The organism is Hymenobacter defluvii (genome assembly GCF_017589435.1).
GTDB classification, from domain to species: domain Bacteria; phylum Bacteroidota; class Bacteroidia; order Cytophagales; family Hymenobacteraceae; genus Hymenobacter; species Hymenobacter profundi.
In genome coordinates this window covers 562,501-620,171 of the sequence record NZ_JAGETX010000002.1, presented here as the reverse complement: position 1 = coordinate 620,171, position 57,671 = coordinate 562,501, and the positions used below count along the sequence as shown (strand labels likewise).

Annotated in this window: 45 protein-coding genes, 1 tRNA gene, 1 rRNA gene and 1 pseudogene (2 of these 48 only partly in view); 28 read left to right on the top strand and 20 right to left on the bottom strand. The window is 54.7% G+C overall.

Annotation, left to right across the window (positions count from 1 at the left end; translation table 11 throughout):
* Nucleotides 1-135, top strand: partial view of an SGNH/GDSL hydrolase family protein gene (locus tag J4D97_RS06725; protein WP_208306893.1) — the end only. The gene continues 534 nt to the left of window position 1, outside the view; only the last 135 of its 669 coding nucleotides appear in the window; the start codon falls outside the window, past its left edge; the stop codon is at nucleotides 133-135.
* A gap of 127 nt (nucleotides 136-262) precedes the next feature.
* Here the strand turns inward: J4D97_RS06725 and J4D97_RS06720 are convergent, their stop codons facing one another.
* The gene (locus tag J4D97_RS06720; RefSeq protein WP_208306892.1) at nucleotides 263-1,708 is read right to left on the bottom strand and encodes an alpha/beta hydrolase family protein; all 1,446 of its coding nucleotides are present in this window, start codon (nucleotides 1,706-1,708) and stop codon (nucleotides 263-265) included.
* 256 nt (nucleotides 1,709-1,964) lie between these two features.
* Between J4D97_RS06720 and J4D97_RS23485 the strand changes: the two are divergent.
* Nucleotides 1,965-2,918, top strand: a pseudogene (locus J4D97_RS23485) (amidohydrolase family protein).
* Nucleotides 2,919-3,089: 171 nt separating this feature from the next.
* Here J4D97_RS23485 and J4D97_RS06705 read toward each other — a convergent pair.
* Nucleotides 3,090-3,725: a class I SAM-dependent methyltransferase gene (locus J4D97_RS06705; RefSeq protein WP_208306889.1), complete on the bottom strand. Its 636-nt coding sequence runs from the start codon at nucleotides 3,723-3,725 to the stop codon at nucleotides 3,090-3,092.
* Nucleotides 3,726-3,954: 229 nt separating this feature from the next.
* Nucleotides 3,955-5,082 (bottom strand): acyltransferase family protein, encoded by a 1,128-nt coding sequence (locus tag J4D97_RS06700; RefSeq protein ID WP_208306888.1) that lies wholly within the window; start codon nucleotides 5,080-5,082, stop codon nucleotides 3,955-3,957.
* Nucleotides 5,083-5,481: 399 nt separating this feature from the next.
* Here J4D97_RS06700 and uvrA point away from each other — a divergent pair, with 399 nt between their 5' ends.
* The 8 genes from uvrA (at nucleotide 5,482) to plsY (ending at nucleotide 18,035) form a co-directional block, all read left to right on the top strand.
* Entirely contained in the window at nucleotides 5,482-8,316 is a 2,835-nt protein-coding gene (gene uvrA, locus J4D97_RS06695) for an excinuclease ABC subunit UvrA (protein ID WP_208306887.1), read from the top strand.
* Between the two features lie 110 nt (nucleotides 8,317-8,426).
* The gene (locus tag J4D97_RS06690; RefSeq protein ID WP_185282355.1) at nucleotides 8,427-8,597 is read left to right on the top strand and encodes a hypothetical protein; all 171 of its coding nucleotides are present in this window, start codon (nucleotides 8,427-8,429) and stop codon (nucleotides 8,595-8,597) included.
* Nucleotides 8,598-8,657: 60 nt separating this feature from the next.
* Complete coding sequence (locus J4D97_RS06685) at nucleotides 8,658-9,461, top strand: hypothetical protein (RefSeq protein WP_208306886.1); 804 nt, start codon at nucleotides 8,658-8,660, stop codon at nucleotides 9,459-9,461.
* Between the two features lie 158 nt (nucleotides 9,462-9,619).
* A complete protein-coding gene (gene tpiA, locus J4D97_RS06680; protein ID WP_208306885.1) occupies nucleotides 9,620-10,384 on the top strand; it encodes a triose-phosphate isomerase in 765 nt (254 codons plus the stop codon).
* Between the two features lie 211 nt (nucleotides 10,385-10,595).
* Nucleotides 10,596-10,982, top strand: coding sequence for a DUF6150 family protein (locus tag J4D97_RS06675; protein ID WP_243900172.1), 387 nt, complete (start codon nucleotides 10,596-10,598; stop codon nucleotides 10,980-10,982).
* Between the two features lie 99 nt (nucleotides 10,983-11,081).
* Nucleotides 11,082-11,912, top strand: a complete 831-nt coding sequence (gene prmA / locus J4D97_RS06670) for a 50S ribosomal protein L11 methyltransferase (RefSeq protein WP_208306884.1) — start codon at nucleotides 11,082-11,084, stop codon at nucleotides 11,910-11,912.
* 29 nt (nucleotides 11,913-11,941) lie between these two features.
* Nucleotides 11,942-17,251 (top strand): hypothetical protein, encoded by a 5,310-nt coding sequence (locus tag J4D97_RS06665; protein ID WP_208306883.1) that lies wholly within the window; start codon nucleotides 11,942-11,944, stop codon nucleotides 17,249-17,251.
* Between the two features lie 145 nt (nucleotides 17,252-17,396).
* Nucleotides 17,397-18,035, top strand: a complete 639-nt coding sequence (plsY, locus tag J4D97_RS06660) for a glycerol-3-phosphate 1-O-acyltransferase PlsY (RefSeq protein ID WP_208306882.1) — start codon at nucleotides 17,397-17,399, stop codon at nucleotides 18,033-18,035.
* A 45-nt stretch (nucleotides 18,036-18,080) separates the two neighbouring features.
* Here the strand turns inward: plsY and J4D97_RS06655 are convergent, their stop codons facing one another.
* Entirely contained in the window at nucleotides 18,081-18,446 is a 366-nt protein-coding gene (locus J4D97_RS06655; RefSeq protein WP_208306881.1) for a hypothetical protein, read from the bottom strand.
* A gap of 150 nt (nucleotides 18,447-18,596) precedes the next feature.
* Between J4D97_RS06655 and J4D97_RS06650 the strand changes: the two genes are divergently transcribed.
* Nucleotides 18,597-19,964 carry a dipeptidase gene (locus J4D97_RS06650; protein ID WP_208306880.1) on the top strand — a complete coding sequence of 456 codons (1,368 nt, stop codon included), beginning with the start codon at nucleotides 18,597-18,599 and terminating at the stop codon, nucleotides 19,962-19,964.
* A gap of 82 nt (nucleotides 19,965-20,046) precedes the next feature.
* Here the strand turns inward: J4D97_RS06650 and J4D97_RS06645 are convergent, their stop codons facing one another.
* From J4D97_RS06645 to J4D97_RS06635, 3 genes are all read right to left on the bottom strand, one after another.
* Nucleotides 20,047-20,643: a porin family protein gene (locus J4D97_RS06645; RefSeq protein WP_208306879.1), complete on the bottom strand. Its 597-nt coding sequence runs from the start codon at nucleotides 20,641-20,643 to the stop codon at nucleotides 20,047-20,049.
* Between the two features lie 140 nt (nucleotides 20,644-20,783).
* Nucleotides 20,784-21,452 carry a porin family protein gene (locus tag J4D97_RS06640; RefSeq protein ID WP_243900171.1) on the bottom strand — a complete coding sequence of 223 codons (669 nt, stop codon included), beginning with the start codon at nucleotides 21,450-21,452 and terminating at the stop codon, nucleotides 20,784-20,786.
* A 159-nt stretch (nucleotides 21,453-21,611) separates the two neighbouring features.
* Nucleotides 21,612-22,370 carry a porin family protein gene (locus tag J4D97_RS06635; protein WP_185282366.1) on the bottom strand — a complete coding sequence of 253 codons (759 nt, stop codon included), beginning with the start codon at nucleotides 22,368-22,370 and terminating at the stop codon, nucleotides 21,612-21,614.
* 245 nt (nucleotides 22,371-22,615) lie between these two features.
* Here J4D97_RS06635 and J4D97_RS06630 point away from each other — a divergent pair, with 245 nt between their 5' ends.
* Nucleotides 22,616-23,755: an acyloxyacyl hydrolase gene (locus J4D97_RS06630; RefSeq protein ID WP_208306878.1), complete on the top strand. Its 1,140-nt coding sequence runs from the start codon at nucleotides 22,616-22,618 to the stop codon at nucleotides 23,753-23,755.
* Between the two features lie 133 nt (nucleotides 23,756-23,888).
* Complete coding sequence (locus tag J4D97_RS06625) at nucleotides 23,889-24,566, top strand: hypothetical protein (RefSeq protein WP_208306877.1); 678 nt, start codon at nucleotides 23,889-23,891, stop codon at nucleotides 24,564-24,566.
* 5 nt (nucleotides 24,567-24,571) lie between these two features.
* Here J4D97_RS06625 and J4D97_RS06620 read toward each other — a convergent pair whose 3' ends face one another.
* From J4D97_RS06620 to J4D97_RS06575, 10 genes are all read right to left on the bottom strand, one after another.
* Nucleotides 24,572-25,687, bottom strand: a complete 1,116-nt coding sequence (locus tag J4D97_RS06620) for a TlpA family protein disulfide reductase (RefSeq protein WP_208306876.1) — start codon at nucleotides 25,685-25,687, stop codon at nucleotides 24,572-24,574.
* An 86-nt stretch (nucleotides 25,688-25,773) separates the two neighbouring features.
* Nucleotides 25,774-26,805, bottom strand: a complete 1,032-nt coding sequence (locus J4D97_RS06615; RefSeq protein ID WP_208306875.1) for a quinone-dependent dihydroorotate dehydrogenase — start codon at nucleotides 26,803-26,805, stop codon at nucleotides 25,774-25,776.
* 201 nt (nucleotides 26,806-27,006) lie between these two features.
* Complete coding sequence (locus J4D97_RS06610) at nucleotides 27,007-28,545, bottom strand: YifB family Mg chelatase-like AAA ATPase (RefSeq protein ID WP_208306874.1); 1,539 nt, start codon at nucleotides 28,543-28,545, stop codon at nucleotides 27,007-27,009.
* Between the two features lie 204 nt (nucleotides 28,546-28,749).
* The gene (lpcA, locus tag J4D97_RS06605; protein WP_208306873.1) at nucleotides 28,750-29,343 is read right to left on the bottom strand and encodes a D-sedoheptulose 7-phosphate isomerase; all 594 of its coding nucleotides are present in this window, start codon (nucleotides 29,341-29,343) and stop codon (nucleotides 28,750-28,752) included.
* Nucleotides 29,344-29,352: 9 nt separating this feature from the next.
* Complete coding sequence (locus J4D97_RS06600) at nucleotides 29,353-29,859, bottom strand: hypothetical protein (RefSeq protein ID WP_208306872.1); 507 nt, start codon at nucleotides 29,857-29,859, stop codon at nucleotides 29,353-29,355.
* A 148-nt stretch (nucleotides 29,860-30,007) separates the two neighbouring features.
* A complete protein-coding gene (locus J4D97_RS06595) occupies nucleotides 30,008-31,846 on the bottom strand; it encodes an ABC transporter ATP-binding protein (protein WP_208306871.1) in 1,839 nt (612 codons plus the stop codon).
* A gap of 124 nt (nucleotides 31,847-31,970) precedes the next feature.
* Nucleotides 31,971-32,324: a hypothetical protein gene (locus J4D97_RS06590; protein WP_208306870.1), complete on the bottom strand. Its 354-nt coding sequence runs from the start codon at nucleotides 32,322-32,324 to the stop codon at nucleotides 31,971-31,973.
* A gap of 83 nt (nucleotides 32,325-32,407) precedes the next feature.
* A complete protein-coding gene (locus J4D97_RS06585; RefSeq protein ID WP_208306869.1) occupies nucleotides 32,408-34,249 on the bottom strand; it encodes a hypothetical protein in 1,842 nt (613 codons plus the stop codon).
* A gap of 248 nt (nucleotides 34,250-34,497) precedes the next feature.
* Nucleotides 34,498-36,126: a RagB/SusD family nutrient uptake outer membrane protein gene (locus tag J4D97_RS06580; RefSeq protein WP_187321348.1), complete on the bottom strand. Its 1,629-nt coding sequence runs from the start codon at nucleotides 36,124-36,126 to the stop codon at nucleotides 34,498-34,500.
* Between the two features lie 14 nt (nucleotides 36,127-36,140).
* On the bottom strand, nucleotides 36,141-39,122 hold the full coding sequence (locus tag J4D97_RS06575) for a SusC/RagA family TonB-linked outer membrane protein (RefSeq protein ID WP_243900170.1): 2,982 nt from the start codon (nucleotides 39,120-39,122) through the stop codon (nucleotides 36,141-36,143).
* A gap of 1,060 nt (nucleotides 39,123-40,182) precedes the next feature.
* Here J4D97_RS06575 and J4D97_RS23845 point away from each other — a divergent pair.
* The 3 genes from J4D97_RS23845 to J4D97_RS06560 all read left to right on the top strand — a co-directional run bounded on the left by J4D97_RS23845 (nucleotide 40,183) and on the right by J4D97_RS06560 (nucleotide 42,408).
* Entirely contained in the window at nucleotides 40,183-41,127 is a 945-nt protein-coding gene (locus J4D97_RS23845; protein WP_208306867.1) for a GNAT family N-acetyltransferase, read from the top strand.
* Nucleotides 41,115-41,798 carry a uracil phosphoribosyltransferase gene (gene upp / locus J4D97_RS06565; RefSeq protein WP_208306866.1) on the top strand — a complete coding sequence of 228 codons (684 nt, stop codon included), beginning with the start codon at nucleotides 41,115-41,117 and terminating at the stop codon, nucleotides 41,796-41,798. Before J4D97_RS23845 ends, upp begins: the two co-directional genes overlap by 13 nt.
* Before the next feature lie 190 nt (nucleotides 41,799-41,988).
* Nucleotides 41,989-42,408, top strand: coding sequence for a hypothetical protein (locus tag J4D97_RS06560; protein WP_185282380.1), 420 nt, complete (start codon nucleotides 41,989-41,991; stop codon nucleotides 42,406-42,408).
* A gap of 193 nt (nucleotides 42,409-42,601) precedes the next feature.
* Here the strand turns inward: J4D97_RS06560 and J4D97_RS06555 are convergent, their stop codons facing one another.
* Complete coding sequence (locus tag J4D97_RS06555) at nucleotides 42,602-44,035, bottom strand: DEAD/DEAH box helicase (protein ID WP_208306865.1); 1,434 nt, start codon at nucleotides 44,033-44,035, stop codon at nucleotides 42,602-42,604.
* Between the two features lie 179 nt (nucleotides 44,036-44,214).
* On the opposite strand from J4D97_RS06555, the gene J4D97_RS06550 reads away from it, so the two are divergent.
* The 3 genes from J4D97_RS06550 to J4D97_RS06540 all read left to right on the top strand — a co-directional run bounded on the left by J4D97_RS06550 (nucleotide 44,215) and on the right by J4D97_RS06540 (nucleotide 45,739).
* Nucleotides 44,215-44,288 (top strand) — tRNA-His (locus J4D97_RS06550).
* A gap of 110 nt (nucleotides 44,289-44,398) precedes the next feature.
* Nucleotides 44,399-45,340 (top strand): PfkB family carbohydrate kinase, encoded by a 942-nt coding sequence (locus J4D97_RS06545; protein ID WP_185282382.1) that lies wholly within the window; start codon nucleotides 44,399-44,401, stop codon nucleotides 45,338-45,340.
* Nucleotides 45,341-45,478: 138 nt separating this feature from the next.
* Complete coding sequence (locus J4D97_RS06540) at nucleotides 45,479-45,739, top strand: hypothetical protein (protein ID WP_185282383.1); 261 nt, start codon at nucleotides 45,479-45,481, stop codon at nucleotides 45,737-45,739.
* Nucleotides 45,740-45,788: 49 nt separating this feature from the next.
* Here J4D97_RS06540 and J4D97_RS06535 read toward each other — a convergent pair whose 3' ends face one another.
* Nucleotides 45,789-46,601, bottom strand: coding sequence for a hypothetical protein (locus J4D97_RS06535; RefSeq protein WP_208306864.1), 813 nt, complete (start codon nucleotides 46,599-46,601; stop codon nucleotides 45,789-45,791).
* Between the two features lie 28 nt (nucleotides 46,602-46,629).
* Nucleotides 46,630-48,366 carry a M61 family metallopeptidase gene (locus J4D97_RS06530; protein WP_208306863.1) on the bottom strand — a complete coding sequence of 579 codons (1,737 nt, stop codon included), beginning with the start codon at nucleotides 48,364-48,366 and terminating at the stop codon, nucleotides 46,630-46,632.
* Nucleotides 48,367-48,578: 212 nt separating this feature from the next.
* Between J4D97_RS06530 and rpmH the strand changes: the two genes are divergently transcribed.
* From rpmH to J4D97_RS06485, 9 genes are all read left to right on the top strand, one after another.
* Nucleotides 48,579-48,737, top strand: coding sequence for a 50S ribosomal protein L34 (gene rpmH, locus J4D97_RS06525; RefSeq protein WP_092743544.1), 159 nt, complete (start codon nucleotides 48,579-48,581; stop codon nucleotides 48,735-48,737).
* 68 nt (nucleotides 48,738-48,805) lie between these two features.
* The gene (locus tag J4D97_RS06520) at nucleotides 48,806-49,243 is read left to right on the top strand and encodes a ribonuclease P protein component (RefSeq protein ID WP_208306862.1); all 438 of its coding nucleotides are present in this window, start codon (nucleotides 48,806-48,808) and stop codon (nucleotides 49,241-49,243) included.
* 37 nt (nucleotides 49,244-49,280) lie between these two features.
* A complete protein-coding gene (locus J4D97_RS06515) occupies nucleotides 49,281-50,975 on the top strand; it encodes a S41 family peptidase (protein WP_208306861.1) in 1,695 nt (564 codons plus the stop codon).
* A gap of 168 nt (nucleotides 50,976-51,143) precedes the next feature.
* The gene (tsaB, locus tag J4D97_RS06510; RefSeq protein WP_208306860.1) at nucleotides 51,144-51,839 is read left to right on the top strand and encodes a tRNA (adenosine(37)-N6)-threonylcarbamoyltransferase complex dimerization subunit type 1 TsaB; all 696 of its coding nucleotides are present in this window, start codon (nucleotides 51,144-51,146) and stop codon (nucleotides 51,837-51,839) included.
* Nucleotides 51,840-51,854: 15 nt separating this feature from the next.
* Nucleotides 51,855-52,370 carry a DUF2480 family protein gene (locus J4D97_RS06505; protein WP_185282389.1) on the top strand — a complete coding sequence of 172 codons (516 nt, stop codon included), beginning with the start codon at nucleotides 51,855-51,857 and terminating at the stop codon, nucleotides 52,368-52,370.
* Between the two features lie 104 nt (nucleotides 52,371-52,474).
* On the top strand, nucleotides 52,475-53,788 hold the full coding sequence (locus tag J4D97_RS06500) for an APC family permease (protein WP_208306859.1): 1,314 nt from the start codon (nucleotides 52,475-52,477) through the stop codon (nucleotides 53,786-53,788).
* 126 nt (nucleotides 53,789-53,914) lie between these two features.
* The gene (locus tag J4D97_RS06495) at nucleotides 53,915-55,138 is read left to right on the top strand and encodes a hypothetical protein (protein WP_208306858.1); all 1,224 of its coding nucleotides are present in this window, start codon (nucleotides 53,915-53,917) and stop codon (nucleotides 55,136-55,138) included.
* 6 nt (nucleotides 55,139-55,144) lie between these two features.
* A complete protein-coding gene (locus J4D97_RS06490; RefSeq protein ID WP_208306857.1) occupies nucleotides 55,145-56,467 on the top strand; it encodes a serine hydrolase in 1,323 nt (440 codons plus the stop codon).
* A gap of 682 nt (nucleotides 56,468-57,149) precedes the next feature.
* Nucleotides 57,150-57,671 (top strand): 16S ribosomal RNA (locus J4D97_RS06485) (it continues 993 nt past the right edge of the window).

Sequence of the window (57,671 nt, the reverse complement as noted above, 5' to 3'; positions counted from 1 at the left end):
GTGGATTTCGGCCCCGCAATGCTCGGTAAAAACGGCCGCCCGCGCCCGGAACTATACGTGTCCGATAGCCTGCACATGACGCCCGCCGGCTACGCTATCTGGACCAAGCAACTACAACCCTACCTGAAAAAGTAGCCGCCTGTTGGTTGGCCGCCCGCGTCGCCTACCCTTGCCAGGGGTTCAACCCCAGCACGACGTTCCGTGTAAAAAGCAAAGCCCCCGCACCTAAGGTGATGCGGGGGCTTTTTGCTGTTTTTGGAATTTACTTCGTGCGGGATAGAATCCAGCTACTGATGGCCTGCATGGCGGCGGGCGAAAATGTTTCCTCAATCTGCCCGTACTCCGAAATGGCCCCGGTAGGAGCGGTCTGGAACATGTGGTTGAGGCCGGGCAGCTCGCGGGTGGTCACATCGCGGTTGCCGCTGCTTTTGAGGGTTTTTTCGATGGAGGCGAGGTTGGTGTTGGAAATCACCTGCATATCTTTAGCGCCGCCCAGAGCCAGCACCGGGCATTTCACGGCGCGCAGTGTTTGGGTAGGGTTGTCGACGAGCAGCGCGCGGAAAGCGGGGGTCGTCATGGCGGCGGCCTGGCCGGCGGCGGCGGCGCGGAGCTGGTTCATCTGCTCGGCGGGTAAGGAAATATCGGGCATCAGCACGGCTATCATTTGCTTCTGTGCCTGCTGAACATCGGCTACGCGCTGACTGATGGCAATGAGGGCGCGCTGACGCTGCTCTACACCAGCCAGGATTTTGGGGTCTTTGGTCTTGAGACGAGCATTGGCCAGCGCCTGCTGCACCACCGCTTCGCTACCCGGTACGCCGGCCATACCCAGCAGCACCAAAAAAGCTGGGGCCTGCGCTTGGCTGGCCGTGCGCACGCCGGCTGTGCCGCCTTCGCTGTGCCCAATCGCGCCTACCTTCTTAGCGTTAATATCGGGCCGGCTGCGCAGGAAGGCCATAGCGGCTTCCGCATCCTGGGTGTAATCGGTGAGGGTAGCGGTAGTGGCGTTGCCCGTCGATTTGCCCACGCCCCGGTCATCAAAGCGCAGTACGGCAATGCCTTGCTGGGTCAGATAATCGGCCAGCACTAGGAAAGGTTTGTGGCCGAACACGGCCTCGTCGCGGTCCTGGGGGCCGGAGCCGGTGAGCAGCACAGCCGCCGGAAACGGCCCCTTGCCGGGCGGCAGGGTAAGCGTGCCAGCCAGCGTGACGCCAGCGCTTTTATTGGTGAAACGGACTTCCTCGGCCTGATACGAAAACGGCGCCTGCGGCTCTTGCGGCCGGCCGGCCTTGCCGCTACGCTTCGCGGCGGGTGCGGCAGCAGTGGCCGCAGTAGTAGAAGTGTGCTGGAATGTGAGGGGCAGCTTGGCGTTGTTCTGGCGCCAGAAGCCGCGTAGTGTACTACCATCGGGAGCCACCTTCCCGGCAAAGCGAGCCCGGATGGCCGACACCGTGAGCAGCAGACTATCACCTTTGGTTTCTACCCGGTCTACGGCGATGTTTCGCGCGTTCTGGGTAGGGATGTCGAGGGTGGCCATGCGACGGCCGCTTTGGTCCTGCACGTTTAGTTGCAGTTGCAGGGTAGCCCCGGTGGGGATGCGCAGATTGCCACTCCATTGACCGGAAAGATTGGCTGTGGGCCGCTGCCCAAAAGCTGTAGATGCACCAAGCAAGGCGACTAGTAAACTACCAAATGAAGAAAAGCGCATATACAGTGGAAAGGGCCCCGCGGGGTGTTCAGAAACGAAAGAAATAAGAAAAATAGGCTACCTGAAAGGCCGCCGTGTCACTCCTCATCAGCTTAACTATAACAGCCATACTCCCCAAAATAGCGCCCACAAAGGCCGAAAAGTTGCGTCGCCACGTGTTGCGGTGCTGCGTTTAGGTAGGCAGTGGCGGCGGCTTTGCGTGCTGTCAGAACTGATTTCCAACGGGCTTACCCTAGTAAATACCCTGCCAAACCCTATGAAAAAGATTGCTTTAGAAGAACACTTTCTTGCCCCTGCCTTTGTCGAAGGCTTCAAGCAGCACATGCGCGACCTGCCCGAAAAAGCCATGCAGAATATTTTGACGCGCTTGCAGGATTTTGGCGAGCAGCGACTGGCGGCAATGGATGCAGCCGGTATCGAACGGTCGTTTTTGTCGCTTACTAGCCCCGGCGTGCAAACGGAACCCGATACCGCCCGCGCCGTGCGCCTGGCCCACGAGACCAACGATTTCTTAGCCGAAAAAATTGAGTTGCACCCTACCCGTTTTGGCGGGCTGGCCCACTTGGCCCTGCAAGACCCCACTACTGCCGCCGATGAGCTGGAGCGGTGCGTGCGCCAGTTGGGCTTTCGGGGCGCCATAATCAATAGCCACACCAACGGCCACTACCTCGACGAAGACCAGTACACGCCGTTCTGGGAACGGGCGCAAGACCTGGGCGTGCCCGTGTACTTACACCCCGCCAATTCCTACCAGAAAATGCAGCTCTACGAAGGTCACCCCGAGCTGCTGGGCGCCACCTGGAGCTAGACCGTAGAAACAGCCACGCACGCCCTGCGTCTCGTGTTTGGCGGCGTGTTCGAGCGGTTCCCGAAGGTGCAGTTAATCTTAGGCCACATGGGCGAAACGCTGCCCTACCTGCTCTGGCGCCTCGATAGCCGCGCCCGCCTCGCCGGCCTACCCCAAGGCCTGACGAAGCTGCCGTCGGAATACATCAAATCTAACATCGTGGTGACTACCACCGGCGTGTGCGCCGATGAATCGTTGCAGTGCGCCCTAGCCGCCCTGGGCGAAGACAACGTGCTGTTCTCGGTGGATTATCCATTTGAAGAATCCGAAACGGCCAGCCGCTGGATAGAAAAAGCCCCCCTGAGCGACGAGGTACGGGCGAAAGTCTGCCACCAAAACGCCGAGCGGGTGCTGGGATTGTGAGGTTGTTAGTTGTTAGGGGGGAAGTTATCGGATGAAAAAACGTCTGTCATCCTGAGCTTGCGAAGGACCTTCTCACGCGAGAACGACAAGCGTACCAACGACTCGTTCAACTGGCAGAAGGTCCTTCGCTGCGCTCAGGATGACAGACGCTTTTCCTAATAACTAACAACCTCAAACCACTCTTCCCACTACCGCAAACAGCGGATCGGATTGGTAGCCGTTGGGGCTGCGGTCAAGTAGCTCGATGTGGTGCCAGCCGCCGGCTGTTTCTAGGTAGCGCTGCACTAGGGCCAGGTGACCGCGGTCGTCGAGGGCGTGCCAGGCGGCTATGGCTTTGCTAGGGAAGCAGCGGTTGGAAAAGGTAATGACCAGCGGCGCTTCGGTGCGCAGCACGCGGGCCAGCTCGCGCAGCACCTCCACCGGCTGTGTGAGGTAGTCAATAGACACGCAGATGCCGGCCCCGTCGAACTCGTTGTCAGCGAAGGGTAGGGTAGGGGTTTGGTTGAGGTCCTGCACCACGTAGCTGCTCAGGCGCAGGTTGGCGCGCAACTCTTGCTCGTTCATGCCCAGCCCTACCACACGCTGATAGGCTACCTCCTCGGGCAAGTGGCTGATCCAACTGCTCATCAAATCCAGCACCGCACCATTGGCCGGTAGATACTCACGGTACAGCTGGGTCACGGCCGCAATAGCGCCCTCGTCGATGTGTGTCACAAAGCGCGGGAAGTGGTAGAAATCGGCGTCCGGCGTTTCGTCCTGGCGGCGGAAGGCGTTGGACGGGAAAGGGGTGTCGTTGGGGGTAGGCATGGGTAGGAGGTAGTTTTCCTACTCAACAGACTGCATAGCGGAGAGTTTCGTTGGTCGTGCTAAGCATGGAGTTACCCCTAGCTGGCGTGAATATGGTGTGACTCGTGCCATTATTTCTTTACCTCATGCGCCTAACCGAAGTCATGCAAAGGGACGGGGCCAGTTGGCGAAAAGGTGCTGCGTTGAACGACCGAACTACAAATTTAACCGAGTTGGCTCTTATCAGATTTTAAGCATTAACTACCACTGGGATTTCAGCCGCAGAAGTACGAAGAGCATATGAATATTTATTAACGATAGGCTGTAATTTATTTTTCAACAGGTGTGATAGTGCTACTACGAGCATAAGTTTAGCGAATAATGCTATATAAATATTGGTAATAAATGGAATATGAAGCCATAATATAGGAAAATGTACACAATACAATGCATACGAAATAGAGGATAATTTGGCAAAAGGCACAAATACTGTTTTTAAATAAGTGAGTTTATAAATATGGTAAAAATGAATACTTCCTACGCACAGAAAAGCAAATGCGAAATGTCGAAAAACGATAAAGGGATAGTCTGTTAGATTACTCACCGACTGTGTTGCTTGGTAAGCTGTTATGGCTGGTATAGCCGTCAAGCAAAGCATAACGAACAAGCTGACATAAAGTGGTAGCATATTTTTCCAGTTGAAAGAAATCTGCTTGACATACATCTCTCCCCATGCCACGCCTACCCACCACATAACCAAATAGGTGAGTACAAGAAGAAGATGATTAGGGAATAATAAATAGAAAAGATAAGCTACACAAGATAAAGCAAGTACACTATATATAGAAGGTCCTGTATAATAATATTTTATTTTGTTCAGCAAGGTAAGGACAGGAAGAAATAGCATATAAAACCACCATTCATACGACAAAGACCAGAGCGCGTGATTTTTTAAAAAAGGCTGAATAACTCCGCCCGGTTTATCTGGCGTATCCTGAAGCATCAATAAGTTTCCTAAAAAATTACCAGTGTCTTTCGAAGAAAATGATTCACCGTTACACAAAGCAACGAGCACGGATAAGCCGAGAGTAGCAAGGAATATAGGATATATTCTGAAGAAACGTTTATAAAAGAACGTTCGAATATCTTGCTGAGATGATTTATAGGTGGCAATACAGATAACAAAGCCCGACATCAGGAAAAAGACAATAACAGCTTCTTGTCCGAAACGAAAGGGCAGCCTAAGCAGGGGATGAAGTGTTTGCTTGAGTGTAGTGAAGCCAATGAAGTGGTGAATAACCACATACGATGCTGCAAAGCCGCGAATGGCCTCTAATAGCTCCAATTTCTCTGCTGGTTGCCGGGTAGTGCTTAGCATAATGCAAGACAATAAGTATAATACAGAATAAGGGATAGAAAACCCCTTGTATATAAGCGGCCCGATATTGCGTAAATTTTCTTGTTTTACGGCGTTTAATGAGTGATTTATAGCAACACCGGTAGGTTTTGCTTATATAAGATAAACACAATAACGTGTCCTGTAAATATAGGTAGAAAGGAGCCTGTATTACTTCTTAAGTAAGTCACATTATAGCTGCGTGAGTTTGTGCCGTTGTTCTAGAAGCATAGAGTTGCTATCAAATTGGTGAATGACACTGAGTATATCACATCTCCCCATGTAAGCATTCCAGCGCCAAACCACACCCTACGTCGTACCTTCGTAAACTCCCTACCTCCGCCGGAAACCAAACCCCCGGTGCTGGCTGTTTACCGCTCTATGGCCCAAGACTCCTTGCAAGTAGCCGCCCCCGCGGCCGATCCTATCGACCAGCTCGACCCGCGCGACTTTATTCTGATTAAGAATGCGCGGGTTCATAACCTCAAGAATCTCAGCGTGGCACTGCCGCGCAATAAGTTTATCGTTGTCACGGGCCTGTCGGGTTCGGGCAAGTCTAGTCTGGCGTTTGACACCTTGTATGCCGAGGGGCAGCGCATGTACGTGGAGAGCCTAAGCAGCTACGCTCGCCAGTTTCTGGGCCGCATGGACAAGCCCGACGTAGACTACATCCGCGGCATTTCGCCGGCCATTGCCATCGAGCAAAAGGTCAGCATCAAAAACAACCGCTCCACAGTAGGCACCAGCACCGAGGTCTACGATTACCTTAAGCTGCTCTTTGCCAGGGTAGGGCGCACGTACTCGCCCGTGAGCGGCGCGCAGGTGCGCAAGGACAACGTGGCCGATGTGGTGGACTACCTTTTCACCCTACCCGACGGCACCCGCCTGACGCTGCTAGCCCCGCTGCTACCTTCGGAGGAGGGTAGGCCCATGAGCAAGGAACTGGATTTGCTGCTGCAAAAAGGCTACTCGCGGGTGGTGGTGAAGGGCGAAACCGAGTTCATCGAAGACCTCATCGGGGAGGGCAAGCCCGAGGTGCAGGGCGACGTGTACATCATGATTGACCGCGCCGTGATTCGGCATGGTGATGAGGATTTGCAGTTCCGCCTGTCCGACTCGGTGCAAACGGCCTTTTTCGAGGGACATGGCACGTGCATCGCGCAGTTTGACGCCGAGCGGCGCACCTTCTCCGACAAATTCGAGCTGGACGGCATCGTGTTCGAAGAACCGAACGTCAACTTTTTCTCCTTCAATAACCCCTACGGCGCCTGCAAAACCTGCGAGGGTTTCGGCTCGGTGTTGGGCATTGATGAGGATTTGGTGATTCCGGATAAGTCGCTGACGGTGTATGAGGGTGCCATTGCCCCCTGGCGCACCGACAAGCAAAGCGAGTGGCTGAAGCCCTTGTTGAAGAACGGTATCCGATTCGATTTCCCAATTCACCGGCCCTACAACGAGCTGAGCGAGGCCGAAAAGCAGCTGCTCTGGAAAGGCAATAAGTACTTCGATGGCCTGGATAAGTACTTTAAATGGGTGTCGGAGCAGACGCACAAGATCCAGTACCGCGTGCTGCAAAGCCGCTACCGGGGCCGCACCACCTGCCCCGACTGCCGCGGCACGCGTCTGCGCCACGATGCGCAATACGTCAAAATCGACGGCCGCAGCATTACGGACTTGGTGCTGCTACCCATCTCGGAAGCAGTGCAGTTCTTCAATAACCTCAACCTAACCGAGCACGAGGCCAAGGTAGCCGAGCGCCTGGTGACGGAGGTAACCAACCGCCTCAGCTACCTGAATAGGGTAGGGCTGGGCTACCTCACCCTCAACCGCCTCAGTAGCACGCTGTCGGGTGGCGAATCGCAGCGTATTTCGCTGGCTACCTCGCTGGGATCGGCGCTGGTGGGCTCTATGTATATTCTGGATGAGCCCAGCATTGGCCTGCACCCCAAGGATGCCGAGCAGCTCATCGGCGTGCTGCGCTCCTTGCAGAAGCTAGGCAACACGGTAGTAGTAGTGGAGCACGAAGACAAGATGATGGAGCAGGCCGACCAGATCATCGACATTGGGCCGGAAGCCGGCTCGGGTGGCGGTAAGCTCATGTTTCAGGGCACGTATGAGGAGATTTTGGAGGACGATACTACCTACACTGGGCGCTACCTCAGCGGCCAGATGGCGGTGCCGGTACCCAAAATCCGGCGGCCGTGGCGCAACGCGCTGGAAGTGACCGGTGCCCGCGAAAACAACCTCAAAAACGTGTCGGTGAAGTTTCCGCTGAACGTGATGACGGTGGTAACGGGCGTGTCGGGCTCGGGCAAGTCTACCTTGGTGAAGCGCATTCTGGCGCCGGCCGTGCTCAAGCAGCTGGGCGGCGGCGCGGGCGAAGCCACTGGCAAGTTCGACCGCCTGATGGGCGTGCAGGGCCAAGTGTCGCACGTGGAATTTGTGGATCAGAACCCCATTGGCAAGTCGTCGCGCTCCAACCCGGTGACGTACGTGAAGGCCTATGACGCCATCCGCAGCCTGTTTGCCGATCAGCCGCTGAGCAAGGCGCGGGGCCTGAAACCTTCGCACTTCAGCTTCAACGTGGAAGGCGGGCGCTGCGAAGTGTGTCAGGGCGAAGGTCAGGTGAAGATTGAGATGCAGTTTATGGCTGATATCTACCTGACTTGCGAGGCCTGCAACGGCCACAAGTTCAAGCAGGACATTCTGGAAATCAAGTACAAGGAGAAAGGCATCGACGAAATCCTGGAAATGACGGTGGAGGACGCTGTAGAGTTCTTCGCCGATCAGCCTAAGATTGTGGAGCGTCTGCGCCCGCTCAACGATGTAGGCTTGGGCTACATTCGTCTAGGGCAGTCGGCCAATACGCTTTCCGGTGGTGAGGCCCAGCGCGTGAAGCTAGCCTCGTTCCTGACCAAAGGCGCTACCCTTCAGCAAGATAAAATTCTGTTCATCTTTGATGAGCCCAGCACCGGCCTGCACTTCCACGACATCAGCAAGCTGATGACGGCCTTAAATGCGTTGGTGGAGCAGGGCAACTCGGTGCTCATCATCGAGCACAACATGGACATCATCAAGTGTGCCGACTGGGTTATCGACCTCGGCCCCGAGGGCGGCACCAACGGCGGCCACCTACTCTTTGAGGGTACTCCCGAGGAGATGGTGAAGCTGAAAGACACCAATTCCACCGCCCGTTTTCTGGCTGAGAAGCTGTAGCAACCTGTGCCGCATACGCACCCTACCCGCCCCGAATGGACAACCATTCGGGGCGTTTGCGTATAGCCTCAATTGGCCTCTTGCCCAACACCCTATAACCTGCATTTTCTATGATACCTGCCCACAAAAAGAAAGAGCTGATTGCCTTCATCGAGAAGCTGGAGGACGAAAACGTACTGACCCAGATTCAGGCGCTCCTAGTAAAAGCAAAAACTGATGCGCAGGCTTCTGCTGCCACATCTGCGGTCGGCCAACTCAAGCCGCATCTGCCTACAAAATAAGCCTGCTGGTCCGGTGCCAATGGAGCCGGGCTACCAGTTTCCCATACTTAACATTGCTCTATGACTGCACTTTCTACCCCGTTGACCTCACCCGAATCTGCGTTGCCGGGCCGCTTGTGGCGGTGGACAGCGGCGGCTAGCATCGTTGGCAATATTGCGCTGAACTACGTGTCGCAGGCCTACCCGTTCAATGGGCAGACAAACGGCGCGGTATCCGGCAAGTATCCTACCCTGCTCACGCCGGCGGGCTACGCATTCAGCATCTGGGGCCTGATTTTTCTGAGCTTGCTGGTGTACGCCATCTGGCAACTGTTGCCGACCCAGCGCCGCAACTTGCTACCCGATGCCGTAGCCCTACCCCTCACGCTGGCCAATGTGCTCACGGGGCTGTGGCTGGTGGTGTTTGCATACGAGCGGCTGGCCCTGAGCGCATTAGTGATGCTGGGTATTCTAATTAGCCTGATCCTGGTATATGGTAGGGCGCGGACATTGGTACTGGCTGGTGAAAGCGCGATGCTCAGCAGCCTACCCTTCGCGCTGTTTCTAGGGTGGATTTCGGTGGCTACTGTTATCAACGTCACGTTGGGCTTGTGGAGCTGGGGGTGGCACGGCGAAGAAAACGTGCGTGTGCTGCTCACGGCTTTGCTGTTAGCAATAGTGGTAGCGCTGGGGTTGCTGGTAGCCTATGCCTTTCGAGAAGTAGCGTTTCCGCTGGTGGCGGCGTGGGCGCTGGTTGCCATTGGGGTAGCGCGGCAAAGCGCCTACCCTGAGTTGATGTGGTTGGCTTGGGGCGGCGCGGGGGTAGTGGCAGTAGGTGGCCTCCTGTTGTCGCGCCGGCGGTTGCAGACGGCGGCGGGGTTGTAGCGGTTGTTCGTTAGTTGTTAGAGATTAGTTGTCAGTTGTTAGGGAGTGGCTGTTAGTTGTTGAAACAGGAATCAGACTAACAACTGACAGCTAACAACAACCCACTAACAACTAACTGATAACTTGCAGGCGAATCTTCAACTCTACGCTCTTTCGCTATGCGCCAAAACATCGTTGCCGGCAACTGGAAAATGAACCTCACGCTCCAGGACGGCCTGGCTCTGGTTTCTGAAATCACTAACATGGTAGCCGATGAGGCCACCGGCTCTGCGGTGCAAGTGGTGATCTGCCCGCCGTTTCCTTTTCTATATAATGTAGGCAAGCAGCTGCCTCAGGGTAGCAACTTCCACCTGGGCGCCCAAAACTGCTCCGACAAGGAAAGCGGCGCCTACACCGGCGAAGTATCGGGTAAGATGCTGCAATCTGTGGGTGCCGAATATGTAATTCTGGGCCACTCCGAGCGCCGCCAGTATTTCAAGGAAGACGATTTCTTGCTTTCGCAAAAGCTGAAAGCTGCTTTGGCCGCTGGCCTGAAGCCGATTTTCTGCATTGGCGAGTCGCTGGAAACCCGCGAGGCCGAGGAAACTTTCGACTTTATCCGCAAGCAGCTGAAAGACGGCCTGTTTCACCTCTCCAATGAAGAGTTTGCGCAGGTAGTCATTGCTTACGAGCCCATTTGGGCCATCGGCACCGGCAAAACTGCTACCAGCGCCCAGGCGCAGGAGGTGCACGCCTTCATCCGCGAGCAGGTAGCCCGCGCCTACGACGCCGAAGCGGCCGAAAATACCACCATCCTCTACGGCGGCTCGGCAAATGCCCAGAACGCCCGCGAATTGTTCTCCCAACCCGACGTAGACGGCGGCCTCATTGGCGGTGCCTCCCTCAAATCGCGTGATTTCACGGAGATTATCAAGTCCTTTTAACTTTCTTCTGTCATCCTGAGCATGTGGCGCATTAAGCCAGTGTCGAAGGATCTTCTCACGTGTGAACGAGTCGTTGATACGATTGTCGTTCTGCGGGCATAAGGTCCTTCGACACTGGCTTGATGCGCCACATGCTCAGGATGACAGATAATCAGGATGACACGATAATAAAGATGAAACCAAAGCCGGCCAAGTTGTTGTCTGCTCTGTTATGATGCTTGCTGAACTTTTCTTTGCTGGTTTTCTGACGCTCGCACCACCCGCGGCGCGGGTGCCATTTGCGGCGCCCGCTAGAGTTGTAACCTTGAGTAGCGTAGACCCGTGCCGCGTGTACGGCTCTATCTTCCTCGAAACCGACCCGCGCCGCCGCAATCAGTGTTTTGCCATCGTGTACGTGGAGCCTGAAACGGCTTTCACCAACCTTATGGTGTACAAAGAAGACAACAAGCTCTTTGCCGACCAAGCCGGGCTGTGGGCCTTCACCGACGCCCGCGACTTTGCCGACTACCGCATTTTTGTAACCGAAAATCGGAATCTAGCCGACTTTACAATTCACTATACTGATGTGCGTTCTTATGCTGGCTGCCGGCCGCAGTAGGGCGCACTCCATCAACCTCCGCAGATTTTCCTGCGAACTTGCCGCCCGAACCAACACGGGCGGCATTTTTTTTGCCTTCGCCCATTCTTTCCCCACACTATGGATTTTGTAGAAGTACGCGTTCAGGCCCCGCGCGAGCTGGCCGACATTCTGGTTGCCGAACTAAGTCAGGTAGGCTTCGATACGTTTGAAGACAACGACGAAGGCTTTTGCGCCTACACCACCGAGGACGTATTCAACCCCGACGACGTAGCCGAAATCATGAGCCGCTACCAGGGCACCGACGTCATCGAGTACGACCACCGCATCATCACCCGTCAAAACTGGAATGCCGAGTGGGAAAAGAACTTTCAGCCTCTCATCATTGCCGATAAAGTATCGGTGCGGGCACCGTTCCATCCCAAGCCCGAAGGTGTGGAGTACGACATCGTGATTATGCCGCGCATGTCCTTCGGCACCGGCCATCACGAAACCACCGCGCTGATGATTGAAAATCAGCTGACGGTGGACCACCAGGGCAAGCGTGTGCTGGATATGGGCTGCGGTACGGGCATCCTGGCCATTATGGCCGGCATGCTGGGCGCCCTCGAAATCCTGGCCGTGGACGTGGAGCCCTGGACCGTAGAAAACGCCCGCGACAACGTGCAGGATAACGGCTTCCCCGAGGCCGAGTGCCGCCTAGGCGGGGTAGAGATGCTGGAAGGTGAGGCGCCATTCGATATTATCCTGGCCAATATCAACCGCAACGTGTTGCTGGAAGACATGCACGCCTACGCCGCCCTGCTACCGGCTGGTTGCCCTATAATATTCAGCGGATTCTATGAAGAGGACTTATCCAAGATTCAAGAGGAAGCTAAGAAGCACGGATTAGCTTATCAATCAAATAGAAAGAAGAATAACTGGGTTTCGGCAATTTTTACGAAATTGTAGCCTGTTTAGTGGGTTTTGACGGTATCAGTATGAAAAAACAGGTTCTTGGCTGGCTTTGTGCGGTGATGGTAGGCCTGGGTGCACCAGCCTGGGCACAGCAAACTCGTCCGGCTGCGGGAGCGGCTACACCAGCCCCTCGGTTTGTGGGCAAGCTCTCTTCCGATCCAGCGCAGTTCATGCAGGACGTGCAGGTGATGATGGCTTCGACCAACAATGCGGCGGCCAAAGCTTCGGGCGCTCGTTTGCAGGAGCTGTGGGCCAGCAACCGCCTCACGGCCACGCAGCAAGGCAAAACGGTGGCGCTGTCGCAGCAGATGCTGGCTAAAAAATTCAAGCCGCGTCCGCACCTTGAAATGCTGTACAACCTGCTGGTAACGGCCAAAACCAAACAGAACTTCTCCGACCAGCAAATCGACGAGTTGCTGGATGTGCTGACCAAAACCGTAGATAAAGACGACCCGCGCAACGCGGAGAAATTCCTGCTGGCGGCCACGCAGTTCATCGAAACCCGCTACCTCTACCACTCGCGCTACAGCACATTGCGCACCGATGGTGGCTCGTTCAGCTTTGCCTACAACGAGGCAGACATGCCGGCCTTTGCCGAAACGCTTCGGCCTACCCCCAAACCCGTAGCGCCCAAGCCAGAGCCAGCCAAGCTCGCGCCGACCCCTGCCAAAGCCGCGGCCAAACCAGTTGCGAAAGCCAAGCCGGCTCCCAAGAAGAAGGTCAGCAGTGGCTGGGACACCAGCGACTTGTGGAGCAGCGACGGCAGCGGCTGGGGCGACACCGACGATGGCTGGGGAACCCCCGTTAAGAAGAAAACACCGGCCAAACCAGCTGCTACCGCCAAGGCTACCCCCGCCAAAGAGGCGGCCGCCCCCGAGCCGGAGGCTGAACCAGAACCTGAATCATCGGCTGCGCCGTCCTACGTATTCGATTCGTATATGGCACCCAGTACCAAAGGACCCGTGCTGGTATTAAAAGACGTAGACCTGTACATGGCCAGCGGCGGCGACTCTGTGGTGCTGCGCAAAACCAGCGGCGCGGTGGTGCCCTCTAGCCACCACTTTGTGGGCGGAAACGGCGAGTTTGCTTGGACTGTGAACAACAACCCCGCTACCGCCGTGTTGGGACCATACGATTTCGATATCAACAAAGCCGAGTTTAAAGCCGAGCCGGTGAAGTTCACCTACGCCGCCGTGTTGCAAGAGCCCATTTTGGGTGCGTTGGCGTATAAACAGGTCAAGAAAAAGCCGGGCGCTACCGACACAGGCTACCCGCGCTTTATCTCCCTCACCAACGATGCCCGCGTGAAGGACCTAGGCCAGGACATCCGCTACTACGGTGGCTTCTCCCTGGCGGGCTCGCGTATGTTGTCGGCTTCGCTGGATGGTAGCCTGTCGCGCATTTTGGTGGACGCCAACGGTAAACCTAAATTCCGGGCTTCGTCGAAAGCGTATGTGCTGGGCGACACGCTAATTTCGGCGGCGCGGGCATCGGTTACCATTTTTGAGGATAAAACAGACTCGCTCACGCACCCCGGCGTGAAAATGAAATTCTCGAAGCCGCGCCAACTGCTGCAACTCACCCGCGAGGCGGGCTTGTATAAAAACACGCCCTACTACGATTCCTACCACCAAATGGAAATCGGGACGGAACTGGTGACATGGCCACTAAACTCGCCCGAAATCAACTTCTCGATGCTGACGGCCAAAAACCAGGTGACGGCTGATTTCGAGTCGCGCGAGTTTTACACCAACACCCGCTACCAACAGATCAAAGCCATCAACAAGCTGCACCCCTTGCAGATGGTGGTAGGCTACAGCCAGCGCCACAACAATCAGAAGCTGATTACGGTGCAGGAAATTGCGCAGGAGCTGAATATCAAGGAGCCCAACGTACGCACTGCCGCCGCCGGCCTGGCCCGCGACAGCTACGTGCGCTGGCGCCCAGAAACCGACGAGATTGTGGTGCTGCCCAAAGCCACGCACTACGTAAACTCGGCGCGCAACAAGAAGGACTACGACCACCTAGCGATTAAGTCGCTGGCGCCAAAGGGTAACAACGCTACCCTGAACCTGAACACCAACGACCTGCTGGTGCGCGGGGTAGAGCGTTTCAACTTCTCCGACGACTCGGTGACGGTATATGTGAAGCCGGACTCCTCGATTATCCACATTCAGAAAAACCGGGGGGTGGTGTTCAATGGTACCGTGGTGGCCTCAGCCTTCGTGTTCAAGGGGCAGAAGTTCAAGTTCGACTATGATGGCTTCTACATCGACCTGACCAAGATTGACTCCATTATTGTGAAAGGCAAGGGCGCCAAAGGCTCGGTGATGAAGGCCCGCGTGCGCGATTTCAGCATTGCCAACCAGAAGGGCGAGTCAGCGGGTAAGCTCTATATCAATAGCCCCGACAACAAATCGGGCCGCAAGAAGCTGGGCGCTTACCCTGCCTTTGATGCCAGCACTGGTGCGGCCGTGTTCTTCAACAACCCCGACGTACTGGGCGGTGCCTACGACAGTACCATGTACTTCGACATTCCGCCGTTCCGTATCGATTCGCTCAATAACCGCAACCGCTCGGCGGTAGGGTTTGTGGGTACGTTTCACTCGGGTGGCATCATGCCCGATTTCAAGACCAAGCTGAGCTTACAGGAAGATGGTGCGCTGGGTTTCACCTACGACGTGCCTAAAGAGGGTTTTCCGCTCTATGGCGGCAAGGGCGTGCTGTTTAACAAGGTGAACATGAGCAACCGCGGGTTGCTAGCAAAGGGTAATATTAAATACTTAACCGGCGACTTCAGCAGCGACCAGTTTATCTTCTACAAAGACTCGGTAGTAACTGTGGGTAAGACCGGTACTATTACGCCGGGGCCGCTAAAGGGGGTAGAGTTTGCCAAGGTGACGCTGCAACCCGGTTATCAGATGAAGTGGGCCGTGCTACGCGACTCGATGTACCTGAGCACCCAGCGCGAGGGCGACGCCATGCGCTTCTACGACGGAAACTACAAGTTCAAGGGCACGGCTACGCTCACACCCGGCGGCCTCTACGGCAACGGCGGGCTTGATGGGCCGCAGTCGTTTATCCGCTCGCCGCAACTGGCCTTCAAGACCAAGAATTACAAGGGTAAGCAATCAACGTTGAGTATTAAATCGGCGGAGCCGAACAAACCGGCCCTGGTGGCGAATGAGGTAGCCTTTGAGTATGACTTGCAGAAAGGCTTTGCCGACTTCACCCGCGAGGAGGGGAGTAAGGCCAGCATCGAGCTACCCTACTCCGACTACCGCACCACGCTGAGCGGTGGCCGCTGGGACTTCCAGAAAAAGCAGGTGCAGATGCGCGTAGCGCCCGGAGCCGACTCGTCGCGCTCCTACTTCTACTCCACTAAGCCTGAGCAAAACGGATTGAAATTCCGGGCCAATACGGGTAGCTACGACCTGAGCCGCTACCGCCTGGTAGCCGGCGGCGTACCCCACATTGCCTCCGCCGATGCCTGGATTACGCCCGATTCGAGCAAGGTATACATCCTGGCAAATGCGCAGATGCGGCCGTTCCAGAATGCAGGTATTGTGATGGATACGCTGGCCAAGTACCACAACCTGTACCAGGGGGCCATCACCATTCAGTCGCGCACGGCATTTAGCGGCAATGCCATGTTCAAGTACCAGACCGCTGCCGACTCATTTGCCATTAAGTTCTCTAACTTCCACTCCGACTCCACCGCCATGCGGGGAGCACTAGCTACTACGGGCAAAACGGGTGGTGTGCTGGGTAAGCTGCGTGGCAATAAGAATGCGCTGAACGTTGGCCCGGCTTCGCCGCCTACTATTGCCGTGGGTGGTATTCAGGCCGCGGATAAGTTCTTGCTGGCGCCGCGTATTGCCTACCGAGGTAGCATGATTATGAACTCGCAGCAGCCAGGCTTTACGTTTGAAGGGCAAGCACACTTGCAATTTAGTGAGTTGCCTGGGACCTCCGATTGGTTTGCTGTGAAGGATAGTATCGACCCGAAAGACGTGCGCATTCACCTTAATGAGCCTAAAACGGAAGACGGTACGCCTATGTATACGGGGCTATTCATGTCCAGCGGCTCGTCTAAGATCTACCCGTTGTTTGTGGCGGCTAAGCCTAGCGCCGATGATCTGAACCTGTTTGCGGTGGACGGCGACCTACGCTACAACAGCAAGAAACGCGACTTCACCATCAGCCGTCACGACCCGGCGGCCACGGACATCTACGAAGGCGACGTGCTGACTTTCAACGATACTACGGCTGCTATCAACTTCCGGGGTAAGCTGAACCTTATCAATCCCAATAAAGATTATACCCTAGTGGCGGCTGGTTTGGGCTATGCTAAGCCTGATAGTGCTATCTACCAGTTGAATACGATGCTGGGCTTCGATATCAACATGCCCGATAAAGCCGTGCAGGCTATGGCCGACGACATTGCCAAAAACGCCAAGTTCGCGCCTCAAGCTTTGGATGGTTCCCGCGAAGACTTATATAAAATTGGAGAATTCGCTGGTAACAGTGCAGCCATAACCTTTGATACGCGCAAGGGCAATAACGCGTCGCTGCTGAAGGTGTCCAACAAATTTACCTATACCATTCTGCTGAACAAGGTGAATCTGGTGTGGTCGGAGAAGCAGCGGGCGTGGTACTCAGAAGGAAAGATTGGCGTGGCCAACATCATGAGCAAGGATTTGAACGTGCTGATTGACGGCTACGTGGAAATCCGGAAGGATGAGAACGGCGACGTTGTGGAGCTGTACCTGGAAGCTGAGCCACAGACGTGGTACTACCTCAAGTATTCCAACAACCTGCTTCTTACCAAAGCCCAGCACGGTTCGTACGACGAGCTGATTGGGCAGAAAGCCAAAGGCGACTACAACACGGCGACTTCCTACGGTTTCTTCCTGGGTGATGACATGGAAGTGGAATCCTTCTTGACTCACTTCCGCAAGGACTACCTGGGCGAGACCGGTAAGCGCAAGGCGGTGGTGCAGTCGTCGGGCAGTACGGGCAACTTCGATTTTGCGGAGGACCCTGGTAAAAAGAAGAAAAAGAAGAAAGGCCAGGCCGATGAGGTTGCTGCTGACGGCAGCCAACCCGCTGATGAAGCGCCAGTGGAAGAACCCAGCAAAAAGAAGAAAAAGGCCAAGGAAGAAGTAGCGGCCGACGCAACAAACGCTGATACCCCGCCCGCCGAGGAATCGAAGAAAGACAAGAAGAAAAAGGAAGTCGTTACTGAAGCCAAGCCTGACGAGCCTACGGCAGACGATACCAAAAAGAAGAAAAAGAAACGCGCCGCCAACGACCCCTTTGGCGAAGACTAAGCAAGCAGCCCTACCTTGATAATCAGGGTAGGGCTGTTTCGTGCTGGGCGGTTTCGGGACCCTATCCTTTGTAGGTAGAAACCGTTGTGAAATAGGCAACCTTGCCAAAGCCTGTATCTTTGGTCGACTTCCTATTTCCTTCTTTATGTACTTTCTCTACATACTGGGTGCGCTGTTGGGCGCCTATTTGCTTGGCTCTATTCCCACAGCCCTATGGGTAGGGCGTAGCTTCTACCACCTCGACATCCGGGAGCATGGCTCCGGCAATTCGGGCGCTACCAACACGTTTCGGGTGCTGGGTAAGAAAGCCGGCTCCTTTGTGATGGCCGTGGATGTGCTGAAGGGCTGGCTGGCTACCTCGCTGGCCGCGTGGCTGGTGAGCCAACAGGCCGTTGCGCCAGGGCAGTTGCTCTACTTTCAGCTGGCCTGCGGCGTGCTGGCCGTGTTGGGACACATCTACCCGGTATTTGCGCAGTTTAGAGGCGGCAAGGGCGTGGCCACTATTTTGGGCGTGATGCTGGCCATTGCCCCCGCCACGGTAGGCGTATGCATTCTGGTGTTCATCACGATGCTATTATTGACGCGCTATGTGTCCTTGTCATCAATGACGGCGGGCGTGGCGTTTGCTGTGTTGCAGCTGCTGCCCGCGTTCCGGCCCGATAATCAGTTGCTGTTGTGGTTCGGTTTCGTGCTGGCGGCCTTGCTGATTTACACGCACCGGGCTAACATCGGCCGCCTGCGCGCCGGCACCGAAAGCCGCGTGCCCATGCCGTGGGATAAATAGGGGCGCCTGCAAGGCATCCGTGACAGAGTAGCCAGCAGTATTTTCCTATTCCGCTTTCACCTCGGATAGAGCCAGATAATAATATGTTGTGCCGACTGGTAACCCACTTGGCTGATTGTGTTTGTAATAAATGCCGCTGAAAAGGACCTTTGTGTTTGCCATTTGCAGGTCTTTGGGCAAGTAGTCGTCGCATAAAACGCCCACGTCAACTACATCGTATGTGCCAGGCTCAGCCCTCGAGATGGTGTAGCGCTTCAGGGTAGCATCAAAGTTGACGCGGCCATTGGCATCGGTTATTTTCTTCACCTCTTCGGCATTTGAGGCGCAGGATAATGGCACTGCATCGTTGTCTTCCTGGCAGCTGCCTAGTGTAAGCAGCAAGAGCAATGTTGAGTAGATAAATGGACGCATAGCGTTGAGAATGAAATTGTATAAGGAAGAGACTGGTCAACTCTGTCTGGTTGCATAGCGTTGCGCCCAGCACACAATGAACGGCGCTTGCTTACCTTCGTAGCTATAACCCAACGACGAGCGCCTGCAAGGCGTCCCTACCTGCTCTATATGCCTACCTACCTCGAAGAAAACCAGAATCGTTTCATTCACGAACTCATCGACTGGCTCCGCATTCCCAGCGTTTCCGCCGACCCCAAGTTTCATGGCGACGTGCTGCAAGCCGCCGATTTCCTGAAACAGCGCCTGGAAGAAGTTGGCGTAGAAAACGTGGAGCTGTGCCAAACCGCTGGCAACCCCATTGTGTATGGTGAGAAGCTGGTTGACCCCACCCTACCCACCGTACTCGTCTACGGCCACTACGACGTGCAGCCCGCTGACCCCTACGAGCTGTGGGACTCACCGCCGTTTGAGCCCGTGATTAAGGACGAAAAGATCTACGCTCGTGGTGCCTGCGACGACAAAGGCCAGGTATACATGCACGTGAAAGCCTTCGAGGTGATGCAGCAGCAGGGCGGCGTGCCCTGCAACGTGAAGTTTATGATTGAGGGCGAGGAAGAAATTGGGTCCAACAACCTGGCTATCTTCGTCAAGAACAACAAGGAGAAGCTGAAGGCCGATGTTATTCTGATTTCGGATACCGGCATCCTCGCCAACGACCTGCCCAGCATTGAGGTAGGATTGCGCGGCCTGAGCTACCACGAGGTGGAAGTGACCGGCCCTAATCGCGACCTGCACTCCGGCCTTTATGGGGGCGCCGTGGCCAATCCCATCAACGTGCTGTGCAAGATGATTGCCTCCCTGCATGACGAGAACAACCACATCACCATCCCCGGCTTCTACGATAATGTGGCCACGCTGAGCGCCGAGGAACGCGCCGACCTCAACCGCGTACCTCACTCCGACGACGAGTTCAAGCAGAGCATCGGCCTACCCGCCACCTATGGCGAAACCGGCTACACCACCGTGGAGCGCACCGGCATCCGGCCTACCCTCGATGTGAACGGCATCTGGGGCGGCTACATTGGCGAGGGTGCCAAAACCGTAATTCCGTCCAAGGCCTTCGCCAAAATCTCGATGCGCCTGGTGCCGCACCAAACCTCCGACGAAATCACGGCCTTGTTCCAAGAACACTTCACCCGCATCGCGCCTGAGGGCGTAACGGTGCAGGTGCGCCCCCACCACGGCGGCGAGCCCGTAGTAACGCCCACCGACTCGGTGGCCTACCAGGCCGCCGCGCAGGCCATGGAAACTACTTTCGGCAAACGCCCGGTGCCTACCCGCGGTGGCGGCTCCATCCCCATTGTGGCCATGTTCAAGTCAGAGCTAGGCATTGATTCGGTGCTGTTTGGCTTTGGGCTGGATTCGGATGCCATCCACTCGCCTAACGAGCACTACGGCGTGTTCAACTTCTTAAAGGGTATCGAAACCATTCCGCTGTTCTTCGAGAACTATGCGGCGCTGGAAAAGGCGAAGTAGAAATTCCACATACTACTCTTCAACAAAAAGCCCACCTACAAGAGGTGGGCTTTTTGTTGAAGAGTAGTATGTGCTTTCTCTATTATAGGCGGCCAAACATATAGCCCACGTAGAGCTGTAGAGCGCTATTGTAGATGTGGCGGGCCGGCAAGTTGATGATGCTGAGCCGACGGTCGTAACCAAGCTTAGTAGCACCGCCATTATAGCGCAGTCCTACCAAAGCACCTTTGGGCGTTTCATAGCCCAAACCCAGTGCGTAGCCAAAATCTACATCGCGGGTGTTGTTTTTCCATTTGATACTGGTCGAGTTGGTCTTCAACTCTGAGTCAGAACGAAATCCAAACTGCGGACCAACTTCTAGAAAGAGGCCGTCGAGCTTGTATTTCAGCATCACTGGCACATCTAGATAAGTGATATTGTAGCGAAGGTCGCTGTTCTCGTAGCCTGAGCCCTTCATGGAGACTAGAAGCTCGGGTTGGACCGATAAGTTTTTGTCTAGGCTAAACTCCAACATGCCGCCGCCGTGAAAGCCGGGCTTGTAGCGGGTGCCGATGGCGTCGTCGCCCACAAAAGAGGTCAGGCTTAGTCCGGCTTTCACACCCAGGCGAATATCCTGGGCGTGTGCCGAGGAAACTGTGAGGCCGCCAGCGAGTAGAAGCGACCAGTAAATTTTTTTCATAAAATACGGTGGTAGCCAAGAAAATGGTGCTACTAATGCGACTACCGCCGCGGCTCCTGGCAATATTCCTGCCGTATTATTGAAACAAAAACGCCCATCCTGCATGGCAGGATGGGCGGCAGCGCACTGGCAGCTTGTGCTTAGCGCGAGGTAATCAGGTAGCCCAGCGAGAGCTGGAACAAGGAGTTGCGAGCGTTGCGCAGGTCGTTGCCCTGGTAACCATCCTTGGTGAAATCGGTGAACGAGCCGTTGTAGCGTAAGTCCAAAATAACACCGTTTTCAGACTGGAAGCCCAAGCCGGCTGCGTAGCCTACCTCAAAGCGATTCACGTTGCTCAGGTCGTAGTCGCCAGAGTTGTAGTCAGCCCGCGTACCCGTAACGTTGTTGGTGCGTACCGTCTTGTCGTTGCGGTTGATGAGGTAGTTGAACTGCGGACCGGCTTCTACGAAGAAACCACCTGCTTTAATCTTAACCAATACTGGTAGATCAAGGTAGTTGTAATTGGCGCGGCCTTCATACTTGTAGGTGCCAAAAACAGACGAGCTGTTGTTCTTAAAACCCTTCTGCGAGTAGAGCAGCTCGGGCTGGATCGAGAGAAAGCCGTCGGCAATCAGAGGCGCGTTCAGCATTACGCCGCCCACAAAGCCAAACTTGTTTTCGAAACGGTCTTCGTTGGTGACATCACCAGCCAAGTTAGAGAGGTTAGCACCGGCTTTCACGCCCACGCGCACGCCTTGTGCCCGCGACTCCTGAGCACCAAGTACAGATGCAATAGCCAGTGAACCAACAATGATAAAAGACTTTTTCATGAATTTTATGAAAAAAGGTAAGTGGTGTGGCGTAGCCTATCAGAAGCACGCCAGTTGAGGTAGTAAACGAAAAGGAGCGTAAATGGGTGGGATAATTCCATAAAAAAAGAGCCAGATGACTCACGAAGAGTTACCTGGCTCTTTTTATTCCTCTAGAAATTATTTGCCCCAGGGAATGAGGTAGCCCACCTGCGCCGTGAAGGCGCGGTTGAAGGCTTTCGGCTCATTGCGGGCGCTAGTGTTTTTGGTGTCGAACAGCGTCTTGAAACCTTGGTTGTAGCGTACGCCGATGCTGAAACCACCAGCCGTCTGGTAGCCAATACCAGCTACACCGCCGATGTCGAAGCTAGCGAGGTCTTCTTTTTCCTTGCTAGTGCCAGAAGTTGTTTTGGCATCTTCCATGTTGCTAGCATCAGTATATTTGTATTCTTTCTGCACTTCCTGCTTAGAGGCTACCATGTAGCCTACTTGCGGGCCCAACTCAAAGTACAAACCTGAACCACCGGGAGCGGTGTTAATACGAACAGGAATTGGCAAATCGATGTAAGAAAGAACCCGCTTGTTTTGGTATTTAAATTTTTCCAGGTTAGTTCTCCGGTTAGCTTCAATATCGGTGTTAGCAGCTAAAGCAGATCCTGTGGTTTCATAGCTACGCTCGAAGCCCTTGCGGTTGTAGAGCAGCTCGGGAGCCAGCGTCCAGAAACCGTCGCTGCTTAGGGGCAGTTGATAAGAAATGCCGGCGTTGTAGCCGAGTTTGTATTGCAGGTCGCCAGCGTAGCCATTTACCTGGTCGGCATCTTTGCCGCCGATATTAGCCAGTGTACCGCCTACCCGAATACCGAGACGAGGACCAGATTGCGCCTGTGCAGCCGAAGCAGCCGAAACAAGAGCGAGAGAAAGAAGTGCAATTTTTTTCATGGGAAGTCAGATTTAAAGCCTGAACGGGTAGTAGTCAAACTGCTTGACAACTAATTTTAGGGGCTCATACTGCCTAATAGGGAGAGAAGGTTACAGTGATTTCTTTCCGTATAGTCCACCGGAAATATTCAAGTAAGTAGGTATTTATGACTCTGTTTCCGGCTAAATCGTATTCAATCAGCTCTTTGCCTAAGAAGATCAGCCTGGTGCGTTTCGCAAATTGCTTGCATAATTATTTTCAGCTGTTGAGGTATTGCTTCCCTACCACGCACCAGTGGAGCGGTAAGTATTGGGGGTGGTGCGCTACTTTGTTGGGTGGTGCCACAGTTGCTCAGGCGCAGCAAGTAGCACCAGTAGCCCCCTATGTGGTGGGGGCATACGCGCAGGGTAGCTTTATTGTGGCGCATGCACCAGCTGTGGCCCATTTGGCTGTGTCGCACCCTACGGGAGCGGAGTTGAATCTGCAACGCCAGACCACGGGCACAGCGCCCTGGCACGCCTGGTACCGCTACCCCAAGGTAGGGCTGGCGCTGGTGTACTACGACTACCATAACCCAAGGCTGGACCAGTCCTTTGCAGCTACGGCTTACATCAACAAGGCCATTTGGCGTACTGCTCGGCAGGAGCTGAATTTTCGGTTGGGTACCGGGCTGGGTTACTTCACAACCAGCTACGACCGCTTCGACAATAATAGAAATTCTATGATGGGCTCGCGTCTGAACGCAACGATTCAGACGCGCATAGAATACGACATGGCCGTGACCGAACACCTGGGGGTACTGCTAGGATTTGCATTCAACCACTACTCCAACGGAGCCACCACCAAGCCCAACCGGGGCATCAACCTACCCTCGGTAGTGCTGGGACTGAACTATCATCAGCAGCGGGCGTTTCGGCCGCAGCCCGCCGAAGCGTCCACCGAGCCAGCCGACATCGGGCGGTTTTTTCTAAACCTGAGCACCAGCTACGCCTTCAAGCAATTGGATGAAGTGGACCAGTGGAACAATCGCCATTACTCCGTTTTTTCGGCTACCGTAGCCGTAGGGCGGCGCCTCAACCGCAAGAGTAACCTAATGCTAGGTCTGGAGGGCTTTCGGGACCAATCGTTGCGAGTTGAGCAGTTGCGGAATCCCCAAACTGGTAACAGACTACCCGATATCAAAAAAGCCGGCGTATACCTAGGGCACGAGCTGCTATTCGGACGGCTGGCCTTCGTTTCGCACCTGGGCGTGTATGTCTACAATCCGTACAAATCCAATCCTTTCTACTACGAGCGGCTGGGGTTGAAATATCACTTCACCAAGCACGTATTTGGGGAAGTGGACCTGAAAGTGCACCGCGCCGCCGCCGATGCGCTGGAACTGCGGGTAGGAATGAAGCTGTGAGCAAGTACGTATTTCGATAGCCCAAAAAGGTGTTTCATCTGGGTTATCTGACACTTGGGTAGCACGCAGTAGCAGGTGGCGCCAGAAGCCGCTACTTTCATCCTACTACTCACTTCTGCCCCGCTTATTGCCCATGGAAACCTTCCTGCTCCTGACGCGCTGGCTGCATATTGCAGCTGGGTTCACTGGTTTTTTTGTGGCCCCTGTAGCCATGTGGGTGCGCAAGGGCGGCCCTGCCCACCGGCGCTGGGGGCAGGTTTTCTTCTGGTCAATGGTGGTAGCGGGCAGCACGGCCGTGGCGCTGGCAAGCATCAAAGGCCTCACCTTCCTATTGCTGACGGGCATCTTCAGCCTCTACCTGGCTTGCTTCGGCTACCGCTCGCTCTACCTCAAGCAGCTCGGCCACGGCCAGCACCCTACCCTATTCGACTGGCTGGGGGTAGGGGCGGGGCTACTGGTTTTTGGTGGCACACTGCTGTATGGCCTACTGCGCGGCGTAGTGCCTTCTGTAGTGTTTGGAGCCATTGGAGTAATGCTGACGGGGCGGCAGTTACGGTCGTACGTGCGGGTAGCGCCGCCCGCGCCGGGGCAGTGGCTGCTCAACCATATTTCGGGTTTTGTGGGCGCTTACATTGCGGCCGTATCGGCGTTTTCGGCCACTAGCCTTACGTTTATTCCGTGGCCGGTCAACTTTTTGTGGCCTACCCTGCTCATCGTGCCACCCATGATCTGGGTGCAACGCCGCTATAAGCAGCAATTTGCCCGCCAGCACTGGGCTGCGCGTGTAGAAGCACTGCGCAATGAAGGGTGATTAGTTTATAGTGCCTTCTTAACGGCACTTTCTATCAACTCATCTTGACCACCGCCCGTAATATCCAGCACAACCTTGCCCTGTTTGTCAACCAAAAGGTACCGCGGATATTCATTCACCTGATACGCCTTCTCCGTTGCTTCATCGCCGCTCACATTGAGGTAGGCGGCGCCTTGGCGCTTTAAAATGCCCTGTGCTCGCGCTGCGTTACCAGGGTCCATTAGTACGCCTACCACAGCTAAGCCCTGCTGTCGATACTTTTCCTGTAGCCGTTGGATAGCAGGCATAGAAGCAATGCACGGGCTGCACGAAGTCGTCCACATATCCAGCAGCACAACTTTGCCTAGGTAACTGCTGAGTGCCACGGGTTTCTTATCGAAGCTAGTCAGGCGAAAAGCAGGGGCTTGCTTGTTCAGTAGGGTAGGGCGCGCAATGGGAGTAGCAGAAGCCGCCGCAGTGTACGCGGAAAGAAAGGTGGTGCTGTTGAGGGTGCTGGCATCTGCCGGATTGTTCACGCGCAGGTTAGACAAAGTTTTCATAACCACCCGCGTGCCTCCTGTTTTCTGCTCCTTGGTCTTCACGACCTTAGGCAGGCCAGTTTTCTCATCTAGCACAAGGTAAGTGTACCGATTCCGAACGTCAATTTTAGGTCGGTCGGGGTAATGGAGCGTGATGACCGGACCCTGTGCGCTGCGGCTGTAAGTCACTTCTTGGTAAGAAGGGTCGATGGTAAATAATTCTTCTACCAGCATTTGCCCGCCAGGGCCACCTAACACTCCGGGCAAGTAGGGGTCCTGCTCCACTTGATACGTTTTGGTGCTGTCATCCAAGTCAAACCCTGCCTTCCCATCGTACAGAAACGATCTGTGCACATCGAGCCGCGTTCCTAGAAAACGCGCCTTCAATAACTGACTCTTCGCATCGCGCTGCATAATGCCGCGACCTTGGTGGTTCCACACGGAGCCATCAGGAAAGGTGTCAACCCGTTGCACAGAGTAGCTGACAGTAGCAAAAGCAGCAGCAGCGGCCTGATACTTCTGAAGGGCTTCTTGGCCAGTTTGGCCATAACAAATAGTAAACGAGCCGAACACAGCAAGAAATAACGCAACACCTTTTTTCATCTTGCATAGCAAATAAGAGAATAGCCTTTGTGGGTAAGCAGTAGTAAATAACATAATAATTTGCTCACCAACATGATAGGTCTAAACTAACCCACCAACGCCCGGTTGATGCGTCCTACCAGTGCAGGGCCTTCATAAATGAAACCCGTGTAGAGCTGTACTAGCGCCGCGCCGGCAGCCAGCTTCTCCTGCGCATCCTGCGGCGAGTGAATACCGCCTGCCCCGATGATGGGTAGGGCATCACCGGCCCGCTGGTGCAGGTAGCGAATGACCTCGGTGGCGCGCGCCCGCAACGGCCGGCCGCTCAGGCCACCCGCGCCCAGACTGGTTACGTGGTCGGTAGTGGTGCGCAACTCGGCGCGGCTGATGGTGGTGTTGGTAGCCACCAGGCCGCTGAGGTTGGTTTCGCGGGCGATAAGCAGGATATCGTCGAGCTGCGAGTCGGTGAGGTCGGGCGCAATTTTGAGTAGGAGCGGCCGTGGCTGAGGTAGGGACTGGTTGCGTTCCTGTACCTGCTGCAATAATTGAATCAACGGCTCGCGCTCTTGCAACTGCCGCAGCCCCGGCGTATTCGGCGACGACACATTCACCACGAAATAGTCGACTACCTCGTGTAGGGCCTCCACGCAGGCCACGTAATCCTGGGCGGCCTGCTCGTTGGGCGTGTCCTTGTTCTTGCCAATGTTGCCGCCAATGATGAGCTGCCGATTGCGCCGCTGGCGCAACCGCTGGGCGGCGGCAGCAGCCCCCTCGTTGTTGAACCCCATGCGGTTGACCAGCGCCTCGTCCTGCGGCAGCCGAAACAGGCGCGGCTGCGCGTTGCCCGGCTGGGGCCGCGGCGTCACCGTCCCAATTTCCAGGAAGCCAAAGCCCAACGCCGCTAGCTCGTCCGTTAGCACCGCATTCTTATCAAACCCCGCCGCCAATCCCACCGGGTTCCGAAACTTCAGCCCAAAAACCTCTCGCGTCAGGGCCGGATGCTGAAAGTCGTACAACCCGCGCAGCATTGCCGCCGTGCCCGGCAGCCGGTAGGCGCGTTTCAGGTTATCAAAAACAAGGTGGTGCGCCCGCTCCGCATCGACCTGAAAGAGCAAGGGCTTAACAAGGGCTTTGTACATGGTGGTACAAAGATGGTGAAATAGTGAAGTTGTGCGTAGTGAATGCAAAAGCGTCTGTCATCCTGAGCGCAGCGAAGGATCTTCTCACGGCAGAACAAGTCGTTGATACGATTGTCGTTCTGCGGTCATAAGGTCCTTCGCTCTGCTCAGGATGACAGACACCTTTGCATTCACAACTTCACTATTTCACCACTTCACCACCTATCCCGCCCAGCCTTCGCGGTCTAGGCTGCGGTATTGGATGGCTTCGGCCAGGTGCTCAATGCCGATGGCGTCGGTGGCGGCCAGGTCGGCAATGGTGCGGGCCACTTTCAGGATGCGGTCGTAGGCGCGGGCCGAGAGGCCGAGACGCTCCATGGCCGTCTTGAGCAGGGTGCGGCCGGCCGGATCTATCTGGCAAATATCCTTTACCATTTGCGAAGGCATCATGGCATTGGAATGAATTTCGGGAAACTCCGCAAACCGCGCTGCCTGTACCTGTCGGGCCTTCTCTACCCGCTGTTGGATGTTTTCGCTGCGTTCGGCTGGGCGCGTTTCCGTCATTTGGTCGAAGGTTACGGGCGTCACCTCCACGTGCAGGTCAATGCGGTCGAGCAGTGGGCCGCTCACTTTGTTGAGGTAGCGTTGCACCACGCCGGGGCCACACACACATTCTTTTTCGGGATGGTTGTAATACCCGCATGGGCAAGGATTCATGCTAGCAATGAGCATGAAGTTAGCCGGAAAATCGATGCTAACTTTGGCGCGGGAAATGGTTACGCGGCGTTCCTCCAAGGGCTGGCGCATCACCTCCAGCACCGTGCGCTTAAATTCCGGCAACTCGTCCAGAAACAGCACACCGTTGTGCGACAGCGAAATTTCGCCCGGCTGCGGGTTGCCACCCCCGCCTACCAGCGCCACATCCGAAATAGTGTGGTGTGGGCTGCGAAACGGCCGTGTCGTCAGTAATGAAGCGTTGCTGCCCAACTTGCCCGCCACTGAATGAATCTTGGTGGTTTCCAGCGCCTCGTGCATGTTCAGCGGAGGTAGGATGCTGGGTAGGCGCTTGGCCAGCATGGTTTTGCCCGCGCCGGGCGGGCCGATCATGATGACGTTGTGGCCGCCGGCCGCCGCAATTTCCAGCGCCCGCTTGATGTTTTCTTGGCCCTGCACGTCGGCAAAGTCGGCAGCGTAGCGGTTGGCTTCGTGCTGAAACACGTGGCGCGTGTCCATCTGCACCGGCTGAATTTCCTGCCTACCCTCGAAGAAGTCGATGGCCTCCTGCATAGTTTCCACGGGAATTACATCCAAGTTGTTGACGATGGCCGCCTCCTGCGCATTTTCTTTGGGTAGGATGATACCCTTAAAGCCCTCCTTGCGCGCCTGAATGGCAATGGGCAGCACGCCCCGGATGGGCCGCAAGCCCCCATCTAATGCCAGTTCGCCCATGATGATGTACTCGCCCAGCTGCTCCGTGGTAAGTTGCTGCGACGCGTGTAAAATGCCCAACGCAATGGGCAAGTCATACGCCGAGCCTTCCTTTCGAATATCGGCTGGCGCCATGTTCACCACCACCTTGGTGCGTGGCATCCGGTACCCCCGAAATTTCAGAGCCGCCTCTACCCGCTGCTGACTTTCCTTGATAGCATTGTCGGGTAGGCCAACTACATAAAAATTAGTGCCTTGCGATACAACAACTTCAATCGTAATAGTAGTAGCATTAACACCCTGCACGGCTGAGCCGTAGGTTTTGGTGAGCATCGGAATAGAAGAAAAATAAGGTTGACAACACAAAAGCCAGCCCCGTAGAGCTGGCTTTCGTGTTGTCGAAAAACGTGCCGTAGTAGGTGTAATAGCTAGTTTAGAATGTCATTTCGACCAGCGGGAGAAATCTCGCGTGCTGACACTGAAATTTACCGTTGCACGCGAGATTTCTCCTGCTGGTCGAAATGACACAACGATTACCTATTTCCCAATCACCAACTGCTCAATCAGCAGAATCATGATATGAATGGCCTTGATGTGGATTTCCTGAATCCGGTCGGCGTAGCCAGTATGGGGGGCGCGGATTTCTACATCGCAAAGGGTAGCGAGCTTGCCGCCGTCTTTGCCCGTGAGGCCCACTACACTCAAACCAGCGGCTTTGGCAGCCTCGGCAGCCCGGAGAACATTGGGCGAATTGCCGCTGGTGCTGATGGCAACTAACACATCGTTGGGCCTACCCAGTGCCTCTACAAAACGGCTGAATACCTGATCATACCCATAATCGTTGGCCACGCAGCTCATGTGAGATGCTTCGGTGAGAGCAATGGCGGCCAGTGCAGGCCGGTCGGCGCGGTAGCGGCCAGACAATTCCTGGGCAAAATGCTGTGCATCGCAGAGCGAGCCGCCGTTGCCGCAGGTTAGAATTTTGCCGCCGTGCTGAAGCGCATCGGCCATCAGGCGAGCAGCTTGCTCAATGACAGCTAGGTTAGCCGGATCAGCTAGAAAGCGGTCCAGCAGGTCGCGGGCGCTGGTGAGTTCGGCCCGGATGAGGTCGGATAATGGAGTGTTCGTCACGCCGCGAAGTTAACGGGTTGTGGAATTATCGGCGTCGTTGGCGGGTGGAATGATAGTGTTAGGCTTCTCCAACGGAGCATTGCTGAGGCTAGGATCCTCCTGTGGAAACACTGGCCGCCGCGGAATGGAGCCTACTGGTGCACCGGGGGTAGGCGTCATTACGATTTCGTCGGGGTAGGTGGTGGTACCCGGCACGGTGCCGGGGCGTTGTTGGAAATCCCGCTCGCGCTGCTCTAGCTGGTGGTCGTAGAGGCGGGCTTTCAGTTCGTTGATTTTGCCTTCGTGCTGCGTTACGCTACGGCGTAGGAGCACGCTGTCAATATTTTCTACGATCAGCAGAGCTGCCAGCAATACCACTGCCGTCACAAATAAAGTGTAATAGAATGCAGCAGGTTCAGTTCCTAACCCGATAGCCGAAGCAAAGGTGTCGCGGGCGGCTTGGCTGAAGATGAATAGCAGAGCCAGCAGTAAATAAACCATTACCAGAATGGTGGTCAGGCGTTTCAGGAAGAGCATATAGGTAGTAGGGCAGAGCGTTGAACAATGGAGGAACAAGCGTACAGTTCAGCTCCCGATGCGAAATATAAAATTTTTCGAGTCAGCAGGCCGAATCTGTACTTATCAACTGCTATATAACGCAGAGAACATACGTTCCGTTGGCGTGCTACACCAGCGCCCCGCTGCCTTGCAGCTGGTTAAGGCGCTGATACAGGCCGGCATTCTGTTGCAGTAGCTTCTGGTGGGTACCGCGCTCCACAATGCGGCCGTTCTGCAGCACAATAATCTCATCGGCGTGCTGCACGGTGCTGAGGCGGTGGGCAATGACCAGCGACGTGCGGCTTTGCATCAGGCGCGTAAGGGCCTCCTGCACCAGCTTTTCCGACTCCGTATCCAGGGCCGAAGTGGCCTCGTCCAGAATAAGAATAGGGGGGTTGCGCAAGATGGCCCGCGCAATGCTCAGACGCTGGCGCTGTCCGCCCGAAAGACGGGCGCCCCGGTCGCCAATGACGGTCTGGTAGCCGTCGGCCGTTGCCGTAATAAAGTCGTGGGCGTTGGCGATTTTGGCGGCTTCTATTACCTCAGCCTCCGTGGCTTGGGTGTTGAAGCGGATGTTGTTGAAAATGGTATCGTTGAACAGGATGCTTTCTTGGGTTACGATACCCATCTGGTCGCGCAGGGAGTGAATGGTGACGTCGCACACGTCGTGTCCATCTACCAGTATGCGGCCGCCCGTTACGTCGTAGAAGCGGGGTAGGAGGTCGGCTAGGGTGCTTTTGCCGCCGCCCGACGGGCCTACCAGCGCCACGGTTTTGCCCTTGCCAATGGTCAGGTTGATGTCTTGCAGCACCGGCTGCTCACCGTAGCTAAACTGCACATCGCGCAACTCAATCTGGTGCTGGAAGTTGGGTAGAACCGTGGCGTTGGGCTGGTCCTGAATGGTAGGCTCGGTGTCGATTACGCGCAACACCCGCTCGCCAGCCACCAAGCCGCGCTGGATGTTGCTGAACGCCGACGACAGCGCTTTGGCTGGCACAAGCACCTGCGAAAACAGAATGATATAGGTGATAAAGACTGACGCCGACAAATCGGACTCGCCGCCCAGCACCAGCGTACCACCGTAATACAGCAAGCCCGCTACCACCGACACGCCCGCAAATTCGGAGAAGGGCGAGGCCAAGTCGCGGGTGTTGTCGATGCGGCGGGCCGTGCGGGCATATAGGTCGTTCTGCTCCCGAAATTTCTCCTTCATGTACGCTTCGGCGTTGAAGGCCTTGATAACGCGCACACCGCCCAGCATCTCGTCAATCACGGAAAGCATGGTGCCCAAGGTGCTTTGGCTTTGCTGCGCCTGGCGTTTCAAGCGCTTAGATATCCCCGAAATCAGCACACCCGAAATGGGCAGCAGTACCAGCGTAAACAACGTCAGCTTCACCGACATGGCAAACAGCACCGCGAAGTAGGCAATAATCTTGAGTGGTTCCTGCAACACGGCCGTTACCGTATTCACCACTGAGTTTTCCACCTCCTGCACATCGTTGGTGAAGCGCGACATCAAATCACCCTTGCGCTCCTGGGAGAAGTAACCGAGCTGAAGCGTGGTCACGTGCTGGTACAAATCGGCGCGCATGGTGCGAATTACTCGCGCCCGTACCCGCGCCAGAATGCGTAGGCTGAGGTAGCGGAACAGGTTGCTCAGCAACACGGATATCACCACGATGCCGCACGCAAACGCCAGCGCGCCCAGTCTACCCTCGGCGGCCAGCACCTGGGAAAAATAGAAGTTGAATACTTCTTTTATGTATTCCAGGGTGAAGGAAAACGAAGGCACTGCGGCAGGTATTTCCATAGTCTGCGTCGTGTCGAACAGCACATTGAGCAGGGGCACCAGCATGGCAAAGTTAGCGATGCCAAAAAAAATATTCAGCACCGTGTACACCATGTACAGGGGTAGGAAATCGGCGTAGGGCCGTGCGTATTGCAGAATGCGGAGGTAAATCTTCATAAGCCCCGCAAAGGTAGGCAATCGTAGGGGCGCGTTGCACGCGCCCGCTGCAGAACGATAATGCGTGTTTTCTCAGATGTGGGTAGCAACAATCACCGCAACGACGGGCGCCTGCAACAGGCCCCTACTGGAACACGGCCACTACCTCAATCTGCCCCACAATGTGGTGGTTGAATTCCACTAGCTCTTCGGCGGGTACCCACAGCTCCTCGTGGTGCTGGTCGCCCACGTTTTGCACCGGAAACTGGGCGGCATAATCGGCATCTACCGCGAAGCGCAACACGTAGCCCACGCTGTAGTAAGGTACATTCCAGTCGCGGGCAATCTGGGCGGCGTACTCGTGGTTGAGGACGGGGTAGAAAATGGGCTGCTCCGGCAAGCGCGGCGGAAACGCTAGCCAATTCGAGGCCGCAATCAAATCCAACTCCTGCTGATTAACGGGGCGGTAGAGCAGGGTAGTAGCAGGGTCGTGCCGCAAGGTGATAAGCTAAGTAGTTGATATGCTGAATTGCTGATTATGATGTTCTGTAATAGCACTTCAGCACATCGACCAATCACACATTAAAACTCGTGTAGCCGTTGCGCAATATTCCAACGCAGCGACACAGACGTATAGCTCTCCGTGCCATCGGCCGGAATAGCGTACTGCGAGCTGCGGTGGCGAATAATCTGCTTGGCATCGAGCCAGAGGTTGTGGCGCAACTGGTAGGTAGCAGTTAGATCAAGATGCAGAAGTTTGCTGCGGTTGCCGTCGCCTACCCGGTAACCGTACTCGCGCAGGCTGCCGTCGGAGTTCAGCGGCCGTAAGTTATAGGGATAAAGTACGTTGCCACCGTAATTGTTTGTTGAATCGATAGCAGGATAATTCGGTACGGGCGGCAGGTCTAGGCCTTGTACCGAATAGATTGCCTTGCCCACCAGATTCAGACGAGGTAGGCGCGGGGGCTGGTAGCTGGCAATACCAATGAATTCGTACAGGTTGGCGCCCATGGGGTGGGCCAGCGGCTGGTTGTAGTGCTGGTAGTTGCGGTATTTGTCTTCGTGCTGGTAGGTGTAGGGGCGAATGTAGTTGAACTCGCCTTGCAAATCGAAATTGCTGATGCCGGCCACGTCAATATACTTAGCGCCCAGCTGGATGGCCTGCTTGTTGGCCCACCATCCATCACCAGAGCGCACTTGGCTAATCGAAAACTCATCCAGCACCAGTTGTCCGTAGAGTTGGTAACGGTGCTTGATATTCCACTTGAAATCCAAGCCGAGTAGGGAGTTGTCCTCCGAACCTATTTGCTGTTCCACGCTACGATAGAAGATGAGAGGGTTGAGGTAACCCAGTTCGTAACCGCCCTTACCCCGCGCAAACACCACCGACTCAAACACCCCCACGTTGAAGTTCGACGCTACATCGAGACTTAGGTGATGGAAGGTCATGTACTTTTTCTGGTAGATGGCATCGGCGTTTTCTCGCTCAGCTGTCATCTGCGTGAACAGGTTCTGGTAGTTGAACTTCCAGATGCGCGTATTTAGCTTCAAAAACAGGTAGGGCGCCGTGTAGTCCGACAAAATCAGCGAGCGGTAACCGTTGCCAATGAAGTTGCGGTCATGCCCAAACTGAATGTTGATGTGCCGGCTGGCTGCATACGTGATATAGCCCCGAGCCGAAAGGAAATCATACTGATTGCCGCCCTCGCCTTTGAAATACTTCCAGTAGCCCTCATGCGGCACAATGTTGTCGCGCTGGATGCGGTCCTGCACGTAGCCAGGCACAGCCATCTGGTTATCGGCCAAGAAGGTATAGAAGCCCAGCTTCTTGTCAATGGTACCCTCCACCTGAATGCCGCGGGTGTTCACGTAGCGTAACCCATCAATGCGGTTATCGTGTCCCGCGCTCAAATAGGCTACTGGATTCACACGTAGCGTAAAATCTGGCTTTTCTACGTGGAACAGGTCGCTGGTATTGCGGTAAAAGTGCTTGAGAATAGGTTTCCGGCTGGTGTTTTGTGCCAACAGTTCCACCGTGTAGGGCCAGTTGTCGCGTAGCAGGTAGCGGGCGTTGAAACGGTCGGCGCGGGAAAATGTGCTGGCAGCCGTGCTGTCGAGCAGCATTCGCTCGCCTAGGCGGGCGGCACTGGCACGGGTGTAGGGTCGTACGGAGGTGTGCGGGTCGCCCAACGAATCGGCGCCGTACTTGATGGCGTAACGGTCAATAAGGCGGTACACGTCCTGATCAAGCGGCACGTAGGTAGTGCCCTGGCCTGTCTGGTGCGGTGGCGCCGGTTTGGGCGCCGACTGGTCGTATACCAGCCAAGTAGGACTGGTAGCGCGGGTGGTAGAGTCCGTAGTTTGGGCCACGGTGCGGCCGGCCAGGAGGCTCAACGCAGTCAGCAGAAGTAGACGATGGGTCATAGAAGCAGAACTAGCAGCCACAGCGCGGCGAGTGGTAGGACAAACCTACGTAGTTTGTAGTTGGGGTAGGGCGGGGCAGCCGACAAAAAACGGGCCTACCCGATGTATAGAAGCTAGCTGGGGTTTTATTGATTGCCTACCGGTTGTAGTAGAAGCCTACTTACTGAACGCAATTTTGCCTGCTCACCAACGGCTACTAGCTGTTAGTAAGCAGGCAAAATAGTTGAACAAGGAGTATTTTTTATTGCTTAGATACCTGGATAACCTGGGTTCTGCTTGAGGTTCGGATTAGCTGCTAATTGCCGTTGTGGTATGGCAAACAATCTTTTTTCTGGACTGCTGGGCTGGTGGTCCCACCACGAGGTGGTGGTAAAGGCTCCGAAGCGAATCATGTCTGTGCGGCGCTTGCCCTCAAAAATAAATTCGCGGCCTCGCTCGGCCAGGAACTCTGGCAGCGTAAGCGTGGCAGCCGTATAGGCAGCCGCTGGATAATCAGCCGCACTAAAAGCCCGCCGCCGTACAGCATTTACCAGTTCCAAGGCCTCGGGGGTAGCAGTGCCGTTGTTTTTGCGCATCAACGCTTCGGCCTTGTTATAGTAGATTTCGGTCAGGCGGTAGATAGCCCAGTCGTTGCTCCAGTATTTAGCCTCCGACTGGCGGCCAGGAGGATATTTGTTGAAGCGGGCTCCGCTGTTTTCCTCTCCATCAATCATGGTAGAGCTGGTTTTGCCCTCGCTGTTGCGCTGGATTTCTTTTACAAAAACCAATTGCTTACCCCGGTACTCTTCCGTGCCCAACACTGGCTGGGTAGGGTTAGCGGCCTGAAACTGCGGCCCGATGAGCATCCAAGTCGATTTACGCAAATCGTTGTCTTTGAACGCATCGTACGCGCTGGGAATCACCACCACGCCGTTGTTGCCGTTGGCGTCGCCGTCGTAGATCAGTCGCTGGTTGAAGTGGTAGAAGTCGCCGTTCCAGCCGCACCGGGTAGGGGTAGCCTGGTAGTCGTATACCAGCTGAAACAGGATTTCCTTCGACCGGTCGTTGGTGTTGCTGTAGGTTGCTTTCAAGTCCGTGTCCAGCGCAGGAGTGCCGTTCAGCCCGCCCGTCTGGCCCTGTATGATCTTGTCGCAGGCGGCAATGCAGTCGTCCCAGCGCGGTGTGCCCGACCATACCTCGGCATTCAGATACAACTCTGCGAGCATGGAGTAGCCAGCGGCCTTCGTGATACGGCCAATCAGGGCCTGGCTTAGGTTGGGTAGCAGGTCGACGTTCTCTTTCAACTCCTTTTCAACAAAAGCAAACACCTCGGCCCGTGGTGCCGTGGCTGGGCTTAGTGGCTCGCCTACCGTCGTTACAATTGGAATATTGCCGTACAGATCCATGAGCTTCATGTAATGAAAAGCCCGGAATACTTTCAGTTCTGCAATAAAAGCGGCTTTATCTTGTTCATTGACGCCGGCGCGAGCAAAGTCTACTCGCTCGAAGTCGCCCAGTACGCTGTTGCAAAACCCTACCCCCGTGAATAGCAACGACCACGGGTTCCACATCAAGTTTTCGGTGAATACCCAACTGTGGCCATGCAGACGAATCCACTGAGCATCGTCGTAGCCGTGGCGGCCTTTCTGCGGCCAAGCCAGCTGGTCGGCCGTAAACTCGTTGAGGCGCCAGTAGCTATTCTGACCAGTTGGGGCTATCCAGGCATTTGCGTGCGTATAGGGGCGTAGCACACCCGAAAGAATTTCCTGCCGGTTATTATAGAACTGGCTAGCATCAATCTGGCTATACAGCGTTTCATCCAGGTTTGTGCAGGAGTTCGTGCTAGCTAGCATCAACGCTAGGCCAGCGAAGAGGTATTTTTTAGAGAAGCTTTTCATATATACAGTACGAATTAGAAGCCAACGATAAGACCAGCGGTGAAAGAGCGGGTGCGGGGGTAGAAACCGCGGCCGTCAATGCCAGGCGCCAAGCCCGTATCGTTTACTTCAGGGTCTAAACCCTGGTATTTGGTGAAAGTGAGCAAGTTGCGGCCCGTGAGGTAGAGGCGCAGGTTGCGGATGGCGGGCGTGTTCACAAACTTGAAGTTGTAGCCCAACGTCACGTTGTCGAGCTTCACGAAACCGCCTGGTTCCAGGTAATAGTCGGAGTATTGCAGGGCGTCGTCGATGTTGTTGTTGCGCGTGATGGCATCCTTCAGCACGTTGTTGGGCAGATACACTTTGTTGCCGAAAAACACCTGCTGCAGGTTGAGGATATCGTACTTGAACTTACCCCGGAAAAACAGCGTCAGGTCCCAATTTTTATATTGGAAGCGGTTGTTCCACGAAGCGTAGTACTTAGGTACGCCATTGCCGATGTAGGCATAGTCGTCGTTAGGGACAATCTGGCTGGCCGGTACTGCATCGCCGTTGGCTTTGTAGAATAGCCATTTGCCATCTTCTGTGAGGCCAGCATATCGCTTACCGTAGAAGCTACCCAGCGGGCCGCCTTCAATCGTGCGAATAGCCGGGCCGAGTGCGCCAAAGCCCCCAATATCCCCGAAGGTCAGGAAAGTGGTCTTGAACACTTCATCAGAGAAAGAGACCAACTTGTTGCTCTGCGTGCTCCCTACCAGGTCCATGCTCCAGCGAAAATCTTTCTTCTGCATCACGGTGCCGCTCAACGTGAGCTCCAGGCCCTTGTTGTCAATTACCCCTACGTTGGTGAAAAGGGTAGACTGCACGAAGGGGGGCAACTGCGTGTTGAAGTTACCTAGCAGATCCGATGTGCGGCGGTAGTACGCGTCGACAGCACCGGTCAGGCGATTGTCAAACAGGGCGAAATCGATACCAGCGTTGTACTCAGCTTTGCGCTCCCAGCGCAGGTTGGGGTTGGGGTTGTTGGTAGGACCGTAGGTTTGGCGCCATACACCATCATCATTCAGGTAGAAGTTGCCCGTACCCAGACGTACCAGCGACTGGTAGTTGGGAATGCCTTGGTTACCGGTTACACCGTAGCCGGCGCGTAGCTTCAGCAGATTCACGAAGGATACATCACGCATGAAGTTTTCCTGGCTGATAGCCCAGCCCACCGACACAGCCGGGAAGTTGCCGTACTTGTTGTTGGCGCCAAAGCGCGACGACCCTTCGTGGCGCAGAATAAACTGGGCCAGGTATTTATCCTTATAAGAATAGTTGAGGCGCCCGAAGAAGGCAATTAGTGTATTGTCTTCTTTGCCACTGCCCAACGATGCTTTGCCCAAGGGTAGGAAGTTGCCAGCCCCCAAGTTGTTTTCCTGGAAAGCATCGTTCAGGAAGCCGCTGTTACCTGCTTCGAACGATTCTGCAACATTGTATTGATAGCTATAGCCTACCAAACCCCGTATAGTATGGTCCTGGTGAATCTCTCTGTTATACTCCAGCGTCGATTCAAACGTATAGCTGCTCGATAGGTAGTTGCGTTTGCGGGCGTAGGCCGTACCGCGTACCGGCGTGCCATTCAGAGTGCCAATTTGCGAGAAACGAGAGCCGGCCTCGCGGTATTCATTATCATTTTGCGTGTCGCGTATAACCGAGCCAAAAGCCGTAGCCCGCAGTCCTTTGATGGGCTCCAGCGCAAGACGACCGTTGGCGGAAGTAGTGTTCTGGTCACGCTTTAGGCTCTCCTGATTCAGGCGGCCTAATGGGTTCGTGGTAGAGCCTTCCTCATAGTAGGTGCCATCGGGGTTGAAAATAGGCTGGGTAGGGTTGCGCCCCAGCGCGTTTTCGAAGTCGCCGGAATTGCCGCCCAGCAGGTTGGCTTTGCTGAAGTTGGTGGCCACGTCCAGTTGCGCGGTCAGCATGTCATTTAGGCCAGTCTGATTGAAGCTCACGCGTCCACCATACTGCCGGCGCCAGTTGCGGATAGTGATAGGGTCAGCACCGTTGTAATACACCGATGCGCGATAGTTGCTGGTAGCATTACCACCTGATAGCGCAAAGTTGTGGTACTGGCTCAGGTTGTTTTTATTGAGCAGGGCGTTGTAAAAATCAGTGGAGGCCCCTAGGTCTTGCATCTGCCCGGCCTTAGGATTGCTCGGATCTTCGCGGTAGACCCGCCATTCTTCTGCATTCAAAAACCGGGGGCGCTTGGCTACCGACTCGTGCTGCACGTAGGTGGAGTAATCGAAGCGTGCCGGACCGGCTTTCCCTTTCTTTGTGGTAATCAGAATAACGCCTGCGTTGCCGCGCGTACCATAAATGGCCGCGGCCGAGCCATCTTTTAGTACGTCAAAAGATTCAATATCATCCTGTTGAAGCAAGTCGAGGTTGCCGCCCGGAATACCATCAATAACAATCAGCGGGGCCAGACTACCATTTACCGAGACAATACCGCGAAGCTGAATAGCCGGGCTGGAGTTGGGGTTGTTGCCCTCTGTGCGAGTAACGGATAAGCCCGCTACCTTGCCCTGAATAAGATCAAGCGCATTGCGCGTACCGCCTTGGTTGAAGTCTTCGGCCTTTACGGAGGCTACGGCTGATGTTACTTCGGCCCGCCGTTGCGTACCGTACCCTACCACCACTACTTCTTTCAGCGACTTAGAGTCAGTAGCTAAGGTTACGTTAATCGTGGTGCGGCCATCAATAGGTACTTCCTGCGCAGTGAAGCCAATTGAAGAAATGACGAGTGTCGTAGCGCCCTCCGGGGCGGTCAGGGTGTAGGTCCCGTTCACGTCCGTAGCCGTGCCTACCCCCGTGTTGCCCTTTACCAGCACAGTAGCGCCAGGAATCGGCTTGCCTAGCTCGTCAACTACGAGCCCCTTTACTGTGATAGGTGGAACAACTGCTTTGCGATGCAGCGTCTTGTCGGCACTGCCTACTTCGGCATGAGCCGTAACGCCGAGTGATAAGCTCAAAACGAGCGGGAGAACCGCCGGCCTCCATATTTTTCCCGACTGAGTATGATTTGATAAAAACGAGAGCATAGAGTGTTGGAATGTGGTTGGAGAAAGGGCAAATAGAGAGTGAATATTCTGTTGTCTTACACCATAAGCAGAAGGTTAAGAGTGGGAGTATCAACAAGCATTTGACTCAAAATTTAGGCTACTCAGATTTAGCTAAATCGTTTTAGCAAAAAATGAAAAAGACTACCCTACAACCCTTTATAGGGATTGACTTGAAGACCGGATGCGAGAGAATATAGCCAGGTAAGCAGTAGATGCTTATCAGTAGCTATGCGGGCTTACTGGCTAGGTTTGCAAGGGTAGGCTTTCCTCGAAGCCAAGTAGGTGCCCCTCAAACGATTAATGTACTAGTGGCTTCATAAAGATCCTGCGCATAAAAGATTGAAAATGAACTTACTGTATCGCTGAGAGGATGTTCTCTTACAAAGTGGCGGTTGTTACTTCGGGTAATGAAAGCTGACTTCTTAGCGGCGTTATTTCAACTGCGTAGGATAGGAGAATACGGATTATATATCGTAAAAAAACCAAGGTCTTAAGAAGTAACTAATTGATTAGTACTTATAAATGCTCATAAAATCATATTGGGCTCTAATATATGTCTTTTACTAAAAAATCATCAAAATTTCATCTAGGAAAAATTCCGAATGAATTCAGTCGCAATGCCAAGTATAGCATTGAGGCTGTTAAAAGTTTCCTATAAGTGTAGTCTATACTTTTATAGCAGCATCCATGAAGCTATTTAGGAAATTGATGCAATGCCATACTCCATTAAGCTTAGCGTAGCTTCTCAAAACAGCGTAAATGTTGAATAGCGCATTTGCGTGCGTAGATTCTTTAGTAAATCGTTCGACTCCTGATGATGTTAAGAACCGACTGGTATAGATTCTATTCATTCCTTATCGGTCGTGCTATGTGCACAATGTTGTTCAACCACGAGATATAAGGAGGTAGTCCTACCCTTATTTCAGTGGTCTTTCAACTGGCGTAAACGACTTATTATATCGCGCTTCACGTGCCTCTCCACTACCTATCCTTTTCTTCCCTCAACTTCGAAGCCTGGAATAATTGCGTAGCCGCCGCCCAGCCGCAATTGCCTTATGCCCACACATGGTGGTTGCGCACGGTGGCGGAGCATTGGGATGCTGTGGTAGAGCTCGGGCCATCCGGAGAATACCGCTCCGTACTGCCTTTGCCATACAAACGCCGGCCGTGGGGTAAGGAGCTTTTTCAACCGGCTTTCACCCAACAACTTGGCTTGTTAACAACTGATGCCAGCCAGCACAAAGACGTAGCAGAGTACCTAGTGTTGATAAGTGGTCGATATACGAAGGGTTATCAACAGTTAAATGTGGATAACTCGCTGTTTTCCACCAACTCCGCATACAAAACGAACCAGCGCGTAACCTACCACTTATCCCTGGTCCCCAACTTTTCTACCCTGCTACAAGCATACGACCTTAGCAGCCGACGCCGCTTGCGTCAAAACCTAGCGCGTCCTGAGCCATTGGTGGTGCAGGAAGCTACTACCCTTGAGCCCCTTATTACCTTATTCAAACAAACAAAAGGGAAGGCAGCTTCACTTTCTGCCCGACACTATACCCAGCTGCGCTGCTTGGTAGTGGCTGCTCAGCAGCGCGGGCAGGCGCTACTGTATGAGGTTCGAATGCCGGCGCCGGATGCCGAGCTGCTGGCAGCGGCGCTATTTATCCGGGAGCGGAATACTCTAATCTACCTATTTGCGGCTGCCTCGCCACGCGGGCGCCAACTGTCGGCGCCTACTTTGCTGCTGAGCCATGTGATAGCGCAACACGCGGGCACTCCTAATCTGACATTGGATTTTGAAGGCAGTATTATTCCGTCGATTGCACGGTTTTTTGCCAACTTCGGTGCCCAGCCCGTACCTTACACTACTTTCACCCTAACTCTCCGACCCTGGTATTTGCAATGGATGCGCTGAACTCTACCCCTACGCCTTACGCCTCCGAGCGTGTACACATTGTATGTGCCGAGCCCTCCGTGGCCAACCACTTTCTAGCCGAGCTGCGCGACGTAAACAAGCAGCGCGACTCGCTGCGCTTCCGCCGAAACCTGCAACGCCTTGGCGAAATCATTGCCTACCGCATCAGCTCCCAACTGAGCTACACCGATCAGACCATCACCACGCCACTAAGCGAAACCAATGGCAAGCTGCTCCAGGATTTTCCGGTGCTGGCCACGGTGCTGCGTGCTGGTCTGCCATTCCATCAAGGCTTTCTGAATTACTTCGATCAGTCGCCCTCTGCGTTTGCGGCGGCCTACCGCATCGAGGGAACGGCGCAGGTACAAGTGCAGGTAGACTACCTCTCGGCGCCGAGCCTAGATGAGCGCGTACTAATTCTGGTAGATCCTATGTTGGCCTCCGGCAAATCGTTGGTGCAAACGTACCGGGCCATGTTGCGCTTCGGCATGCCCCGGCAGGTGCACATTGCCGCCGTTATTGCCTCCCCCGAGGGAGTTGATTACGTGACCCGCGAAATTCCCGAAGCCACCTTGTGGGTAGCAGCCGTAGATGAAGGTCTAAACGACCAGGCATACATCATACCCGGCCTCGGCGATGCCGGCGACTTATCGTATGGTAGCAAACTGTAGCATTGCTGATCTACAGAACAGCTGCGGCCCGAATTTTGAAAGTTTAATCAGCTCGTTTGAACCTGACTGGCTGCATACCGTTATGATACCGGCTGTGTAAGCGGCCTGTGTTACGTTTCTCATCGCCTGTATTCGTGCTTGCCACGTGCTTCCTGCTCTCCTCAAATACGCTTCTGTTTTCCTGCTCGGAATGGTTAAGTTCGTCGCGGCGCCCATTGCGGGCGTGCTGGCGGGCTTGTCGTGGGCGATGTGCTGGGGCCTGTCGGTAGCAGGCATGATGACCAGCGTGCTCCTGATTTCAGGGCTGGGGCGCATGTGGGCCTTGCACTTGCGGGCGCGGCGCACCGCTAAAGGCAAGCCCTTGTTCAGCCGGCGGAGCCGGGGGGTAGTACGCATCTACAAGCGCTTCGGGATGCCAGGCATTGCTTTCCTCACGCCTATTTTGTTTAGCCCAGTAGGCGGCACTGTCATTGCCACGCAGCTGCATGTGCCGCGCTGGCGCATTATGCTGCATATGTTTTGGAGCGCTCTATTGTGGGGTGCTGCTTTCACAATGGTAGCAACGCGCTTCAGCCATTTAGAAATCTTCCAGCACTTCGCCCCAAAATAGAAGCGGGGAGATGGTGAGATGGTGAACCAAAAAAGACGTCTGTCCTCCTGAACATTCCGCGCATCAAGCGGCGACGAAGGACCTTATGCCCACAGAACGAGTCGTTGTTACGATAATCGTTCTCACGTGACAAGGTCCTTCGTCGCCGCTTGATGCGTGGAATGCTCAGGAGGACAGACGTCTTTTTAGCTCGTTATTTCCGTTTGCCCCGCGCCCTTGCCTTAGCTGCTTTCACCGCTTTCACGGCGGGTGCCGACGATTTGCCTTTGGATGGGTTCACCTTCCGGCCTTTCTGGCTGCGGTTGGGTCCTTCTACGTACGATTTACCGGTGCGCTTATCGATGGTCACGCCGGGCTTCACCCATTCCTTGCGCTCATGAAACGCCCCTTGGAAGGTAGGGTCTTCGCGCCGACGACGCTCGTCTATCTCGCGGTTCATGTTCTGCTGCTCCTCAAAGGGCGTGTCCATCACCTTCACCTCCTCGGGTAGGGGTAGGAGCGGAATGTCTTGCTTGATGAGTGCCTCAATCTGCTCGATGTGGTGCATCTCGGCCTCGTTGGCAAAAGTGAGGGCTGCACCGGTATGCTGCGCCCTACCCGTGCGGCCGATGCGGTGCACGTAGTCGTCGTAATTCAGCGGCACGTCAAAGTTGATAACGTGGCTCACCAGCGGCACATCAATGCCGCGGGCCGCTACGTCGGTAGCTACCAGGAAACGCGCCTCGCCGTTGCGGAACGAGTCCATGCTGTTAAGGCGCGCGTTCTGGCCTTTGTTGCCGTGGATGGCGCGCACCTGCCCTGGCGCGACTTTGCGTTCCAAGAAGCTGGCCACGTTGTCGGCGTGGGTTTTGGTGCGCGTGAAAATCATCACGCGTTTGAATGTCTCCTGGTCTTGAAAGAGGTAGTCGAGCAGGTTGATTTTGGTGAGCAGATTGGGTACTTCGTAGAGCACCTGCGTTACGGTTTGGGCCGGCTGGGCGGGCGGCGTCACCTCCACGCGCACCGGAAATTCCAAGAACTCCTCGCTTAGGGTGGTCACCTTATCGGGCATGGTGGCCGAGAACAGCACGTTCTGGCGCTTGCGCGGAATCACTTCCAAGATGCGCCGAATCTGGGGCATGAAACCCATATCCATCATTTTGTCGGCCTCATCAAGCACCAGTGTCTTCAGGTCTTTCAGCACCAAGTCGCCTTTCAGATACAGCTCCAGCAGGCGACCAGGGGTAGCAATTAAAATATCCACGCCCTGGGCAATGGTTTCAATCTGCGTTTTCGGACCCAGCCCGCCGTAAATGGCGAAAATTCGTAGGTCGGTGTACGTGGAAAGCTGCAACAGGTGCTTCTCAATCTGGATGGCTAGCTCGCGGGTAGGGGCCATCACCAAGGCACGCGGGTGGATGCCCTGCGCATACTTCACCTTCATTAGAAGCGGCAGGCCAAACGCCGCCGTTTTGCCGGTGCCCGTTTGGGCAATGCCCAGCACATCGTGCCCGGCCAGCAGCAGCGGAATGGTTTGCTCCTGTACAGGGGTAGGATCCGTAAAGCCTGCCTCGGCCACGGCATTCAAGAGTTGCTTATTCAGCTTGAAATCAGCAAAAGAGAGCGGCGTGTGGGGCGTGTCGGACATGGTATTGAAGATAAAGCGAACTACAAAGGTACGCGGAATAGTCGGGCAAGAAGCGGTTGCGCAACGTAACGCTGTGTTCAGAGCAACAAACAGTTAGAAAAAACTTACTTAAAAAATGTTCTCAAGTAATTGAAAATTTCGATCAACCTGCTACTTTTGTGGCATCAATACCCAACACGGTAGATATAGCTCAGCTGGTTAGAGCGTCGGATTGTGATTCCGAAGGTCGTGGGTTCGAGCCCCATTATTTACCCATCGTTTTTGCAGAAAGTCCCCGGAAAAGTATTTTCGGGGACTTTTTTTATGAGTTGCACCGTTGCAGGGGCATCTTTTCGCATGAATCACTTTTAATCCTCTCTGCTTATGAGCCTGGTTGTTATCGGTACGGTGGCTTTCGATGCCTTGGAAACGCCTTTCGGCAAAACCGACAAAATCATTGGTGGTGCTGCCACCTACGCTAGCCTGTCGGCCAGTTACTCGGTGAAGCCCGTGAAACTGGTAGCCGTGGTAGGCGATGATTTTCCGCAATCGGATATTCTGCTGCTCGAAGAGCACGGCGCCGATACCGAAGGCTTACAGATCAAGCAAGGCGAGAAGTCGTTTTTCTGGTCGGGCAAGTACTCCACCGACCTCAACTCGCGCGAGACGCTGGCGACGGAACTGAACGTACTGGCTGATTTCGACCCCGTCCTACCCGATTCTTACCAGGATTGCAAGTACCTGATGCTGGGCAACCTGACGCCCCAGATTCAGCGCCTCGTCATTCAGCGCCTCGTGAATCGGCCCAAGCTGATTGTGATGGACACCATGAACTTCTGGATGGACGTGGCCCTGGAAGAGCTGAAAACGACCATTGAAATGGTGGACGTGCTCAGCATCAACGACGAAGAAGCCCGCCAGCTTTCCGGCGAGTATTCGCTTGTGAAAGCCGCCAAAGTGATTATGGCAATGGGTCCCAAAACCCTGATTATCAAGAAGGGTGAGCACGGCGCCTTGCTGTTTTGCAAGAAGGGCAATAAAGCGCAGATGTTCTACGCCCCAGCTCTACCTCTGGAGGAAGTATTCGACCCCACCGGCGCCGGCGACACTTTTGCGGGCGGCTTCATCGGTTACCTCGCCGCTACCGACGACATCAGCTTCGATAACATGAAGCGCGCCGTAATTCACGGCTCAGCCATGGCGTCGTTCTGCGTAGAGAAGTTTGGCACAGAGCGCTTGTTAAACCTGACGCAGGAGGAAATTGAAACTCGCGAGCAAATGTTTGCCGATCTGGTGAATGTGCCTACCCTGTCGGTAGCCGAATAGTCACTTACTCGCTCATTATACGAAAGGCCGGAGCTGCTTTGTGCAGTTCCGGCCTTTTTAGTATCCCAACTTTTCGGCAACTCTTTCCTCGTGCAAGGGGTAGAAGATAGGAGTAATCCACCCTAAAGCATTACGACGATGAAAAAGAACGAAATAGCCGCTTCCGAGCTGGCCGAAACCGATAAGACCAACATCGACCCGCGCCCTAATACCAACAGCACCAGCACGCAGGTGCAGAATTTGGATAATACGTACGTGTCGCAGCAGGGCAATACCACGGATGGCAAAGCCACCACGGACCCCAAAAACACAACGCCCATCCGTAGCAATCCGCAGAACAACAAACCTATGTCGGTAGACGGCAACAGCAAAGCCGGCCGGGGTAGCGACAAAAGCTAGATAGCTCCTGAAACCATAAAAAAAGCTCCGTTTAGCGACGGAGCTTTTTTTATGGTATGATGGTAAGACGCACCATGCGGGTTTCTACATCGCCCTTTTCGAGATAATCTTGTTCAAAAAGAATCGTGCGGTTGTCGAGCCAGCGTGGGCCGGATACGCCCCACTCCACCTGCCGCTCCCAGAGCTTACGCAAGCGCAAGCCGTCGGTGGCCCATAGTTGCAGGCCGCTGGGGTCATAGTGAGCCAGCACATCGGAATTGCCGCACACAAAGTGCAGGCCATCGGGCGAAATAGCAGGTGGGCTCCATACCTCTGTGCGGCGGCCCGTGCGCTGGTCTACTAGCAAAAAGTAGCCACCTTCGTAGAGGTGCACCGAAATGAGCCACTGATGAATGGCGGGAATAGTATCTACGTATTCGTAGGCGATGTTATCCTCACTTTCCACCGGGTTGTCTATGAAGCGCACTGGTGGAGCAGCGCTGGGGCGCAGCCACAGCGTATGGCCTACGCGCTGGGCCATGCGGCCGGTCGTGCGCAGGCGGGCGCGCTCCTCAGCGGTCAGGTCCAGCTCTTCATCGGAGGCCGAAGGGGTAGGGCGCAACCAAGCGGGGGTAGGCAGGCTTTCGTAGGTAGGGTGCGGGGCAGGGTAGAGGGTGAGTACACGGCCAGCCGGCAGAATAAGGGTATCGAGATGCGCCCGTTTGTAGATGGTAGGCTGGCGCAGAATAGGGCGGGCATAGGTTCCCGAAGTGGGGAGTGGCAATGGCGCAGCCGGATGCCCCCGCTCCTGGCGCGGCATAAGGGTGCAGGCAGTGCTCAACAGAAACGGCCCTACTAATAAAAAGGCCCGTAGCCGATTCATGGTACTACTCAATTCAGCTCAACGGACGTTAAAATTCCTGTTTCAGCCACTGCCGAAAGCTGGCGCGCTGTTCAGCCGTTGCATCAGGCAATTTCTCGACCATTCTTTTTGCCCAGTACAATTCGGTGCCGTCTGCCAGTAGCATAACCGTGCGCAACTGGTTTTGCCGGAACACTGCCAGTTCGTAACGCCCAGTGCCGGTGCTCAGCAGCGTTTGCAGATTCTGCGTTACCCGTCGGCCATTCACCGCTACTATTTCATCTTCTAGAGCCAAAGCGTCAGCCGCTGGCGTGCCGGGTAGGATATCGGTGACTTCTGTGCGTTCGTTCCGGACCGCTGCCCTAAAACCAAATCTACCTTCGGAAACGGAGCCGTTTTCAACCGTGCACAGCGTGCAGCCCACAAAGCGTAGCGCTTTGTTCAGAGACTCTTCCAGCGGCGCTGTGCCGTACACAAACTTGTCGAAATAGGTCTGCATGTCGCGGCCGGCTACCTCGCGCACTACCTGCTGGTAGTCCTCCTCGGTGTAGCCTACCCCAGTTTTGCCGAAATCTTCATAGAGGCGCCGCATCACATCGTCGAGGCTTCGTTGGTGCTGGCTGAGCTGTCGTAGGGTAAGATCGAGCAGCAACGCCACCAGCGCGCCCTTGTGGTAGACGGACACCTTACGGTCGGGCGCACCAGGCTTGTAGCCATCCAGCCATAGGTCCATCGAGGCATCGGCCAACGATAGGTTTTGGTGACCGTAATTGTCGAAGTGCTTGTGCAGCACGCCGTTTAGCTCCGTGAAGTATTGCGCCGCCGAAAATATGCCGGACCGGGCCAGCAGGTAGTCGCCGTAGTAGGTCGTTACGCCCTCGGCAATGTAGCAGGTGCGGAAGTAGTTTTCCTTGGTAAAATCGTAGGGCTGCATCTCGGCCGGCCGGATGCTCTTCACATTCCAGGTATGGAATAGCTCGTGGCAGCTCACGCCCAACAACTCCTTATACAAGCTAGGCGTCATCAGCAGCTCCGCCGGTCCTAGCGTAATCACCGTAGAGTTGTGGTGCTCCACGCCGTGGTAGTGTTTGTAGGGTAAGATCTGGTTGAGGAAGTGATAATCACTCACCGGAAAATCACCACCAAATACGGCTAGATTTTCCTCTGTGAAAGCTCCGAAAGCCTTGATGATTTGCGGCCAGTCGGGCACGCACGCCCCCTGTATCCAGATGTGAAAGGGGATACCCTGCACTTCGTAAGTGCGTTGCAGCAGGGTAGGACTGGCGATAAGTGGCGCATCCACTAGCTGGTCAAACGATGTGGCAGCTAACGTATCAGGGGCACTTTGGGGTAGGCCGCAGGCAATATGCCAGGCGTCGGGTAGGGCCAGCTGCAACTGGCAGGGCTCCTGCTGCCGCCCCTCGGCGTAGAGTAGTGCCTGCACCGGGTTCAGGTAGAGCTGACTTTCATCAAGCCAGGAGCCGCCGGCATCCATTTGATGAGCGTAGAAGTTGTAGCGCACGCGCACCGTACGGCCCGCCGTGTTGGCTACCGTCCAGCGGTCCTTAGTGATTTTGCGGTAGGGTAGGGCCTCGCCCGATTGCGCATCTTCCACTTCTACGCGCTGGAGTTTCTGAGCGAAGTTTTGCAGCTCATAACGGCCCGGCCGCCAGGCCGGCAACTGCAATTCCAACGGCTGGGGCGCATGTGTGGGTACTTCCAGGGTGAGTTGCACCTGGAGGTAGGACGTCAGCGGATTTTCAAAGGAAAGGTAGTAGTGAATCATGCAGGCAGCCCCACGCGGTAAAGAGCGGAATATGGTCGTAAAATTACGCTTATCCGTAGGAAATAGCAGGATAAGCAGTTGGGTAAATTCTACGAATTTTAGCAACGAAAAGGCGACGATTTGGTAGAAAAAGCAGTTGAGCATTGCCTTTTACAAAAAGGCCTTGTACCTTTGCCGGCCTTACAACTGTCATTGAGTCACTTACCCATATCATGAAACGTACTTTTCAGCCTTCGCAGCGCAAGCGTCGTAACAAGCACGGTTTCCGCTCGCGCATGGAAACCGTTAATGGCCGCAACGTTATTGCTCGCCGCCGTGCCAAAGGCCGCAAGCGCCTGACCGTATCCGACGAAGGTCGTCATAAGCGCTAGGTTTCGATTTAGCTGTTAGTCCATTGGCTGATAGCTGTTAGCTTGCTCATCCCGCGAACACTAGCCCTGTGAACGAGCTAACAGCCAATAGCCACCAGCCAGCAGCTAAAAAATACAGTTTTCCGAAAGAAGAACATCTGTGCCGCAAAAAGCTCATTGAAGAGCTTTTCGGCCGGGGTTCTTCTTTCGGTTTATATCCCCTGCGGCTCGTGTGGTTGCCTGCCACCGCGTCTACTACTGCGCCGCCGCAAGTGCTCGTGAGCGTGAGTAAACGTAGCTTCAAGCGTGCCGTAGACCGTAACTATCTCAAGCGCCTGTTGCGCGAGGCTTATCGGCTGAATAAATATCGTCTCTTGGAGGCCGATGGCGGCCATCCAGTAGATCGGCTGGCAATTATCTATACTGGCAAAGAAAAAAAGCCTTTCGCGCTGGTTGAAAAAAAATTAATTTCAGGGCTAGAGCGTTTGCTGAGCGACGCGCGCCCGAATGCCGCACCGGTAGGGTAGGGCACGCAGGTCTTTTACCTTCGCTGCTACCTACCCTATGCGCAAACGATATATTGCGGGCCTGGCCCTGAGCGGTGCCCTATCGCTGGTTGCTTTTCGTGCCCCAGACAATGAGCGCTACTTCGAGATAGCCAAGAACCTAGACATCTTCGCCACGTTGTTCAAGGAGGTAAACACCTACTACGTGGACGAGATTACGCCCTCAAAAGTGGTGAAGACGGGTATCGACGCCATGCTGAAGTCGTTGGACCCGTATACCAATTATATTCCGGAAGACGATATTGAGGACTTCCGGACGATGGTGAGCGGGCAGTATGGCGGCATTGGAGCCATTGTGGCGAAGCGCAACGGCAAAACCGTGGTGCAGGCTGCCTACGAGGGCTACCCGGCTCAGAAAGCTGGCCTCCTACCCGGTGACGAAATCCTGACTATTAACGGCGTGAACGTCGATAAAAAGTCGAATGCTGATATAAGCAAGCTGCTGAAAGGTCAGGCGCAATCAATAGTGAAGCTGATAGTGACGCGTTACGGGCAGGAGCAGCCTGCCGAAATCAGCATCACCCGCGACCGGATTCAGGTGGAGAACGTGCCGTATTATGGTATGCTTTCCAATGATATCGGTTACTTCCAGCTTTCTGGCTTCACCGTGGATGCCAGCCGCGAGGTGCGCACAGCCGTTACCAAGCTCAAGGAAATGGGCGCCAAGAAAATCGTGTTTGATATTCGCGACAATCCCGGCGGCCTGCTCAACGAGGCCGTGAACATCTCGAACCTGTTCGTGGACCGCGGCCTCGATATCGTGAGCACCAAAGGCAAGGTGACCGACTGGAACAAAACCTACAAAGCGCTGGACCAGCCGCTCGATACGCAAATTCCGATTGTAGTCATCACGAGCAACCGTTCGGCTTCGGCTTCGGAAATTGTATCAGGTACGTTGCAGGACTACGACCGTGCCGTGCTGGTTGGGGAGCGCACGTTTGGCAAAGGGCTGGTGCAAGCCACGCGGCCGCTCAGCTACAACTCGCAGCTAAAGGTGACGACGGCCAAATACTACATTCCCAGCGGCCGCTGCATTCAGGAAATCGACTACTCGCACCGCGCCGACGATGGTACGCTGGGCAAGGTGCCCGATTCGTTGCGCACGGCGTTCAAAACCCAGGCTGGCCGCGTGGTGTACGACGGCGGTGGCGTAGCCCCCGACGTGGCTGTGGAGGAAAAACCCCTCGCCGACATTTCGCGGGTGCTGATTCAGAAAGGCTACCTCTTTGACTACGCCACGCGCTACCGCTCCGAACACCCGACCATTGCTGCGGCCCGGCAATTCAAAATTTCGGAGGCCGACTACCAGAAGTTTGTGCAGTACGTGTCAGGCAAGGATATCAATTATTCTACTGACATGGAGAAAAGCCTGGCTACCCTCACTAAGCAAGCCAAGGCCGAGAAGCACTACGAGGATATAAAAGCTGAGCTGGAAGGTATGCGCAAGAAGGTATCCACCAACAAAGCCAATGATTTAGTGCGCTTCAAGCCCGAAATCAAGGAGATGTTGGAGCAGGAAATCGTGTCGCGCTACTACTTCCAGAAAGGTCAGATTGAAGCCACCTTCGACGACGACCCCGATATTCTGATGGCAATGAACGTCCTCAACGACCAGCCCCGCTACCAGGCCTTGCTGAAACCCGGCACCCCGGAAAGCAAAACCCGTCCCGACGCCAAGAAAAGCGGGAAGTAGGTCGATAATAGAAACGAGTAGCCCCGCCACTTGCCAATGATGCAGGTAGCGGGGCTACTTGTTTATAAGCGTTTGCTTGAGGTAATAGAAAGGCAACTCTAGCCTGCGGCTAAACCAACTTGGTTCTGAGTAGCACAACCAACCCGGCCATCTCCCTACCTTTGCACTATGTCTGCGCTTATTCTCTCCCTCGAAACCTCTTCGCCTATTTGTTCTGTGGCCCTGCACCGTGCTGGTGAGCTGGTAGGCCAGTCGGAACTTCGACTGGAGAAGTCGCACTCCTCGCACGTAAGCGTCCTGACCCATCAGCTTCTTGAAAACACCGGCCACTCCTTGCGCGACCTCGCCGCCGTGGCTGTTTCCGATGGTCCTGGTTCTTATACTGGCTTACGTATTGGGGCAGCTGCCGCCAAAGGACTGTGCTTTGCGTTGGATATCCCCTTGCTGGCCGTAAGTACCTTGCAAGCCTTGGCCGTGCAGGTGGCCGCTACCACGGCACAGCCCGAGCGTTACTTGTTCTGCCCCATGCTGGATGCCCGTCGTATGGAAGTATACACGGCCCTCTACACCCACGCGGCCGAAACGGTGCTGGCGCCTACCCCCCTCATCTTGGATGAGCATAGTTTTGCCGAACAATTAGCCCACCACCGGTTGTTATGTTTTGGTAGCGGGGCCAATAAATTCCAACCTCTAGTAGCTGCCAGCCCTCAAGTGCGGTTTCTGACCGGCGTGCAGCCGTCGGCTATTGCGGTGGGGGCGCTGGCATACGAGGCTTACCAGCGGCAGGAATTTCGGGACGTAGCCTACTACGAGCCGTTTTATCTCAAAGAAGTTTATACCACAACGCCCAAACCCAGAGTGTAGCTCTGACGCACTAGCATGGAAGAAATCATTAACCGCGTGGCCCAGAGTGGCTTGGTTACCTTCAATCTGGAAGAGTTGCTGCACCCCGGCGAGCGGGTGGTCTACGATATCAAAGACAACCTGTTCCACGGTCTGATACTGCGCGAGAAAGACTTTCGCGAGTTCGTCAAGAACCACGACTGGTCGCAGTTTGATGGAAAGAACGTGGCCATTATTTGCTCTGCCGATGCCATTGTGCCTACCTGGGCTTATATGGTGCTGGCCGCGAAACTGCAAGGCCACGCCCACCGCTACGTGTTCGGTGACCTGGCTGCGCTGGAACAGTCACTTTTTCAGGAAGCTATTGCCGCCGTCAACCCCGAGGACTACCGCGACGCCAAGCTGGTAATTAAAGGCTGCGGCGAAAAAGAAGTGCCTACCTATGCCTATGTGGCCATTATGCAGCGACTGTTGCCGGTGGCCAGCAGCATTATGTACGGCGAGCCGTGCAGCACTGTGCCTCTCTACAAGCGTCCGAAAGTGGTGGCTTAAGTCACAGCGTCTGCCTTTCACTGCGCCTACTCCTACAAGCCCGCCTGTCTTGCCCGACAGCGCGGGCTTTTTAATTCTGCATCTTTAGGTTGAATATTCTACTAATGACTTCTCCCGTATCCACCTACAAAATCAACTTCACTACCGGTGTCGCCATTGTGGTAGCCAATATGGTAGGCACGGGCGTTTTCACGAGTCTGGGATTTCAGGTGGTAGACATCCAGAGCGGCTTCGTGCTTTTGGCGCTGTGGGCCGTGGGCGGGTTGATTGCGCTGTGTGGGGCACTGAGCTACGGCGAGTTAGCTGCCGCCCTACCCCGCTCGGGTGGCGAGTATCACTATTTATCCCAGATCTACCATCCGGTCGTGGGGTTTCTGTCGGGATGGGTGTCGGCTACGGTAGGCTTTGCGGCACCTACTGCCTTGGCTGCTATGGCCTTGGGCAGCTATGCCGCCAATGTATGGCCTGGTATAGAGCCCAAGGTGTTGTCCATCATGGTTGTGTTGCTGCTTACGGCGGTGCATGCTACTAGCACGCGGGCGGGCAGTCGGTTGCAAGTTTTCGTAACGGTGGTGAAGGTAATGGTGCTCGTAGCCTTCATTGGAGTAGGGGTAGCGGTGGCAGTGCCGCAGCCCATCCGCTTCATTCCGCAGCCCGGCGACTGGCATCTACTGCTGAGTCCGGCATTTGCCGTGTCGCTTATCTATGTGTCGTACGCTTATTCTGGCTGGAACGCTGCCGTATATTTGGCCGGGGAGGTAGCAGAACCACAACGCAACCTGCCCCGCATCTTGCTGACGGGCACTAGCATCGTGCTACTCTTATATATAGGACTGAATTTCGTGTTTCTCTACGCCGCGCCACTCACCAAGCTGAAAGGGCAGGTAGAGGTAGGCTTCGTAGTAGCCAACCAACTTTTCGGTTCCACTGGTGGCCGGTTTATGGGAGGCTTGATTGCCGTGTTGCTGATTTCCACCATCAGCTCCATGATTTTTGCCGGACCGCGCATTGTGCAGGTAATGGGAGAGGATTTGTCGGGGCTGCGTAGCCTGGCAGTAGTAAGCAACGCTGGCGTGCCGGTGCGGGCTATGCTGCTGCAAACGGGACTTACCTTATTGTTCATTCTGGCATCCAGCTTCCAACAGGTATTGGTCTATGCCGGATTCGTGCTCAACCTATTTACGTTCCTCACGGTACTAGGGCTATTTGTGCTGCGCTGGCGACAACCACATCTGCCACGCCCATATCGGGCTTGGGGGTATCCGTTCACGCCGCTACTCTTCCTGCTACTCAGCGGCTGGACGCTATTCTACTTGCTGCGCGACCAACCAACCGAGTCGCTCTATGGCCTCCTAACGCTCCTAGGCGGAGTAGGGATATATTTCCTCAGCCGTCGTCAGTCTACAACGACTGTTTGATGAGTAAAACTGCTAACTACTAAGTAACGCAAGCAACATCTATAATTCGCCTACTTAAAGTCAGTCGAGGCGAATAACTTGCCTGTTATTAGTATAGCCAGAGTTTCGTTTCCTATGCAATACTCCATGCGTATTCGCTTTTTTCGCTTCATAGCGCCTTTCTACTTTTTAGTAACAGCAGCGTGTTCCGAACAAAAAACTTCTACCCCTGAGCAACCAGCGGCGCCCACTGTTGCCCCGCCGCCTCCCGTCTCCGATACGGTTGCCGCTGTTCCTACCCCGCCACCGGCCCCAGATACCACTGCCGTGCAAAACGTGGCGGCCTACCTCGCTGGTCAGCGCGTCAGCCGGGGTAGCGACCTGTACCTCCTCACGGTTCAACCAACCTGGCAGGCATTTGCAGCCAACCAAGCGCAAAGCTGGGCTAAGTATCATCAAACTCGAACCGAAAAGATTCAGCAATGGGCAGCCACTGAGTTAGATTCCATTCGTCAACGTAGCGCCACTATTTTCTACCCATTCAGCGGCCCCGATCTGCTCAACGTCGTTACTGTGTTTCCCGGTAGCCAGAAATACGTGCTGATAGGCTTGGAACCAGTTGGCACCGTACCTGCGCGCGCTACCCTCGAAAATCCCACGCTGTTTCCGGCCATTAAAGCCTCGCTCTGGTCTGTGCTGAACTTCAGCTTCTTCCGGACTAACGATATGGCTGTTAATCTGAAATCAGTGGAATTGGATGGCGCCTTACCGTTGCTGTTACTCTTCGCTACGCGCACTGGACATCTTGTAGAGCAAGTGCGCTATGTGCAGCTCGATACTCGAGGGCAGCTGACAGAGGCAGATACGGCCACCATTCATCACCCTGGCCCCAAAATTATTCCCGGCGTCGAGTTGACAATGCGCAATAAAACGGGGCAGGAACAGCAAGTCTACTACTTCTCAGCTGATCTTAGTGACTGGAAGCTAGGGACTACTAAAGCCGCGGCGCTACAATACGTGCGCAGCCTCGGGCCGTTGACCACCTATGTAAAATCGGCTACCTACCTCATGCACAAAGCCTACTTCAGCAAAGTGCGCAACCTGATCTTGACGCGTAGCAACGTTGTGCTGCAAGACGACTCAGGTATTGCCATGAAATATTTCCGCCCCGCGGAGTGGCAGTTCACCTACTACGGCACCTATAAGCGCCCCATCAATCTATTTGCACGGCATTATCAACCCGAGTTGACGGCGGCCTACACTGATTCGTTGCATGCCCCGCGCCCGCTGCCCTTTGGCACCGGCTACAATTGGCGGCAAAACGATTCTAACTTGCTACTGGCTCAGCGTCGTATCGCCGTCACAGAATAACTTCGAATGAATACGATCAACAACATTGCACTACATAGCAGTTGTGTCTGCTTGCTGATGGTTCTGTTGATCGTCAGTGGCTCTGAGGGTAGGGTAGGGTCTAAACCAATACAGATTGCTCCACCATCCACCCGTTCATTGTCTGCCGATAGTCCTTTGCTGGATAGTCTGCTACGCACCAACCCGCTGTTGCAGCCTGTGCTCCAACACGCCAGCACGTATGAGGTACAAATACTATATACCCAAATTGACCGCGACAGTCAGAATCAGCCCCATTTCACGCAGCATACTTTTCGTCTAAGCGACAAGCAGTATTTCAATCCTGCCAGCCTAGTAAAGCTACCAACCGCTGCGCTGGCCCTCGAAAAGATCAACCGCCTACACCAACCGGGCCTCACGCGCTGCAGCCCAATGGCAACTGGCGTAGCCTACCGTTGCCAAACAGCAGCCCCCTACTACCCCTCCGCCGACTCTGACCAGGTAAACACAGTAGGCAATTATATAAAGCGCATGCTGTTGGTCAGTGATAACAAAGCTTATAATCGGCTCTATGAATTTATAGGACAGCAACAGCTTAATGAGCGACTCTGGCAATTGGGCTACCCATCTGTCCGCATCACCCGCCGTTTTGCCCCGTGCGATACGGCCGCTAACCGTCACACCAATCCTATTGATTTTTACAGCGCGGCCACGAATCAGATCATCTATCATCAACCAGCCGCTGCAAATCCTCTTTCCTATTCCTCTCCACTAGGGCGCATCAACAAAGGTCGAGCGTATCGGAGTGGCGGCCGTCTCATCCAGCATCCCTACGATTTCACCACTGCCAATTACTTATCCTTACAAGATGCCACTACCATACTGAAGACTATTCTATTCCCTGAAGCGATGCCCGCACCCCAACGCTTCATGCTAACGCCCAATGATTACGCGTTTCTTCGACACTATCTATATAGTACCCCCCACGGTTCTCGCTACAAACCATACGCGGCTTCTTGGTTTTTCGACTCTTATAAGAAGTATCTTTTCTATGGCCGCCGAGGAAGTATTCCTAGCCAATCTAGTCTGCGCATCTACAATGTAGTAGGCATGTCACACGGGTATCTCGCCGATGTCGCCTACTTTATAGATACCACACAGCAAACCGAGTTTATGCTCAGCGCTGTCCTGTATGTAAACAAAAATGGCGTTTTAAACGACGGTACGTACGAATATGCCTCTATTGGTTTGCCTTTCTTACAACAGTTAGGTCAAACAATTTACTCATACAATACGCAACGCCCTCGCTTGTTTAAGCCTGTTTTCACTAGTTTCTTCAAGGGTAATTGAAAAAATAGAAGCATGATGAACTATTGAGGTATAGTAATGAGTTACTAATCAGCGCGATGAAACCAATCATAATTCTTACATTGAAAAAAGTGTAGGCTAGTATTTGGAAAGTTGTGGAGCAAGCTGCACTTTTGCACTCCCAAACCGAAACGCGGTAGGGTTGAATCGAGCAGCACGTCTCTTGGCCTATGGCGAAGAGCGGTCCAGGCAAAAAAAAGTTTTGCTGGATGCTTGCAACGTCAAACAAGCTGCTTACTTTTGCACCCCGCTTCCACCGGAAGCGCCCACTACGAGGTCACCGAAAAAAAGTTGTCTTTAGTAGTTGGAAAGTAAGAAAAGGTTGTTACCTTTGCAGCCCGCTTCAACCGGAAGGGATGGCAAGACCGCTCGAAAGAAAAAAGTTTTTTCGAAAGGCTTGCGAAGTAAGAAAAAGCAGTTACCTTTGCAGCCCACTTCGACAGGAAGGCCGGAAAGCACAGGGAGTTAGGAGCCACGAGAGTGGCGCAGGGTTTCACCAACAGGGTGAGGCACACGTTCTTTGAATGACAGGAAAAGACAAATGGTAAGGGCCGCCTTCGGGCGGTCCACGACAAGCGTAACAGACGAAGAGAACTCGTCACAACAACGAGTCGGATCAGCACTTGACATCAGCTAGGCTTCGGCCTAGTGTAGAAGATTTTTTACAATGGAGAGTTTGATCCTGGCTCAGGATGAACGCTAGCGGCAGGCCTAATACATGCAAGTCGAACGGAGGGTAGCAATACCCTTAGTGGCGCACGGGTGCGTAACGCGTAACCAACCTACCCTTGACTGGGGGATAGCCCGCCGAAAGGCGGATTAATACCGCATAAGACGATAGAGGGGCATCTCTTAGTCGTTAAAGATTTATTGGTCAAGGATGGGGTTGCGTAGCATTAGCTAGATGGCGAGGTAACGGCTCACCATGGCGACGATGCTTAGGGGAGCTGAGAGGCTGATCCCCCACACTGGCACTGAGATACGGGCCAGACTCCTACGGGAGGCAGCAGTAGGGAATATTGGGCAATGGCCGAGAGGCTGACCCAGCCATGCCGCGTGCCGGATGAAGGCCTTCTGGGTTGTAAACGGCTTTTCTCAGGGAAGAAAAAGGGGATGCGTCCTCAACTGACGGTACCTGAGGAATAAGCACCGGCTAACTCCGTGCCAGCAGCCGCGGTAATACGGA

Coding starts and splice junctions, on each gene's coding strand:
- J4D97_RS06720 (WP_208306892.1), bottom strand. CDS start 1,708: ATGCGCTTTTCTTCATTTGGTAGTTTACTAGTCGCCTTGCTTGGTGCA.
- J4D97_RS06705 (WP_208306889.1), bottom strand. CDS start 3,725: ATGCCTACCCCCAACGACACCCCTTTCCCGTCCAACGCCTTCCGCCGC.
- J4D97_RS06700 (WP_208306888.1), bottom strand. CDS start 5,082: ATGCTAAGCACTACCCGGCAACCAGCAGAGAAATTGGAGCTATTAGAG.
- uvrA (WP_208306887.1), top strand. CDS start 5,482: ATGGCCCAAGACTCCTTGCAAGTAGCCGCCCCCGCGGCCGATCCTATC.
- J4D97_RS06690 (WP_185282355.1), top strand. CDS start 8,427: ATGATACCTGCCCACAAAAAGAAAGAGCTGATTGCCTTCATCGAGAAG.
- J4D97_RS06685 (WP_208306886.1), top strand. CDS start 8,658: ATGACTGCACTTTCTACCCCGTTGACCTCACCCGAATCTGCGTTGCCG.
- tpiA (WP_208306885.1), top strand. CDS start 9,620: ATGCGCCAAAACATCGTTGCCGGCAACTGGAAAATGAACCTCACGCTC.
- J4D97_RS06675 (WP_243900172.1), top strand. CDS start 10,596: ATGATGCTTGCTGAACTTTTCTTTGCTGGTTTTCTGACGCTCGCACCA.
- prmA (WP_208306884.1), top strand. CDS start 11,082: ATGGATTTTGTAGAAGTACGCGTTCAGGCCCCGCGCGAGCTGGCCGAC.
- J4D97_RS06665 (WP_208306883.1), top strand. CDS start 11,942: ATGAAAAAACAGGTTCTTGGCTGGCTTTGTGCGGTGATGGTAGGCCTG.
- plsY (WP_208306882.1), top strand. CDS start 17,397: ATGTACTTTCTCTACATACTGGGTGCGCTGTTGGGCGCCTATTTGCTT.
- J4D97_RS06655 (WP_208306881.1), bottom strand. CDS start 18,446: ATGCGTCCATTTATCTACTCAACATTGCTCTTGCTGCTTACACTAGGC.
- J4D97_RS06650 (WP_208306880.1), top strand. CDS start 18,597: ATGCCTACCTACCTCGAAGAAAACCAGAATCGTTTCATTCACGAACTC.
- J4D97_RS06645 (WP_208306879.1), bottom strand. CDS start 20,643: ATGAAAAAAATTTACTGGTCGCTTCTACTCGCTGGCGGCCTCACAGTT.
- J4D97_RS06640 (WP_243900171.1), bottom strand. CDS start 21,452: ATGAAAAAGTCTTTTATCATTGTTGGTTCACTGGCTATTGCATCTGTA.
- J4D97_RS06635 (WP_185282366.1), bottom strand. CDS start 22,370: ATGAAAAAAATTGCACTTCTTTCTCTCGCTCTTGTTTCGGCTGCTTCG.
- J4D97_RS06625 (WP_208306877.1), top strand. CDS start 23,889: ATGGAAACCTTCCTGCTCCTGACGCGCTGGCTGCATATTGCAGCTGGG.
- J4D97_RS06620 (WP_208306876.1), bottom strand. CDS start 25,687: ATGAAAAAAGGTGTTGCGTTATTTCTTGCTGTGTTCGGCTCGTTTACT.
- J4D97_RS06615 (WP_208306875.1), bottom strand. CDS start 26,805: ATGTACAAAGCCCTTGTTAAGCCCTTGCTCTTTCAGGTCGATGCGGAG.
- J4D97_RS06610 (WP_208306874.1), bottom strand. CDS start 28,545: ATGCTCACCAAAACCTACGGCTCAGCCGTGCAGGGTGTTAATGCTACT.
- J4D97_RS06600 (WP_208306872.1), bottom strand. CDS start 29,859: ATGCTCTTCCTGAAACGCCTGACCACCATTCTGGTAATGGTTTATTTA.
- J4D97_RS06595 (WP_208306871.1), bottom strand. CDS start 31,846: ATGAAGATTTACCTCCGCATTCTGCAATACGCACGGCCCTACGCCGAT.
- J4D97_RS06585 (WP_208306869.1), bottom strand. CDS start 34,249: ATGACCCATCGTCTACTTCTGCTGACTGCGTTGAGCCTCCTGGCCGGC.
- J4D97_RS06580 (WP_187321348.1), bottom strand. CDS start 36,126: ATGAAAAGCTTCTCTAAAAAATACCTCTTCGCTGGCCTAGCGTTGATG.
- upp (WP_208306866.1), top strand. CDS start 41,115: ATGGATGCGCTGAACTCTACCCCTACGCCTTACGCCTCCGAGCGTGTA.
- J4D97_RS06560 (WP_185282380.1), top strand. CDS start 41,989: ATGGTTAAGTTCGTCGCGGCGCCCATTGCGGGCGTGCTGGCGGGCTTG.
- J4D97_RS06555 (WP_208306865.1), bottom strand. CDS start 44,035: ATGTCCGACACGCCCCACACGCCGCTCTCTTTTGCTGATTTCAAGCTG.
- J4D97_RS06545 (WP_185282382.1), top strand. CDS start 44,399: ATGAGCCTGGTTGTTATCGGTACGGTGGCTTTCGATGCCTTGGAAACG.
- J4D97_RS06540 (WP_185282383.1), top strand. CDS start 45,479: ATGAAAAAGAACGAAATAGCCGCTTCCGAGCTGGCCGAAACCGATAAG.
- J4D97_RS06535 (WP_208306864.1), bottom strand. CDS start 46,601: ATGAATCGGCTACGGGCCTTTTTATTAGTAGGGCCGTTTCTGTTGAGC.
- J4D97_RS06530 (WP_208306863.1), bottom strand. CDS start 48,366: ATGATTCACTACTACCTTTCCTTTGAAAATCCGCTGACGTCCTACCTC.
- rpmH (WP_092743544.1), top strand. CDS start 48,579: ATGAAACGTACTTTTCAGCCTTCGCAGCGCAAGCGTCGTAACAAGCAC.
- J4D97_RS06515 (WP_208306861.1), top strand. CDS start 49,281: ATGCGCAAACGATATATTGCGGGCCTGGCCCTGAGCGGTGCCCTATCG.
- tsaB (WP_208306860.1), top strand. CDS start 51,144: ATGTCTGCGCTTATTCTCTCCCTCGAAACCTCTTCGCCTATTTGTTCT.
- J4D97_RS06505 (WP_185282389.1), top strand. CDS start 51,855: ATGGAAGAAATCATTAACCGCGTGGCCCAGAGTGGCTTGGTTACCTTC.
- J4D97_RS06500 (WP_208306859.1), top strand. CDS start 52,475: ATGACTTCTCCCGTATCCACCTACAAAATCAACTTCACTACCGGTGTC.
- J4D97_RS06495 (WP_208306858.1), top strand. CDS start 53,915: ATGCGTATTCGCTTTTTTCGCTTCATAGCGCCTTTCTACTTTTTAGTA.
- J4D97_RS06490 (WP_208306857.1), top strand. CDS start 55,145: ATGAATACGATCAACAACATTGCACTACATAGCAGTTGTGTCTGCTTG.